Below are 56,952 nucleotides of genomic sequence, written 5' to 3'. Positions count from 1 at the left end.
CGGGCGACCTTCGAGGACAGCAAGCTCACGCTCGAGTACTACGACACCGAACACCTCGGCGTGTTCACCCGTAGGTGACTTCGCCGGCCGTGCGCCCGCGGCCGTGGTGTGTGCCCCTCGACAGGCGCTGTTGGCCCCTCTCCGAGGGTTTGCTGCCAGCAGTTCCGGGAAGTCGCTGAATGCAGGAGAGGAGGCAGTGATGACCGAACCGAACGAGACCTATGACCCGCCGCAGGACACGGGGGCACCCGACTCGGTCGAATCCGATCCGGCGGCGCTCAACAGCGCCGAGGATCTCGACGAGGACCGACTGCGTTCCGACCCGCTGGAGGCCGGAATGGACCCACCGGAACACTGGAGCGGCGTCACGAAGTACGGCGTGACACCGTGGGAGCAAGCTCATCCGCGGCCGATCGGGGACCGGCTCGCCGAGGAGGAACCGGACGTCGATCCGAACCGCGTCCCCGAGGAGGAAAGCGGGAGACCCGAGGACGACGACCACAGGCTGAAAGACATCACCTCCGACAGCGACCGCGTGCCGGTCGACCTGCCCTACGAGGAGCAGATCGGTGTCGCCGCCGACGTAGCGGGCGGATCGGTGGCCGACGACATCCGTCGACCGGCGCCGCCCGAATGAGAGGCGGCGTTCGAGGATCCCGAGCAGGGCATTCGTCGCGTATCGCGTGATCGCCGCAAAAGTGACAGGCCGGGCAGGATGCCCGGCCTGTCCGGCTCTTTACTCGTCCGGGAGCCATACCAGACAGAACGTGTGCCCCACCGGGTCGGCGTAAACACGGAACGCTCCGTCGGTTTCGCCTTGCACGAGTGTCGCCCCCAAGGCGAGCGCCGCCGGTTCGGCTTGCTCGATGTCGTCCACCAACACGTCGAAATGCACCTGCTGCGACGCTTCGGGGTCCGGGAAACGCGGCGGTTTGTACTGCGGCGCCGTCTGAAACGCGATGCGCCTGCCCGAGTTCTCGACCAGCACCACCCAGTCGTCGTCATCGCCCTCGAGCAGGTCTCCCCCGAGCAGGTCCCGGTAGAACCCGGCGAGTTTTCGCGGTTCGGGGCAGTCCAGCACGACGCTGCGCAACTGTCCGACGGCATTGTTCGATGTCATACTCCGACCTCCTGACCTACGCCATTCGTCGATGCCTACCCGCCCCGACCGGCGACAAACGCGGCAGTACAGGCAGGCTCACCCCCTTGCCTCCGGAATTCGACCGCACGATCCGGCGCGGACCGGACCGAATGCAACGGCCCGCCCGGCGTCACGCTTCCGCCGGACGGGCCGCTTCCCCGTTCGCCATGCGACGCCGCCACGTCACACAGCGTGATCATGATAAGCACTGTCCCCGGTCAAATCCGGCAGCCACGCCGGACCATCGGACGTCCGATGAAAGATGTCTGCCGGTCGCGGGTGTTATTCGCCGTGCGAAGCTCGCCACATAGTATGTTCGCGGCTGATCGCTTCCTCGGCGTCGGATACGGCGTCCGCCCAGGCTGCTTCGGTGCTGTTCTGTTCCAGCACTTCGGCGACGATGCTCAGTTCGTTCGAGGCGACGGCATAGGCAGCGGCGCCGGTGCTGTGCTGGCGGGCCGACGACCAAGCGGCCAGACCCGCGACGGCGGCCGCGAAAATGCCTGCGAGGTCGAAGGCGACCGCGTTGAACGCCTTCGCCAGCGCGCCGGCCACACCCGCCACCTCGAAAACGAGTGCCAGCGTGCCGTATACCTGCGACCTGCGCTGGTGGTAACCGGATTTCGCCGCGTACCACCGTTGTTGTTCCCTGATGCGATCGTCCAGATAGACGCGGCGCCGTTCGTCGAACGGTGCCGAACGCAGCTGCCGCATGCGGTCGGTGATCGTCGGCGCGGTGGTCGGCCGCAGGGCGAGCGCCGAGATGTCCTGGCGCAGCAACATGATGCGCTCGATCAGCATCCGATCGGCCTCGGCCGGGGACAGCGTCCCGACGAACGGTGCACCCCGCACCGCGTACTTCCAGGTCAAGGTCTTCACCGACTCGGCGAGCGCGCGACCTTCGTACCAGGACTTACCCGGACGGCCGCGCAGGACGCCCACGTCGACGGCGAGGATTCCGACGAAGGCCATGGCGGTCAGGATTGCCGCTACATCCGTACGCGCGGAGCCGACGCGCACGGTGAACGCCGCGCACGCCGCCGCCAGCACCGCCAGCCAGAGCCGAGCTCCGTAGGCGCGGAGATAGAACTTCTGGCCGTACAGCGACGCCGTGTCCGCGGACTGGAACAGCCCGGGGTAGTCGTCAGCGTGCCGCACGGGCTGCGAGGCGCGTTCGAACCGACATGGCCGAAGCGTAACAGGCGACCGGTGCCGCTCGAATCCATTTGCGCTGCTCGGGAATTGCGAACTTGCCCAGCCGCGAATCCATGTTCCGCGACGAATGCGGCGTCATCCACGGCGAACTTGCAGATCTGCCATCAGATACCGGGTAGTGGCCCGATGACCGTCGGTCACAGCGATGCGAGCGGTTCGCGGGGCCGCGCCGGAATTCGGTGACCCGCTGCCCATCCGCGACCAGTGATACAGCACCTGCGCCTTCAGGAATGGCCGGTCGCTCTGCTCGTCGCAGATGAAGATGACCTTGGCGATGGGAAAGCGGTCGATCACGCGTTGCAATTCGAAGCGTGTTCCCGCGTTGGCTGGCACGTACCCGGCCAGATCCAGCACGACGTAGTCGACCCGGGACAGCAGCATGTCCACCGCCGCCTGCCAGAAGCTGACGTGACAGAGGATCGGACGCACAGGGTAGCTGCCCGCGGGATCGCGGACCCGGACCGCCAGATCGGTCACCCCGAGCAGGCGCGTGCGCCCTGGCGGCAACGGTTCGGCCGAGTATTTCGCCAGTTCCTCGCGCAACATGCGCGGTGATGCTACGAACATGGTACGGAAGGCGTTGTCCCTGCGCACTTTCCGAACCTCTTCCGGGCTCACCGACGCGGCGCTGCGCAGGAGATGCACATACCCGAACTCGCGCCACGCGCCACGCAGGAACTCGCGTGCGCGCGCTCGATTGTCGAACAGGCGAAGATAGGCTATCCGGACCGGCTTCGCGCCGATCACGTTGGACTGCGGCGAGACCTGCCGAAGGCTTCCCTGACGTCGCGGCGGGGCGATGAACTTCACGGTGAGCGCCGGGATTGTTGCGGCCGGGGACGACGTGGGATCCGGGCCGACCCGGCTGATCCGAGCGCTGTAGGCGGGGTCCTGGGACCACTTCTCGACCGTGCGGCTCGCACTCCACCGCCGCCACCGCAGTATCACCGACACCAGCAGCGCTGCCGTCGACAGGAACACGAGGCCGAGGACGGCAGGCTCCAGTTCCGGGGCGGGACGCTGCGTCCCGTCGGGTTCCTCGACCGTCACCCCGGCCACCAGTACCCCGACGCCCAACGCGACCGGTACCGCGATCCAGAGCAGGCGCCGCACCGTTGCCCGGCCGTGGCCGCGGATCCGCTGCACCGTGGCCCGGTGCGTCTCCAGCGGCGGCACCAGCATCGCGATCTGATCGGGATCGCGGTCCACGCGCCGCCGGATGGATCTGGCCCGCAACCCTTGCGATGCGTCGGTGACGGTCTCCGCACCGGCGGCGAACGCCCCAACCCCCAGCACTGCCAGCGGAAACAACACCAGCTGCCGCCACGTCGACAAGTCCACCACAGGGACCCAGTGCGCCAGCAACTGCGGCCCACGCGCCCAGACCACGACCACGGCCGCTATCGACGCCACGAATCGAACGGCGTTGCCGCCCGCCGAGCGGAACGACGCGGATTCCTCGCCCCGCACGCGAGCGTACAACTCGCTGCCATCCATTCCGCTGACCACCGCTGGCGCACCGTCCCGCCCCTGTGCCGACGAACATCCACACCGACATCCGCAGCCGCTGTATCGTCGACCGCTTCCGTCGCCGCACCAGTATGGACCAGGAACAGCCCGGGCACATCGTTGTCATCTCATGCGGCGTCGGCCGTTCGGTGGCCTTCCGCGACCCGTCCTACCCGATGCGCACCGGCGCGGACTTCGGGAAGACGACCGGCAGAGCCGTAAGAGCCCGGTGGAACGGGCCCGGCCGCCATTGCAGTTCGTTCTTGGGCCTGGCCAATTGGATTTCGGGCAGGGCGTCGAACAGCTGATCGATGGCGTTCTGCACCGTCATGTACGCGACGGATTTGGCCGGGCAGGCGTGCGGGCCCGCGCTCCATGCCAGATGCGAGCGGTTGCCGATCCGGCTGCCGCCGGGTTCGTCGGTCCCGCGGATCTCCGGGTCGTTGTTGCAACCGGCGAGGCTGATGACGACCGGCTGGTCCGCGGGCAACCAGACACCGTCGACCATGATCGGCTGCCGCGGATACGTCGTGCAGAAGTTCGCCATCGGCGGGTCGTTGAACAAGACCTCGTCGAGAGCGTCGGTGGTGGACAGGTTGCGTCCGAGGACGTCGCCGAAGCGGAACCGGTCGTCGGTGATCATCAGCAGCACCGCGTTGGTGATCAGATTGCGCTGCGCTTCGAAACCGGCACCGTAGAAGCTCATGAGCTGGGCGAAGATCTCGATGTCGTCGAGGTCGGTGGTGTGATGCGCCAGCCGTGAGGTGACGTCGTCGCCGGGTTCCCGGCGCTTGAGCCGGATGAGCTGCATCAACGCTTCCTTGACCATTTTCATGCCCTCGGGGCCCCGCACGGTGTCGAAGCGGGCGGCCATGCCGGTCGCGACCCGCTCGCCGATCTCGGCCGGGCAACCGACCATCTCGTTGAGGACGTCGAGAACGAGCGGAAACGCGTACTGGGTCACCAGGTCGGCGGACCCGGCTTCGCAGAAGGAATTGATCAGCGGGACAGCGAGCTTCTCGACCGTAGTCGGCACATCGAACAAATCGATCCCGTCGATGGCGTCGACGGACGCATGCCGATAGCGGTCATGCGCGAGGCCGGTGCTGTACCGCGCGGCCGGATACCACTCCATCATCGGCCGCACGGGCGAGTCCGAGGGGATGGTCTTCTGCCACGTACGGGGATCGGCGGGGAAATGGTCGGGATCGCTGAGGATGCGCACCGCCGTCTGGTAGCCGATCACCAGGGTGGCAGGCACACCGGGCGCCAACTCGATCGGGACCAGCGAGCCGTGCTTACGGCGCATCTCCCGGTACGCGAGATGCGGGTCCGCGACGAACTCCTTGGTGAACAGCTCGACGCGCGGCGCGTCCGTCTCCGTCGGGGATCCGTGCTGGACGGGGCACGCTCCGGTTCCAGTGGTGTGCGGCGCGGCCATCGGGGACTGTGGTGTGGTCAAGAACGTGACTCCAGGTTATGGAACAGCAATTCGACGATCGTGGTCAGTGAGCGGGTACACGTGCCTGCCGAGACCTGTTATCCAGAGTTCGGCGACCCGCCTACGCTAGCAACATAGCAACGCTCCGGTCGTGGCGCCGACGAAGGCGGCACCGGCGAACACGCGAGAGCGGGTTCGCGACAACGCAATTCGACGCATCCGACGGCGATACCTCGGCGGAGGCGCTGGCCGGCATCCGAGCGCACGGTGGTCGCGGGCCTGCCCGAGTGCGTCCTCGACGCGCGGAGGACGTGGCACGCCGCCCGCGGTCACCGGCCGCCGGCTACCGCCGGGCGGATTACGGTTCGCGTTCGTCACCGACGCCGGTCAACGAGACCGTGGTAGCGACCGCCTGCCTCGCGTCGTCGACGGTGCATCGGCCGAGGCCGCAGGCGGTGGCGACACCGTAGGCCGCGCGTCCGGCCGCCTCTTCGAAGAGCGCGAGCGCGCGGGCGCTGTCCTCGCGGGAGTCCGGGGAGACGACACCGGCGATCACTCTCCACTCGTCGTCGAGCTTGCGCAGCGGTGCGTAGAACCGCGGATCCAGCGGTGCCGGTTCGGCACCGTAGGCGCACGGGATGTGCACCGGGGGTAGTCGCGTCCCCTGTTTGTTCAGCAACCGTGCGGTACGACGCAGCAAATTCACCGCCGGGGTGAGACTGCGTGGCGTCAGCAGGCTCTTGTGCTGATAGTCGCCGTAGCACAGGTGCACGATCGCTTCCGCCCCGACCTCGTGCATCCGCCCGAGAAAACCGGCGAGCTGCCGGGCGACGAGCGGCGCCAGCGCCCATTGCGAATGTAGTTGCTCGGCTTTGACCATGCTCAGCAGCGCGATGGGCGACTCCACCTGAAAGACGACGCGGTCGCCGTACCGCTCGACGACCTGGGTCATCTCCTGCAATACGGCTTCGGTGAACACCGGTAGCTGCCGCAGCGCACCGACCACGAACCCGGAACCGCGCACCGCGGGCCCGACCGGGAGCCCAGCGGAGACCGCGGCGCCCGCGAAGACGAACATGGCGAGGTCCAGCGGGTTCGGCTGACTTATCTGCACTTTCGTCCCGGCCAGCTCGGGCCGGTCGCTGCGCAGCTCCTCGAAGGCCTCCACGACCTGGCCGATGCGCTCGACGCGGTCCATCGAGACGTGCCGCGGCTCCAGCGTGCACCCGGGCCGCACACCGTAGCTGGGGAAATCGCTGTAGTCGGTGTACTCGCCCGCCCGGACGATCTCGAAGACGTCGGCGTGCTGCTTGCGCGTACGCAGGTAGTCGAAGATCCAGTCCGGATCGAGGTCGCAAGGCACCGCCGTGACCGGCCGTCCCTCGCTGTGGTCGGCAAACCATTGCATGACGGCACGATCACCCGTCATCAGTTCGGCAGGAAGGGTGCCGACATAATGCGCGAATCTGGTCATCTGTGGCTCTTCTGTTGTCCGGACGCGGGTTTCGCGGCCCAGGGCAGTCCTGTTACGCCGATCGGTAGCTGTGCAAAGCGTACACGGCCCCGGTCCGATCCCGCATCCCTCATGTTCCCACGCTATGGAGAAGCCAGGGACGTCTCCGGCCATCCGCACTGCCATGACCTATCTCCGAAATTTCGCCACACGCAGCCGGATTCGCGGTCTACCATCAATGACGTCCAGAATGATCTGCTGGGTAGAAGATTTCCACGGCGCCCGGTTCGCACGGGCACCGTGTCGCGTATCGATTTGCTGTGCACCACTGATCTGAGCCGAACGAACGCAGACTCTCGACAGCTCCATCGTCGACGTCTCGGAATCCATCTCGGGGGTGAGGGCCACGCATGACCATCGAAGTGCTCGGGTCGAGACAGTTCCGGCTCGTCTCCTGACCGATACCTGATGTGTGTCTCGGCGAGTTCGCGGGATCACGCCATGTCCGGTCCGCAGGACTGAGCACATGATCAGCTCCGAGACGATCCCGCTCGTGAGATGCGAACCGACGCAGAACAACTGAGGACCGGCGCACCTCCGACCTCGGATACGGCTTGCCCGGCGGTGCTCGATACACCCATGCACCAACCCCCGTAGTGCGACAGGCCTGCGGAACGTCGCCGACGCGGCGGTCGCGAGAACCTCTCAGACAGAACGGAGTCCCCGCATGGCCTTCGAATTTCTCGTTCCTGCTCTCACCGCGCTCGTCGCGGTGGTCGTCTTCGTGGCCGGGGATCGTTTACATCCGAAGACCTGGCGGCAGACCGACGACGACACGGTCGGCGCGTTGGTGCTCAACCTGATCAACACGATCTTCATGGCGGTGGTGGCGTTCATCGTGGTGATCGCCTGGCAGCAGTACGACAACGCACGCAACCACACCATCGCCGAAGCCAAGGCGCTCATCGATACGTACTGGGCCGCGCACGGAATGCCCGAGCCCGACCACACGCGAATCCAGGGCCTGGTGCGCGATTACACCGAGCAAGTCCTCACCGAGGAATGGACCGTCATGGCCGACGACGGTCATCTCAGTCAATCCACCCAGAACACCCTCGACGCCCTGCGCGACGCGGTGGCCGCGGTGGACACCGCGGACGCCGAGGTCGACACGCTTCGTACCAGCGCCCTGACCAGCCTCGACGCCGTGGCCCAAGCGCGCGCCGACCGTGCGCTGGACGCGGGCTACCGGGTTCCCGGGTTCCTCTATCTGGCCATGTGGATCTGCACGGTCCTCCTGCTGTTCAGCGTGGTCCTCTCCGGTGTGCAGGTCACCAAGCGCAGTGTCGTGACCACCGCGCTGCTCGGCGCCATCGTCGGTGTGGTGATCCGGGCGATCTACAACCTCGACGAGCCGTTCTCCGGTGGGAACGTGGTCCCGAAGGAAGCCTTCGAACTCGCTCTGTCCCGGTATCAGCACACCACGTGACCTTCCGGCCCGGTTTCGACTACGACGAGGCGACTGCACATGCGACGCAACCGTGACGCAACTCGAACACATCGGTGGGCACGAGGATTGGCCACCGCGATGCTGCCGCTGACCCTTGCGGCACTCGCGGCTCCACCGCTGGAAGCATCGGCGGACCCGCTGCCGTGGCTGCCCCTCGGCGACCTGGCGACGGGGAGTTCGGGCGCAGCCCCCGGCTCCGACCCCGTGGGCACCTTCCCGGGCAATGGTTCCAGCCTGGACGCAGGCACCCCGTCGTCCGGCAGTGCCTCGGGCCTCGATGCCGAGGGCGCGACCAGCGGTGGGTCTTTGGCTCTCGGTCCGGTTCGGTTACCTTCCGGCAGCGCCGGTCGTCCGGCAAGCGGCAGCGCCGAGACCGGTGGCGCTCGTGGCGGGCTTCTCGCCACCGGGCGTGCACAACTCGACGACGGCACATCCCGCGCGGCGGACACGACGGCCCACCCGGACATCACGGCGAGTAGTCCGGCCGAGTCGCTGCAACTCGACACGGGCAGCGTCCAGTCGGCATGCACCGGCAGCGCCGCGACGGGCAGCGCGTTGCTCGTGCTCGGGCTCGCGACCGGCAGCGGCTTCGGCTCCCTCGGGTCCAGCCTCATCGGCCCGGGATCGAGCCTCGTCGGTACGGGGTCGAGCGGATCGGCCCTCGGCAGCGCAGGCGTCGGCAGCGCCTTCTCCGGCAGCGCGTTGCTGACCTGCTTGTTGCTGCTTCCCACCCCGCCGCAGGCGCCTATGAGTCCACTCGAACTCGGCCCGCCCGCCCCCGAATTCCGTATCGTTCCATCACCGGCCGCCATCGCGACGCAGATACCGCTCCAGGCCGAACGCCCCCTCGCCGCGCTGCCCTCGTCCCCACCCAGCCGTCAACGGGGAAAGGACGTGCGAGCGGCCGAACCGCCCCGTGACCCTGCCGTATGGAACCTCATGAGGCTCATGACGGTCTTGGTGGTCACGGTCATCACCGTCGTCGGTGTCCGTATATCACCCGGCCCCAGACGAACCCGCTGACCGAGCGAGAGGTACGGCCGCACTCGCCCGGTTCACGCCCTTCCGCACCTACCTCAGCGCGGTGCCATCCGGATGGCACCGTCGAGGCGGATGGTCTCGCCGTTGAGCATCGGGTTCTCCACGATGTGCCGCGCGAGCGCGGCGTATTCGGCCGGGTCGCCGAGTCGCGAGGGGTGCGGGACCTGCGCGCCCAGGGAGGCGATGGCCTCGTCGGGCAGCGTGGCGAACAGCGGAGTGTGGAACAGTCCGGGCGCGATGGTCACCACCCGGATCTTGATCGCCGCGAGGTCACGCGCCACCGGCAGCGTCAGGCCTACGATCCCGCCCTTGGAGGCCGAGTACGCCGCCTGCCCGATCTGGCCGTCGAACGCCGCCACCGACGCGGTGTTGATGATGACGCCCCGCTCCTCGCCCACCGGATCGGTCTCGGCGATCCGTTCGGCGGCAAGCCGGATCACGTTGAAGGTGCCCACCAGGTTGACGTTGATCACCTTGGTGAAGTCCGCCAACGGGAATGCCCCGTTCTTGCCCACGGTCTTGATGGCATTGCCGATACCCGCGCAGTTCACCGCGATGCGCAGGTCGCCCAGCTCCTGCGCGGCATCGAGGGCGGCGGTGACCTGCTCTTCGTTCGTGACGTCGGCCGCGGCGAAGACCACGCCGTCGCCGAGCTCCTTGGCGACGGCCTCGCCGGAGGACGACGGCAGGTCGACGATCACGACCTTCGCGCCCTTGCCGTGCAGCTCCCGCACGGTCGCCAAGCCGAGTCCCGACGCACCACCGGTCACCGCCGCGACCGCGTTGCCGATCTCCATCCCACTCCTCTTCTCCGGGTTGCCGAACAACGGCGCGAAACGCCGGCCGACTGGTTTCCGCTGCCGCCCGGGGACGGGGAGCCAGCCGTCGTGACCAATCGGCACACGGCGACAGGCTAACCGTCCACGGTGCACTAAGTAAACAGCCATTCTCATTCCAGTCGGCGCTATCGCCGCCCCGGGCGGTGCGAACCCCCGGCAGGAGCAGCGATGTCGGCGAGATGGCAAGCTGTCCGGTATGGCCGATATTCGCCTGGACGTCTCCGACGCCATCGCCACCATCACCCTCGACCGCCCGCGGCAGCTCAACGCGTTCACCACTGCCATGGGGACCGAGTTGATCGATGCCTTCGACACCTGCGACCGCGACGATCGAATTCGAGCGGTGATCATCACGGGCGCCGGACGCGCCTTCTGCGCGGGCGCGGATCTGTCGGCGGGTGCGGAGACCTTCGTCGCGGGCGATGCGGACGCGGCGGAATCCTTCCGGGACACCGGCGGTGAAGTCGTCCTGCGCATGTTCGAATCCCGCAAACCCGTCATCGCCGCCGTCAACGGACCCGCCGTCGGCGTCGGCATCACCATGACGCTCGCGGCGGACTTCCGGCTGGCCGTCGACAACGCCCGCATCGGGTTCGTCTTCAATCGCCGCGGCATCGTTCCCGAGTCCTGTTCCAGTTGGTTCCTGCCCCGCCTGGTGCCGATGCAGACCGCGCTGGACTGGGTGTACTCGGGCCGTCTCGTCGAGGCGGACGAAGCGCTCGACGCGGGATTGTTCTCCGCACTGCATCCCGCGGACACACTGCTCGACGAGGCTCGCGCGCTCGCCCGCCGAGTTACCGAGCATTCCGCGCCCGTGTCGGTGGCGCTGTCGCGGCAGATGCTGTGGCGCAACCTCGGAGCCGAGCACCCGATGATCGCCCACCGCATCGAATCTCGCGGCATCTACCACCGGGGCGCCGCCGCCGACGCCAGGGAAGGCGTGACGGCCTTCCTGGAGAAGCGGCCCGCCCGATTCCCCGACAGCGTCGAGCGCGACCTCCCGGACATCTTCGGCGACGATCTGGCGGTCCCGGCGTTCCGGCCTCGAGATCCTCGGCGGTAGCAGGCGATCCCAGGTGCGCAATCCGGTCGGCGGCGGATACCGAATCGAAAGGTTCCTCAGTCGCCCACTGCGCCGTGCTCGATCCACGCCACGGCGCGCAGCGGAAACGAGCCCGTCCCGCGCACCGGCGCGGGCAGCGCGACCAGCCTGGCGCCGGTGTCGGGGACCGCGTCCAGATTCGTCATCTGCTCGATGATAGGAATGCCCGCACCGAGCAGCGTGTGGTGGCACGGCCGCGTCGGCAAGGACGTGTCGTCGACGTCGGACGAGTCGATTCCCACCAGTGCCGCATTGGCGGCGACCAGCGCCTCGGCGACCTCCCCGACCAGGAAAGGATGGCCGGGCCCTCGATACGCGGACGATCCCCATTTCCCCGACCAACCGGTGTGCACGAGCACCGCTTTGCCCCACAAGCGCGCGGGATCGCCCAGCACGTCCGGCCCGACCGCGCGGCGGCCCGACGCGTGGATCATCACGATCGGCACGTTGAACAACCGCTCCAACGGCAACTCGGCGATGTCGGCGCCGCCGGCGTGGAAATGGAAAGGCGCGTCGATGTAGGTGCCCGTGGTGCCGACCATGTCCACGCGGGCGATGTGGTAGCTCATGTCGATCAGCGGCGATCGGTCACGTGCCACAGCCGTCGTGACACGCGGTGCGGGCAGGCTCGGATCGATGAGCATGCCGTCCGAGACAGGATGGGACAGCTCCACGATCGCTCGGCTCATACCAGGGACGGTACCGCGCAGCGGATGCAGTCGTGCGAGGCGCGACGACACGGGAGTGACTCACGGTGCGTTCGGACTCGCCGGCCGAAATCGGCTGATGCGCACGGGCCCCAAGAAGCGCAGAATGGAAACCGGAAGGTCATCATGCGACTGCTACAGGGTCTACTCGGTCCGATACTGGGGATCCTCACGGCCGTGCTCGGCACGGTTCTGGGGCTGGTCGCCGCTGTGCTGTGGCTCGTCGGCGCGGTGCTGTGCGTGACGATCATCCTGCTTCCGCTGGGCATCCCGGTCATCAAACTCGCCCGCCGTCTGTTCACACTTTCCCGGCAGCTGATGCGTTTCCCCTGAAGGCTGCAGGCCGATGAGATCGCGTCCGGTTCTCGATGACGACGTCGTCCATCGGCTCATCATCCGGATCACCGAAAGCGGGTCTCGCCGGTCGAACCATGACTCGATGTGACCGAGGACGTGACCGTCCTGAGTCCCTGACGAACTGCATTCGATTCCGACGGCACCGGTGGATCGCAATCCCTCTCGTCCTCGACCGGACCACGGACACCGATCTGGCGGCAGCCGCTGCCGAACCTTTTGTTTCCCAGGGCGATTCAGCGGGTTTGCGGCGCGGCGGCGTCGGCGGTTCACCGGCGGTGAAGGGCGTGGCAGCAGGTAGCGTGTGCCGGTATGGCGACCTCCTTGGCGTATACGGCCACCTACTCCCATTCGGCCGACGCGCTTCGTGCGGCGCTGGCCGACGAGCAGTACTGGAAAGACCGCATCGCAGAGGTCGGCGGGGCCGACGCACAGCTCGTCGAGTTCGACGCCGCCGAGGACCGCCTGCACGTGCGGATGGTGCAGACCATTCCGGCGGCGGAGCTGCCCAGCGCCATCACCGCGGTGCGGCCCGAGGGCCTGGTCATCACCCGCTCCGAGACCTACACCCGCGAGGGCGGCAGTTTCGAGGCTCGCGTCGAGGGTGTGCCCGCCCAGGTGAGCGGCACCGTCCGGCTCACCGAGAGCGACACAGCGGCCGAGGCTGTGGTGGCCGGTGCCGCCGAAGTCGGTATCCCCTTGTTCGGCAAGAAGATCGAGGCAGCCATCGTGACCCGGCTACTCGACATGCTGGCCACGGAGGCGGAGTTCACCGACACCTGGATCACCGACCACTGACCGTGGCCATCGGCGGCGGCGTTCGTCGCCCGGTCCAGGCCATGACGTTTTGTGGCCGCTCCCAGCGAGACTGCGGGTGCAGTAGCCATCGCCCCCAACGAACGCGACGCCACCTTGCCCGCCGAGGCATGCGCGACCTACCGTGGGCCTGTTTCGTCCAGCCTCCTCAGGAAGGCCGTGTGTGAATTCCCCTGCCCCGCTGTCCTACCCCCATGGCGCGGCGCGGACCGCGCGGCTGGTGGCGGCGCTGAGCATCGTCGTCCTCGGGTTCGCGACCGGTGCGGCCGGACCCGTGAGCGCCCAACCGGAACTCCCGTCACCGATCGGCATGCTTCCCGATCGACCGCATATCGCCGGTACGGCGTCGGGCCCGGGACGGTTGGTCGAGCTGACGGTCCACTCCGCCGCGATGGCGAACGAGGTGGCCGTCCGTGTCCTGCCCGCCGCCGACAGATCGGCGCCCGCGCCCACCCTGTACCTACTGAACGGCATCGACGGCGGGGCTGACGGGAACTGGCTCAGCCGCACGGATGTGGTGGAGTTCTTCCGGGACAAGCAAGTCAATGTGGTGATCCCGTTCGGCGGCGCCAGCTCCTATTTCACGGACTGGCGTGCGGATGATCCGATGCTGGGACGGCAGCGATGGGCCACGTTCCTGACTCGGGAACTGCCGCCGATCGTGGACGCGGAGTTCGGGGGCAACGGGGCGAACGCGATCGCGGGCATCTCGATGGCGGGCACGTCGGTGTTCCAGCTGGCCTTGGCCGCACCAGGGTTGTATCGGGCCATCGGCTCGTATTCCGGGTGTGTGCGCACCAGCGATCCGCAGGGTCAAGTGATCGTGAGCGCGGTGGTGGGTGGGCGCCGCGGCAACGTGGTGAACATGTGGGGGCCGCCGACGGATCCCGCGTGGGCGGCCAACGACCCGTATCTGCACGCGGACGAGCTGCGCGGTACCGCGATCTATGTCGCGAGCGGGACCGGCGCGCCCGGTCCGTACGACACCCTCGACAGTGCCGGGATCGAGCACAGCCCCGGCAAGCTGATCGACCAGCTCCTCATCGGCGGCGCCCTGGAGACCTTCGCCGAACGCTGCACCCGTCAGCTGCGCGACAGGCTGGATCAGCTGGCCATTCCCGCCACCTTCGAACTGCGCGGCAACGGCACCCATTCCTGGTCGTACTGGCAGGAAGACCTGCACAGCTCGTGGCCCGGGTTCGCCGCCGCACTCGGCACGGCCTGAAGCGACCGGCGCCGCTCGGATCAAGCGGGCGCGGCCACCTCACCGGTGTCGTGCTCGACGCCGGAGCGGATCGACGCGGGCCGATGTCCCAGGGCCGGGGCGATCAGCTCCACGGTGTCGTGCAAGATCTGTTCGTAGTCGGCACGGCGGAACTCGTAGGGCAGCTCCAGCCGCAGCTCCGAGGTCTGCGCGAGCACCGGATCGGCCCGCAGCCGGTCGATGATCTCCTCGGCGGGGCCGACCAGGTCCGGGGCGAACAGGACACGCCGCTCCCCCTGTGGCGCCAGGGTGCGCTCGTACCTGCTCGCCGCGTACTGCCGGTACCGCTCGCGAGTCGCGCGGTCGGCGCTGTCGAACGGGACGATCACCCGCCCTACCGCGACCCGGGCGGGCCGGGCCGGATCCACCAGTCGGCGATACTCGCCGAGCAAGCTCGATTGGGTGGTGGCGAAATCGTCGCTGCGGTCACCGAAGACGATGTTCCCCGTCAGCAGGTTCAGCCCGCTCTCCCCCGCCCAGCGGACCGAACGGATGCTCGCCCCGCCGTACCAGAGCCGATCGATCAAGCCGGGATTGTGCGGCTGCAACCGGGGACGCTGGGTGTTGCCCGGCGAGTGGATCACTGTGCCCGCGTCACCGAGAAAGTCACCGCGCAGGTTCTCGATCAGCCGGGTGATCCGTCCGTAGGACAGATCGTAGGAGCGCCAGTCTCCGTCGAAGACCAGGTCGCCGATCAAGTCGGCATGCGGCGGGGTTCCCGCGCTGAAGCCGGCTTGCAACCGGCCCCGCGACAGCACATCGGCCAGTGACAGATCCTCGGCCAGCCGGAACGGGCTCTCGTAGCCGATGGGAATCACGGCCGTGCCCAATTGGATTCGGCTGGTGCGCTGACCGGCGGCGGCCAGGAACACCGCGGCCGAACCGACGCCGTGCTCGAGATGACGCTGCCGGATCCACGCACCGTCGAAGCCGAGGCTCTCGCCGTACTCGAACAGCCGCAGCGTGTCCTCGAGCCCCGCGTAGGGATCGTCGTCGGGGTAGTTGCCCGGCGTCAGGAACGACAACGTCCTGATCCCGGATGTGCTGTCGCTCATCGGGTTCCGCCGCGCTCGTACGGGAGCTTCGCACCGGCTTCGATCGCGACCGGCAGGCGGTTCTCCGCCGGCGGCAACGGGCAGGTCGCCAAGTCCGTGTAGGCGCAGGGCAGATTCGCGGATCGGTTGAAGTCCAGCCGCACCGATCCGTCGTCGCCGGGCGGGGACAGGTGCAGGACGCGATTGGCGGCGTAAGTGGTGACCCCCGAGGTCGCGTCGGTGAACAGTACGGTCAGGCTGCCGGGATCCTTGCCGGGGAACGCGGTCAGGCGCAGCGCCCGGCCGTCCAGCTCGAACTCCACCTGCCCCGGCGCGTCATAAACGTGTTCGAGTCCTTCGACAGCGGCGCCGACCGTGGTCGGCCGCGGCTCGGGGAAGGCGACATAGCGGCCGGTGACCACCCACTTCGGGTGCGGCGGGTAGGCGGGGGTGCCGTGAAATGCCGTGCGCAGCGGGTTGTCCGGGTGCCGCGGGCGAACGATGTCGTACCCGCCGCGCTTGGCCACCTCGATCACCGCGTCACCCCATACGGCGTTCACGCCACCGCGTTCGGGGATGGCGCCGAAGACATGCCGACCGCGCACCGATACCCTGTCGACCACCAGCTCGTCACCGTCGTCGAGAACCACTGTGACGCCATCGGCGCCGGTGGACCAAGCGCCCGGCGCGTCGGGGAATCGTTGTGGCTCTTCGGTGAGCCAGTGCAGCGCGGTGATGGCCAGGAATCCGTGCGGGTCGGCAAGTCGCGATTCCTGCGTGCGGTGCCAGTCCTGCCAGTCGGCGACGAAGGAGTCGGTCGGAGTTGCGGCGGTGGCCTGCGCTGTCATGGGGTGCTCCTGGTCTGAGGCTCTGCCTGTTCCCGGGTCGGCGCTGCCGAAGACCGGCGCCTCGGTCGCGCCGCTCTCGGCAGTCCGAGGCCGCCACGTCTCCGGTCGAGGCGTCGGCGGCTCCTCTCAGGCAGCGAAGTACGCCGGTGATACCTGATTCAATCGCGTACTCGCGCCCGCGCACAGGATTGCGATCAGCGCGAACACAACCGCTGCGCACCGGCCCGGTGCGCAGCCCGGGCCGGTGCGCAGCCCGGGCCGGTGCGCACCGCCACGGATACTCCGCGCCACGGCATTCTCACGCAACGCTGGGATCGGCTGGTCGGTTCGAGCCGGGCATGAGGAATCTCGTCGATCCGCACCGAGAGTCTCACGGCAGCAACGGTTCAGCACCACCATGGGACCTGGGCGGCAGAACCAGCCGCCCGTATGCCCGATCATCTGGTCGTGTGCGCACCGCCGTTGACATGGAGCGTCTGGCCTGTGATGTGCCGGGCGTGCGGCGACGCGAGGAATTCGATCAACCCGGCGACATCGTCCGGATCGCCCGCGCGTTTGTCGTGCGTGGAGTCGATCAACCGCGCGCGTCGTTGCTCGCTCAACTGCCCCTGGAAGAAATCGGTGTTCGCGATATACCCCGGTGCGACCGTGTTCACCGTGACGCCTCGCGGCGCCAGCTGCGCCGACAACCCCGCCGACCATGCCGCCAACGCCGCCTTCGCGGCGCCGTAGGAGCCCGCGGCGTATTCCGCGCCGATCGAGCCGACATTGATCACCGCTCCGCCGGGCCGCAACCGCTCTCGCAGCGCCGAAGTGGTCAGCACCGCGCTCAGCAGATTCGCCGACAGGTTCGCCTGCCACTGTGCGGCCAGCTCCTCCAACGACATCTCTTCGACGCCGCCTCCGGCGAGATCGGTGTTCCCGCCCGCCATATTCACCAGCACATCGACTTCGGGCCCGACCGACTCGGCGAACCGCTGCACCTCCGATGGCACCGCGGCATCGCACACGATCCCCCGCACCCCGAGTTCACGTGCCGTCCGCTGGAGCCGCTCCGGCGAGCGCCCGGTGATCACCACCTCCGCACCGCCTTCGGCGAATCGCTGCGCCACCCGCCGCCCGATTCCCCCGCTCGCACCGGTGATGACGATCGTTCCGCGCATTCTCTACTCCTCTCGGTATATTTAGCACTAAATGTACCGAGAGGAGACACTTCCGGCAATGACGCACGAACTGCGGGACGAGATACCGTCCCCTGCTCAGATAGCCGCGGCATGGTGCCGGGAGCTGCCCGGCGCGCGGACCGAGTCGATCGAGATACTCACCCCGCTGTGGCGAGTCGCCAAGCTGCTCACCGACGAACGGCAGCGCACCCTCCAGCGTTTGGGCATCGATGAATCCACTCTCGACCTGCTCAGCACCCTGCGCCGGTCCGGCCCGCCCTACCAGCTGACCACCCGCCAGATCGCCGCCCGCAGCCTCGTCACGGCAGGCGCCATCTCGCAGCGCCTGACGCGCGCGGAAACGGCCGGATTGATCACCCGGGCACCCACTTCGGCCACCCGGCGCGGTGTACTGGTCACCCTCACCCCGGAAGGCCATCGGCTCACCGAGCGAGTCGTGCCCGCCCTGCTGGACCATGAGACCACGCTCACCGACCGGCTACCCGCCGATCAACGCGCCGCACTCACCGCGGCCCTGCACACGCTCGCGGACGCGATCCGATCCACCGGAGCGGGGGATGCCACCGGGTGACCAGCGAATGTCGCGCACCGGCGCGCAGCCGAAGAAGACAGGCCCGCACCGAGTCGCCCTCCGCCTAGCCGGTACCGGACAGATCCGCGGAAAGGTCCCGGGCCTGCACGCCTTCGGGTGTGGCATGGATCGTGCCGTGATCGACGGCGGGGTCCTTGTCGGGGCCGAACAGCCGGTCGTAGAAGAACAGGATTTTCTCGTCGGTGACTTCGGCGCGGGTCGGTTCTTGCCGTGCCGGAGGTCGGTCGGTTGGAGGCGATTGGTGATCGGTGGGTGCAGTATCGGTCCGGGAGGCGTGGGAAGCCTGCCAGTAGCCCGGCAATCCTGAAGCCGACCCGCGGGGCGGGGTAGCGGTAGATGGTGGGGCGGTGCCGGCCTTGAACAGCGAGAACCGGCCGGGGTTGTCCGGCCGGTTCTCGTTCTGTGCAAGGCTGTCAGCCATCGAGCAGCCGGCCGGTCAGGGCTGGCTGTTCGTCAGTTCACCAGCCGAAGATGCCCGCACTGTCGTAGCGTTCGCCGGCTTGTGCCGATGCATGGGTGAGTGCGTCGCGGCTGGCCTCGATACGCTCGGTGAGCGTGACTGTGGACTCGGTGTCTTTTTCAGGTGCGGGCGTGTTCGGCATGGCGCAGAATCCCTTCCAAGAGGTCGATCTTGCTGGTACGGCAGTACGCCGTTTCTGTGGTGTCCAGTCGGCCGGTCTCGAAATACTTGTTGGCCACCTGGCCGCCGCGGCAGTAGGAGAAATGCTCGCACTGCTTACGACAGTTCGCGATACCGGTCAGAGCTTCGGCGACCCAGGCCACCTCGCCCGCGCGACCCGCCAGGACGGTCAGCGGTGTCTCCAAGACGTTACCGGCAGTGAACTCGCCGTGCTGAGGTGAGCGGAAACCGGCCAGCTCCGCGCCGATGGGCAGGTAGTGGCCGTCCCAGGTCACCAGGGGCAGGGGCCGGATCGGGTGCTCGGCGCGCTGCGGGGCGGCTCCGGCGAGCTCTTCGCGGATATAGGTGTAGGCGTGGTCGAGCTCTCTGACGTGGATGCGGGGGTCGGCTTGCCAGCAGGCCGCCAGTTCCTGCCAGAAAGCCACGACTCCGGTCTGCGGTTCTTGCCCGCCGATGTATACGCCCTTCTTCTCGGCCAGGTTCACGCCCAGGTTTTCGCACCCGAGCTCGCAGGCGAACCGGAACAGTCGACTGGCAGACCCCGGCGAGAGGTCGGACACGACGGCGATCATGCTGAAGCTGATACCCGCGCGTCGCAGGGTATCGATTCCGTGCATGGCCCGCGCGGTGCTCGGGCGCCCCGACCAGTCCAGCCGGGAGTCGTTGGCTTCGTCGGGGCCATCGATGCTCACCGTGACCCGGATCGGGACATCGGAGAACACTTCGCACCACGTCTCGTCGATACGTGTGGCGTTGGTTTGCACCGCATGAGTGATCGGATGGGCCGCACCCGGCCCGAACGGTCTCACCAGGGCGCGGAAGTAGGCCGGGTCCACCGCGAGTGGTTCGCCACCGTGCCACACGACGGTCACCGGGTGCTGTTCGGACCACTCCTCGACGCCCGCTGCCACGGCTTCGGCGACCTCCACGCTCATACGTTTCGACTGTTTCCTGTCCGGCAGGTAGCAGTAGGTGCAGTTGAGGTTGCATAATGTTGTCGGCTGCATCAACACCGCTGAAGCCGACCCCGCCAGCCTCACCTCGCTCGTCGGCACAGCAACCGCACTCGACTCGATAGGGTCGCGCTGACGCTCGGTCACCAGCGAAGAATAGCAGCCGCTTGCGCCGAACGTATTTCGTTGAGGGAAAAGCGATTTCAAGTTACACGAGCTTATCCTGTCTCGTCCGGCCGCCGCGGCGCGGTCAAACACCCCGCGAAGGATGAGCGCATCGCAGTGCTGCGTGCCTCAACAACATCCGTATCCGGCCGAATCGGTGTCACCACATCCATGCCGACCGACGGCCGACGAGTCGACTTGCGTGGTGCAGAGAAGGTCCGCCGGGAAGTACTGCGGGCCAATGCCTGGGTCGCCAACGCCAGAGCGGACCGGCATTGGTCACGGCTGCGACCTCGCGCCGACGTCGACCTGCGCTACGCCCTGCAGATCGACGCCACCCCCGGCCCCAGGCAGCACACCGCCGCACACCGGCCGAACCGAAATCGCAGGGGGTACACGCACATCCGATGCGGCCACCGCGCGACTTCGCTGAGAATCGCTGTGTGTGCCCTATTTTTCCTCTTCGGCGCTGGGCCCGCTCACAGCCTCTTTCCACGCCCTGCCGCTGTATTTACTACGGCCGATCTTGCGGCCCTTTTCGATGAACGGGCGCAGAGCCGCGTCCAGTTTGTCGTAGTTCTCAGGCGTCAGGTCGATTTCGTACTCGATGCCATTGAGGGAGAAGCGGTGCGTCGACACCTCGTCGGAGTCGGTGCCGGTGAGGTCGTCGGTGTACGGACGCGCGTCCTGATCGATCATGGACAGATCGTAGCCAGCCGTCTGAACAGCGCTTCTGACCTTCGTCAATAAGCTTCGGTTGCCGCTCACATGGCACCGGTCCGCCAGCGACGAACTCCCAGCCTGGGCCACTGACATCACCATGACGAGACAACGGACACCAAGTGGGAAACGCGCAGCTCAGCGCACTGACATCCGGCGCGAACTCTCACTACCACGTCCGATCCGGAGTCCGAAGCATTGAATCGTCGCGCAGCGTAGTTCTCCGACATCAGCCGGATCGGGTTGATCCGAGCTCCCCCGGTTGCGGGCCGTCCCGCCGAGTGGAATACCCAGGTGGAAGACCTGGCCCGACCGGATCAATCCGGCCGCGACCACCACGCGATCGGGCGTGATGAGATTCGTGGTCCCCCGCTCGTCGTCGCTTCCCCAGCGACCTCGCCCGAGGCGACGAGCGAAAACTATCGAGAGGCAGCGACTCCCGTCGTCCGACACGGGCGGCGATAGCTATCGACCCCCCATCATGCGTGAGTCCCGGCGAGCCATCGGCCCGCCGGGACTCACGCATGATCCGGCTACAGCGCTATCCCGCGACCCGGCCTCCCAAAGAGCCCCCGCTCGGCACGGATCCGGCCAGGGCATCCTCGACCGAGGCGTAGATGGGCTGGAGAGCGTCGAGGTCGAGGAGGGCCACGATGCGGGTCACCACCAATGGGCTGCCGACCACGCACAGCCGAACATCCCGGAGCCTGCATGCCTCGGCCTCCTCGGCCAAGGCCAGCATGGAACGGCAGGCCATGAAGCCGAGGCCGCCGGTGTCGATCACGATGGGGCCCGGCGCCGCGGTTGCTGTGACAACCTCCCGCAGCAGTTTGCGCCACGTCGGCAGAGTGTAGGCGTCGACCTCGCCGTGAACATGGACGATGGCCGCGTTGCCCCGACGTTCGACGGTCGCGTTCAGTCCGGGCAGAGTGTTTTCCGGCTCATCGGCCGGTGGTTGGGTGGGATTGCTGAGACCGTGCAGTGCTGTGCTCATATGGGCACACTCGATTCGTTTCGCGCCTAGGGCGCTCGACAGTCGGGCCCACCCTGCATCCTCAAGACAGACCTGTCTTTCTTTACTAACAGAGACAGGCCTGTCTGTACAGCGCTATGGTGACAGGGAGATGGAAACGCCGAACCTTTCACGCGTCGCACCCGCCGCGCCCGCGCGCGAGCGAATCCTCAGCACCGCCTACGCGTTGTTCACCCGTCGCGGTATCCGAGCGGTGGGCACCGACGAAGTGATCGCGCTGTCCGGTGTGGCCAAGGCAACGCTGTACAGGCATTTTCCGTCCAAGGACGATCTCGTGCTCGCCGTGTTGCAGCGTCGCGAGCAGCTGTGGACGCTGGGCCTGGTCGAAACCCAGTCTCGGGCACGTGGCAACACACCGGAAGAACAGTTGCTGGCTATTTTCGACGTCTTCCACGACTGGTTCCAGAAGCGCGAGGATTTCGACGGCTGCTCGTTCATCAACGTGCTGCTCGAGCTGGGCGCCGCGCATCCGGCCGGGCAGGCCAGCATCGGATACCTGGACAATATCCGGGCCATCGTGCGCGGCCGGGCCGAGGCGGCGGGATTGCGTGACCCCGACGATTTCGCCCGGTCCTGGCACATCCTGATGAAGGGCTCGATCATCTCCGCCGCCGAGGGAGATCTGCTGGCCGCTCACCGCGCCAAGCTCATGGCGCGAATGCTCATCGAACAGCACCGCCCCGTCGAGCCATAGCGACGCGGGCACATCGGCCGACGGCCGCACAACCACCGGCAGCGCCGGATGCTTCCCCGCCTCGTCGCGGGTTCGAGGTCGCCGGTCCTCCGACCGGGTCCTGCTCCAGCCGAGCCGCTGATGCAGTGTGCCGCTGACGTTTTCGTCGCGCCGAGGCGTGCGTCGACAGCGCCCGAAGCACGCGAGAGCCACCGCCGTTGTGAGTAGAGCCAATGCCGCACCCCGCTCCGCGATAGGCGTACTCGCGCGCGCGGTAACGCGCGATCAACTGCCGAGCGTCCTTATTGGCAGATCGCCAACGCGGTGGCGGGCACCATATTGACAATCCGCCAACAGCGATGGACATTTGTGGCGCGAGGACGTCGACACCTACGCGGTGCGCTCCCAGCAGCGGGCCGCTGCCGCGTGGTCTGGCGGCTATTTCACCAAATCCGTCGTGCCGGTGCGGGACATCAACGGCGCGGTGATCCTCGACCACGACGAACTCATGCGGCCGGACACCACGGTGGAGAGCCTCGCGAGCCTGCCGCCGTCGTTCGCGATCATGGGCGAGCAGGGCGGTTTCGACGCCGTCGCGCTCCAGCGCTACCACTGGGTGGAGAAGATCGAGCACGTGCACCACGCCGGCAACTCCTCCGGCATCGTCGACGGATCCGCGCTGGTGCTCGTCGGCAGCGAAGAGGCAGGGCGCCGTGCCGGGCTCACCCCGCGAGCGCGCATCGTCGCGGGTGCGGTCAGCGGCGCGGACAGCACCATCATGCTCACCGGACCGGTTCCGGTCACCGAAAAGGTGCTCGCCACAGCGGGATTGACGCTCGACGACATCGACCTGTTCGAGCTCAACGAGGCATTCGCCTCCGTGGTGCTCAACTATCAGAAGAAGCTGGGCATCCCGGACGAGAAGATCAACGTCAACGGCGGGGCCATCGCCATGGGTCACCCGCTGGGCGCGACCGGCGCGATGATCACCGGCACCATGGTCGACGAACTGGAGCGGGGCGGCGCCCGGCGCGCGCTGCTCACCCTGTGCGTCGGCGGCGGCATGGGCATCGCCACCGTCATCGAGCGCGTCTGAGCATCCGAAAGTAGTAGAGGCGAAAAGCAATGAGCGACAACATGATTGCCTGGGAACTCGGCGAAGACCGGGTGCTGGTGCTGACCATCGACGATCCCACCCAGGCCACCAACACCATGACCGAGGCGTTCGCCCGGGATCTCACCGCCACCGTCGACCGGCTGGAAGCCGAGAAGGACAGCTACGACGGTGTCATCGTCACCTGATCTCAGCGGAACCAGCGGTCCGTGCCCGGTACAAGGGCACGGACCGTCGCGTTTCCCGACGACGCCTACCCGGTCACCAGCTCGTGGCCGGTGTTTCTCCTCGCCGCGTTACCGCCGAGCGGCGCCGCGCACCGTCCGTATATCGGACCTGGTCATGGGCGGTGGAACTGCCACTGCTGGATATCGCTGGTGGCCGCGTAGCGCGTCAACCCGATCTGCTCGGTACCGATCTCGTGGCCCGGCAGAGCCAGAACGAACTCGGCGGCGGGCCAAACGGCGATACGGTAGCGGGCGGGATGGACTTCGTCGGTGCTGATCTGCCATCCCATCGGCGTCCCGCTGCATTCGACATGAACCCCCTCGGACACCAGACCGTCGCCGAGTCCGAGCCGGGTCCCGGTGCGCCCGTTGGTGATGTACCAGATCCCTCCGCCGAATTCGGGCGCGCTCGACAACAGCCAATGCTGCCAGCCATCCTCCACACTTGCCTCCCCCACTACCGTGACCTGGTCAGCGCTGTCGAGCGCCAGCACATGGCCTGTGCCGACGTTGACGATCCGATACACACCCTCGCTCAACTCAGCCATGATCCGTCGTCCTCGCCATATGGACACAACCCGCATACCACTGCCGACAGCAACTGCCCCGATGGAACCTCGACCGTGGTGGCCGGTCGCTGATCTCGAGGGTTGCGGTTGATACCGAACTACCCGTCCCCGAACCAGTGAACCACTTCGACAGACCGGAGTTCGCCGGGCGCCCCCGCCGATCCTGGGCAGCCACCGGCACTCGTCCTATGCCTGGCCGCCACCTTGCGCGCCGCGTGCGCCTCGAACCCGCACCGGAACCGCGAGTCGCTGTCCTGCTCTCACTCGCCCCCGACGAGTGCTGCCGCGAATATCCCTCGACATCGCGTGCGGTCGCCCAAGCCGGGTATGACGCTCGCACAGCGACCATCGCATGTGCACGAGCACCCGAACGCGGCGCGAACCGCCGCACCTCGGCTACCGCCCGGACGATCGAAGGAGACCGCCATGCCGGTGCTACACCGCACCTACCTCGTCCGCCTCGACCCCTCCCTGCACGGCGAGCGTGCGACACCGCAAGGTGTGCGGGGGAAGTTTCTCGACTGGCTGCGAACCGACGACGCCGAGGTCGTCGAGCTCTGCGGCGCGGATCGCCTCGTCATCTCCTGCTCACCGGAGACCGCCGGCGAAATCAGGGACCTCGAGTACGTTCTGGACGTCGCGCCCCACGCGTAGGGTATCGGCGAGCAACACCCGGCCGCGGCGATAACCGGCCGGAGAAACGAGCATGTGGATGTGCGCATCGCTATGCGATACCGAGGTCCTTCCGACCCTGCGCATGGAATTCGCCCAACAGTTTGTCGAGCTCGCTCGCGAAATCTATCATCGCGGTTCGGAGGGCCGCATTGTCGCGCCGCTTCTCGTCGGCCGAAATGTGTGCGCTTTTGTCACGGACCTTCCCGACAAAGGGGCCGTAATGCATGTTCAAAAAGTCTACATGCGCCTTCTGGATCCTTTCGATCACATCGGACATTCCGCTGCCGCACGTCATGGCGGCGAGGTCGCCCACAACCATGGATTTGACCTCGGTCTCACCGAATTGCTGGGCTTCGGAGCGAAATCCGTCACGATCGTCGATGTTCAGATACTCGGCCATCCGGCCCATCTGCATCGTGAAAGCGTAAGTGGCCGAGAGAAAGTCGGTATAGACTTTTTGGCGATTTTCACGCGTCGCCTCCCCGATCGATATCTGTTCGCTCCGATCGGCACTACTGATACTCGTGTACACCGCCGACGACGCCGAGACGAAGCTGGAGACCATTGCGGCGAATACAGCCGCCATCAGCGCGTATCGTCCGCTTCGGGTGGCAACCTGCACGGCGTCCGCTTGACCGGCGCGCCGCGGCGGTGGCTCGAATCCCGGCCCTGCTGATGGTGGATTCTCGACACGCGCCCGGTCGTCACAGCGATGTGATCGGGAATTCGGATTGTCGATCACGTCGGACTCCCATCCGAACCCTACGGAACTGGATCGATTTCAACAGGTGACCGGTACGGCCTTCGGTACGAACAGGTCATATGGTCCGCCGCGAACCCACGCGCTGCGCGAGTAGGCGACTACTCGACTTACATGCGGGTGCATCCGCTTGCGGAAGCCGCGCGAGGGCCGGTCCTCGGCGCAACGGGACACATGGTCTGCGCAGCGCACTACCGGGCGCTGCGGAGAATATCAGCCGTTGCCGTAGACCCGATCCGGCAGCACCAAGACCACTGCCCGGCGTTCTGCGGCCATCACTCTGTCGTACTCGTCCCAATCCTCGTGCACGCCACCGGCCGCGGTGAACACCTCACGCAGCAGAAGCCGCAACCGCTCGGCATCGACGTCGGGGGCCGGATCGTCGGGGCCGACGATCCACACCGGCCCCTCGACGGCGCACCATTCCCAACCGACGCGAACCACGATCGTGGCACGCGGCCGGGCGCGCAGATTGTCCAATTTGCGGGCATCGCCGCGCACCACCATGCCCACCGCGTCCGCACCGGTCGCCGGGTGTCGCAACACCCCGGCGTTGACCACGGACGATTGCATCGTGCGGTCGGCTCGCAGGGTGGAGACGACACAGAGTCCGTGGTCGCCGGTGATCAGCCGGGCGAAGTCCGCGAGATCGGTCACGCCGGAAGTCTACGTAGTCGGGTCGGCACGGCGGCCCGGAACACCGCACGGGCCGCCTGCCCGATCGGGTACCGGGGAAAACCGGCGGCTGCTCGAGCATCGCGGTCGCAGCGTGTGCGGCGGGTTCGCTATTGGCGTCGACGCGGTGTGTGAACGGCAGCGACCCCGGGTAGTGCTGACCATATCGTCGCTGCGTCGACGCTGTCCGATGCCCCATCGATGTGTCGCGATCCCCACGGGCGACAGATCCACGCAAATACAGAGCAACCCGAAAGCTGGTGTCGTCATGGTCTCGCAGATTCTGGATGCCCGTGTCGTCTCGCACGCCGGATCCCCCTCACGGGCCGCGTCGTGACCGCGGGCAGCTCGTCCACCACGTCCCGGGCGGTGGTTCGCACCGACCGGCCGGAGCGGTACGGCAAGCAGTTGGTGGCGCATCTGGGGCGGCGCAACGGCGGCGAGTGGTCGGCGCAGTCCTCGTCGGGCTGGATCGACTTGGACTCCGGTCGCGCGACGGTCAGCGCGCAGGAGGGCGAACTGCATCTACGGATCGAAGCGGCCGCGGAGGACCTGCCCCGCCTCGAGGACGTGCTCGCGAGGCACCTGGTCCGGTTCGGCGAGCGCGACCGGCTGAGCGTGACGTGGCAGCACGATCCCGCCGCCGCGGATTCGACCGATACGAGCGGCGACCGCCCGTCGGAGAACTGACGCCTACCGCGAGGAGACGCCATGACCGGCCCCGGCGAAGACCTGGAACCGATCACCGACCTCAGATCCGCGCTTCGCAGGTTGGCGTTGCACGAGACCGACCCACCCGGCGGACCCGATCGGCGAGCCGGCCGGGGTCTACCGGTCCCGCTGGGACGACGAACTACGGCATTCGGTGACACTCCCTGGTGAAGCCCCGGTTCTCCGACCCGAAAGGAATGTTCGTGCGACGCAGAACGATGCTGGCGGCAGTGGCCGCGGTGACCGCGACCCCACTGGTGGCCTCGGGGTGCGACTCGCGACACGAGCACGACACCGAGTCCGCCGAATCGGACGCCCTGCGCTTCGACCCCGAGAAGTACAGCATCGAAGCCAAGACGGTCGCCACCGCCGATGGCGAGCGGCGGATCACCTACCACCAGTACAAGGGCATCGTCTACGTCGCGAAACCGGTGGACGAGCAATACCAGAGCATGACCGTCAGCGTCCCGGTGCAGATCGACGGCAGCACCGTGGACGCGAGCAGGGCACCGATCCTGCTCAGCAACAACATCGGCGGATACATGTCGTCCTCGATGACCAAGTCCGGCGGAACGCCCGGTGGCCTGCCGTCCGGCGCGGCCCCGCCCAGCGGCGCGACGCGGGGCGGATCGGGCGGGTTCGACGACCGCGCGAATCGCACCGGCAACCCCGACCTCGCGCTGGCCGCCGGTTATGTGGTCGTCGAGCCGGGCGCGCGAGGGCGCGATCTGGTCGGCTCCGACGGCGTCTACTACGGGGTCGCTCCGGCGGCGATCGTGGATCTGAAGGCGGCGGTGCGGTATCTGCGGCACAACAGCGGGCGGGTGCCCGGCAACACCGATTGGATCATCTCCACCGGTGTGAGCGCGGGCGGCGCGATGTCGGCGCTGCTGGGCGCCTCGGGGGACAGCGACCGCTACCACTCCTACCTCACCGAACTCGGCGCGGCCGACGCCTCCGACGCCATCTTCGCCAGCGCCGGCTACTGTCCGATCACCGACCTCGAGCACGCCGACATGGCCTACGAATGGAACTGGGGCGCCAACCCGCCGCAGTCCGGTGAACAGGTCGACCAGACGGTGTCGCGGGAACTCGCCACCGCCTTTCCGGCCTATCAGGCATCGCTGAATCTGCGCGGACGCAACGGGTCCGGAGCGCTCACCGCCGACAACTACGCCGACCACCTGCTGCGCACCTATCTGCAACCGGCGGCGGGCAAGTACCTGAAGGCACTGCCGGACGCCGAGCGCGGCGCCTACCTGGCCGCGAACCCATGGCTGCGTTTCGACAACGACACCGCGACCTTCACCTGGGCCGATTACCTCACCCACGTCGGCGCGCGCAAGAAGAACGTGCCCGCCTTCGACGCATTCGACCTGTCCTCGGGCGAGAACAACGAATTCGGCAACGGCACCACCAAAGCGCGCCACTTCACCCTCTACAGCCTGCGCCACGCCACCGGTGATGCGAACGCGCGGCTCGACAGCGACCTGCCGGACAAGATCGAGTTGATGAACCCCATGTACTTCCTCGGCCGGGACAATCCCGGCCGCGCCCGGCACTGGTGGATACGCGTCGGCGCCAAAGACTCCGACACCTCCCTCACCGTCGTCGGCAACCTCGCCGCCAAGCTGGAGAATCTCGGCGCGAACGTGAACGCCGCCATGTATTGGGACGCGGGCCACGGCAGCAACGAAGACGCCGGGGACTTCATCGCCTGGATTCGCGGCATCACCGGCTACGCCCGTTAGCTACGCCCGATTCTCTTTCGGGGCGGGAATGGTCAACAGGCCGAGAATCGCCCGAGCCTGCTCCGCGGTCGGCGTGGGCAGGCTGCCGCGGCCGTGGATGAAGCCGATGCCCAAGTACACCATCGCACCGGCGCGCAGCCGTGCTTCCTCCGGTGCGAAGCCCAGTTCCAGCATCGCTTTCTGCACCGTTTCGAAGATCTGTTGATCCAGGGCGCGCACCGTCGCTGCCACCTTCTCATCGCTTCGCGCCCATTCGCGCACGGTGGCTTCGGTGGCCCAGGTGCCTTGGTCGATGAGATTGGCGGCCATGTTGGCGATGCGCTGCTCGACCGGAACGGACTCGATCGCGCCGAGCGCGCGAATGATCTCGGTTTGACGCGCGCTCCACCGGTCGGCCATCGCCTCCATGAGCTGTTCGATATCGTCGAAATGCCAGTAGAAACTGCCTTTGGTGACACCGAGTTCCTGGCACAGCCGGGGAATCTTGATGGCGGAGACGCCTTCTCGGGCGAGCAGTGCCAGAGCGCCGTCCACCCATGCCTCGTACGAAAGCCGCGGCGCGCGGCCGCGGCCGCGTTGCTGCGCCGCCGCTTTCCGGGAGCGCCGCGGTGCGGAGTTCGTGGTGTCCACGTCGGGAGGCCGGATGCTGTCGCCGGACGGTGGCCCGTCGGCTGTCATCGGTGCGGCCCCAAGTCGGTGGAAATCACCACTCGATGGTAGGTGACCCCGTCACGGGACCACTTCGGCGCGGTGACTGTCCACTGCACCCGTCTGGCGATGGTGCCGTATCTGCCGGTCACCGAGCTCCTTTCGCGATCATTCCGCACGAACCCAATTCTTCCATTCAAAAGAGTACCGATAACTATACCCAATGGTATGGTCGCTGGCATGGGGCGGCGACGAGGCCGCCCGAGAAGGGTTCGACGATGAGACTGCGGATCGGGAGGCCGACTTTGGCCGACACGGTGCACGACCACTTCCAAACGCATCCCCTACCGCCCTGCGGTCGACGGCAAGGTGGAGATCCACTCCGGCTCGAGCCGGCACTACCCCACCCTGCACGGGAATCTGGTCACGCCGGAAGGGGTCTCCGCGCGCACCGCGGTCCTGATGGCGCATCCGGCGTCCAACTTCCTGTCCCATTTCCTGCTGGGCGCCTTCGCCGCGGCGGGCGTGCCGATCATGGCGATGAACACCCGCTACGCGGCCAACGAGGCCGCCCTGCTGATGGAGCGCGCGGCCGAGGACCTGGGCGCGGGCGTGCGCTGGTTGCGCGAGAAACACGGCTTCGAACGGGTGGTGCTGCTGGGATTCAGCGGCGGCGGGCCGCTGATGTCCTTCTATCAGTCACAAGCCGAGAATCCCTCGATCACCCGGACCCCGACCGGCGACGCGGTCTCGCTCGACGGCCTCATTCCCGCCGATGGACTGATGCTGGTGGGGGCGCACCCGGGCCGGGCGCGGGTGCTGCGGAACTGGATCGACCCGGCCGTGGTCGACGAGAGCGACCCGTACCGAATAGTAGGAGAAGTCACCCATGTCAGTGGAAGTCCCGCCCGCGGGCGCGGCTGTCGTCGCGCAACAGCCGTCGGTGAAGTGCCCGACCGCGTTCCGGTACTGGGAAGCGCGCCGGTCCCCCAAGGTTCAGCGCCTCGAGCGTCTGTTCGTGAAAGTCACCGGGAAAGAGCTGTTTCCCACCGACGCGCAAGCAGTCGCGTTGTGCGAGGACTTGTTCACCGGCGATCCGGTCGCGGAACGGTTCGTCGCGGAGGTGATGCACGGCGCGGCAGGCCCCCAGGCCGGACGACGGATGCTGGAAACCGCCCTCACCGCGGGCATCGACGCCGTACCGGACGCGCCGGAGTCGATGCGCGCGCTGTTCGAGGAATTCGAGACGGTGCCCGAGTGGGTGGTGCCCGAACTGGTCGAGCAAGGCGCGGCGATCTGGCGACGGTGGGGCACGATGCTGTTCAGCTTCGCCGGCGCGGAAACACTGGAGATGTACACCGAGGCCGCCGTCGCGACCCCGCTGTCGCTGGCAGGCGGCTACGCCGGGGACAGCGCGCTGCGCCGCTTCCTGGAGACCACCCGCTTCTGGATCGATGTCTCCGAGCCGCGCGCACTGCTGACTCCGGGCTCGGCGGGACGTGCCACGGCACTGAAGGTGCGCATCATGCATGTCTCGATCCGCGCGAAGGTCGCGGGTCATCCGGAGTGGGACATGGACAGGTGGGGCCTGCCGATCAGCCAGACCTACCAGATGCTGACCCTCCTGGGCGGCAGCGTCACCCCCGGCCTCGGATTGTGGGCGCTCGGCTATCAGACCACGCCCTCGGAAATCCGCGCACTGCTGCATTTCCAGAAGTACATGGGATACCTGCTCGGCGTGCGGCTGCGCTGGTACCCGGAAACGGTCCTCGACTCGCTGCGTGTTCTCGCCATGACCATCGCGTCCCGCTCCTACGACGCCGGTAAGCACGGCGCGGAGCTGATCGAGTCCTACCCCGTGGCGTTCGCGCCGCGCGACGGGCACCGCGGGCTCACGCGACTGCGTGAGGCGTACAACTTCCGCATCAACTCCGTGTACTCCGCGATGTACATGGCTCCGTGGACCCGGCGCCGGTACACCATGCCCCCGGCGTTTCCCTGGATCGGCATTCCCCTGCTGCGTTTCCCCCTCATCACGGCGATGGAGATTTTGCGCAGAACCGTCCCGCCCTTCGCGCGGGCGCACGAGAAGCTCATGCTCTGGCACCGCGAGAACTGGTACCGCGCCCAGATGCAGGGCCGCGAGGCGGCTTTCGACGCCAGCGGGGGACTACGCCGATGACCTTCGCGGCGGTCGCCCCGCGCGCCGCCGCGTTCGCGCCGACCCCGGACCCGATGCGTCGCCGTCGTGTCCACCGACATCGAAAGCAGTTATGAGCACCGCAGAAATCGTCGAAGTGTGGAATGGGCCCGGCCGCCGGGACGGGGTACTGACTTCCGTCGAGCCCCAGCACAACGGACTTCACCCGTCGCCGAGCAGACTGGCGTTCGAGCACTGGTACTTCGACGCTCACCTCGACACCGGGCACGTGGTGATCGGGTTCCTGACCAAACGGCGACCGGAGGATCTGCCCAACGCCAAACCGTGGGTGGAGATGATGGTGTACGCCCCGGACGGCACCCGACGCCAGGTGTCGCGGCGGTACCCGCGGGCGGCGGCGGTTTTCTCGGCCGACACCTGCGACGTGCGCATCGGCGCCAACCACGCCCACACCGAGTACCCGGCGGACGGGCTGCCGATTCATCACCTGCACATGGCCGAGGACGGCTTGGTCTTCGACCTGCGATTCCACAACGAGACCCCCAGTTGGATGCCGGGCAAAGGCGAGACCCGCTTCGGGACGCGGGATTCGTTCGGGTGGGTGGTCGCGGCGCCGCGCGCCCGGGTGAGCGGCGCCATCGAGCTCGACGGCGTCCGCCACGAAGTCACCGGGCGTGGGTATCACGACCACAACTGGGGCGTCGGCGATATGAAGAAGATCATCGACCGCTGGCACTGGGGGCGGCTCTACGTCGAGGACTATTCGCTGCTCTACGCCTCGGTGCTGACCCAGCGGCGGCAGGGCGGGCACGAGATCAGTCCGCTGATGCTCGCCCGGCACGGTGACATCGTGTTGTCCACCGGCGAGACGGTGCTCACCGAAGGTCCGGCGCGATTCCACCCGACCGCCGGTCGAACGTATCCGGAATGGATCGAACTGCGCGTGCCGGGGAGCGTGGATCTGCGCCTGGTCGTCGAGAAGGTCATCCACGCCCACGATCTGCTCGACGACATTCCCGTCGCTCGATCACGACTGATCAAACCGCTGGCGCATCGGCTGGTCGGCCATCCCGGCTACTTCCGCTTCGAGTCGTCGTTCGAATTGGCCGTCCACACCGGGACCGGCATCGAGACGCGCACCGGCTCCACGTTGCACGAACTGGTCGCCCTGGCCTGACCCCGGCCCACCACCCGGCTCCCGGAGACGAAGACCAGCCCATGACGAACACCCGTCCCGCCCGTGCCGCGGGCTCGCCCGATACCGCGTCCGCCACACCGGAATTCGCCTATCTGAGCGGCTTCGGCAACGAGCATCAGAGCGAGGCGATCCCCGGCGCGCTGCCCACGGACCAGAATTCACCACAGCGGGCGCTACGGCCTGTACGCGGAACAACTCTCGGCGACGGCGTTCACCGAACCGCGCGCGGTCAACCGGCGTAGCTGGGTGTATCGGATCCGCCCTTGCGCGCAGCACGGCGCGTTCACCAGGATCGACAACCGGACCTTCCGCAGCGCACCGATTCTCGACGGAGTGGCCGACCCGAACAGGTTGCGGTGGGATCCGCTGCCGGACACCTGGCCGCGCGGCGACTTCCTCGACAGCATCTACACCCTGGCCGCCAACGGCTCGGCGTTGCAACGTCAGGGCATCGCCGTGCACATGTACTGCGCCACCGAGACCATGCGTGCTCGCTACTTCGGTGACGCCGACGGCGAACTGCTGGTGGTACCCCAGCGGGGCAGACTCGTGCTGCACACCGAATTCGGCGGATTGGCGGTCGGACCCGGGCAATTCGCGGTGGTCGAGCGGGCGGTGCGCTTCCGGGTCGAACTACTCGACGATCGCGCGGTCGGCTATCTGTGCGAGAACTACGGTTCGCCGTTCGCGCTACCGGAACTGGGCCCGATCGGCGCGAACGGCTTGGCCCACGCCCGCCACTTCCGCTATCCGGTCGCCGCCTACGAAGATCTCCGGGAGCCCGTGCAGGTCGTGCAGAAGTTCGGCGGGAACCTCTGGTCGGCCGACTACGACCACTCACCGCTGGATGTGGTGGCATGGCACGGATCCCACGCCGCGTACGTCTTCGACCTGCGCCACTTCAACGCGATGGGGACGATCGGGTTCGACCATCCCGATCCCTCGATATTCACCGTCCTGACCTCGCATTCGGACACTCCGGGGCAAGCAAATGTCGACTTCGTGGCATTCCCGGCACGGTGGAATGTGTCCGAGCATTCCTTCCGGCCACCGCACTTCCATCGCAATGTGATGACCGAGTTCATGGGATTGGTCGAGGGCGCCCATGATTCGAAAGCGGAGGGCTTCGTTCCGGGAGGCGCGAGCCTGCACAACATGTGGGCCGCGCACGGGCCGGACCGGGAGACCTTCGACAAGGCCAGCACGGCGGAACTGACACCGCAGAAGATCGACGGCTCCCTGGCATTCATGTTCGAAACCCGCTGGCCGCTGATCGTGACCGACTTCGCGCACGCGGCGCGGCACCGTCAACCCGACTACGACGCTTGCTGGGCCGGTCTCCAGCACCGGTTCACACCGCCGCACTGATCCCCTGCTCGCGCACCTTTTCGCACCCGGAGTACCGCATGACCGCCGTATCGACGTCCCGCCCCTCGTTCGACCTGCCCGAACCCACGCTGCGGATCGGCGGCGAGCACGCCCACGTGCCCGGACTCGGCCCCGTCGCCGGGGCCGCGCTGGCGGGACACCCCGGCATCGACAAGGTCTCGTTCACCGGAAGCCCGCGGGTCGGCAAGCAGATCCAGAGCCTGGCCGGCGATACGTTCCGGAAGGTCACCCTCGAACTGGGCGGCAAAGCCGCGCAACTGATCTTCGACGACGCCGACCTCGACGCCGCGATGCCCTGGATAGCGATGGGCAACTTCTACCACCAAGGTCAGGTCTGCGCCGCGGGCACCCGCGTCCTGGTGCACGAATCGCTCGTCGACCGGGTTGTCGAGGGTCTGGTCGAAGCCGCCGCGAACGCGCGGATCGGAGATCCGTTCCTGCCCACGAGCACCATGGGCTCCATCGTCAACCAGCGCCAGCTCGACCAGATCCCGCGCTACATCGACATCGGCCGCGAGGAAGGCGCCGAGCTGGTCACCGGCGGTGCCCGCCTGTGGCGCCCCGGCTACTTCGTCGAACCCACCGTTTTCCGCGGTTCCAACGACCTCACCATCGCCCGCGAAGAGATCTTCGGTCCGGTCGCCACCGTCATCGGCTTCGAGACCACCGAGGAAGCCGTCCGGCTGGCCAACGAAACCAGGTACGGCCTCAACGCCATGGTGTACACCAGCGACTTGTCACGCGCCGTGACGGTGACCGAGCAACTGCGGGTCGGCACGGTCTGGGTCAACGGCTGGGGTGTCCCGATCCGGCCCTGCCCTGGGGCGGGCGCGCGGGCAGCGGAATCGGCCGCGAACTCGGCCGCAGCGGCATCGAAGCCGACACCGAGGAGAAGACCGTCCACATCGGACTGTGACCCACCGTTCGCACCTTCGCGTCGGCGCGACGCGGTCCCCTGCGGATCGCGCCGACGGCCGCCCGTCCGCGGGTCGCGGCGGCTCAGAGCCTTCCGACGACCCGGTCGGGAGTCACCCGGACGGTGACGATCGGGATGTCGCCGTAGGCGGCCGCGGCTTCCGGGTTGTGCTCGGCGTAGGTCATCCCGGTGTATTTAAGCGCCAGCCGATCTCGCACTTCCGAGCCGCCTTCGGCCAGGGTGGCGGTGCCGCGGATCGCGGCGTAGGTGTAGGGCTGTTCGGGCGGGGTGACCAGCACGCTGACGCGAGGGTCACGGCGCAGGTTGCGCTCCTTGCGGCTACCCGCCGCTACCGCGAACAGGACGTCGTCGCCGTCGCGGAGTATCCACACCACCGACTGATGTGGGCTGCCGTCGGGCTGGACAGTGGACACGATGCCGAATACCGGTGAGTCGAGGACCTGCCGCAACCTGACCGGGGAAACGCCGAGCGCGGCCGGTTGCAGACGGCCGAGCAACTTCGTCGTCTCGTCGTACAGTCTCGCGGCCGCCGCGGTATCGAACGCGGGTCCGTGGACGTCCACAGGTTGTCCCTGGACGATCGCGGTCAGTGCCTCGGCCGGCGGATCGTCCAGCACTGCGAGGATCGGGCCGATCGCCACGTCGATCGGTTGCGCGGTGCGGCGCAGCGTTTCGATCCGGGCCGCCATCTCGGCGTCGTAGTCTCCGGACAGGGCGGTATTCACCACCCCCGGATGCAGCAGTACATAGCGCACCCGCGCCGATACCGGCCGGCGCGCGAACTCGATGCCGAGCAGGTCGTTGAGCTGTCCGCCCTGGGCGAGAGCGTGCATACCGTGGTAGTCACGCTCGTGACCGAGGTCGTCCCAGCGGATCTCACCGGTGCCGCTGCCCGGACCGGCCACATTCACGATGACCGGGTTCGCGGCGGTGCTCAACAGATCGCCGAGTTCGTAGCTGAGCACGAACCGGCTCAGGTAGAACAGCGCGAAGGTGTATTCGAAGCCTTCCGCGGTCACCAGCCGATCGGACCGGTAGTGCCGAGCGCACAGCACCAGGGCATCCACTGTGGTGAACGGGGCGCGGACAGCGTCGATCGCGGCGCGAGTCGCCGCGATCGAACTCAGATCGGCCGGTACGAAGTGCGCGCGGTCGGCCGAACCGAGCGCCTCGGCGGCGGCGAGAAAGTTCTTGCCTTTCACCGGGTCTCGCCCGATCACCACGACGACGTCCCCGGCGGCCAGGCGGTCGAGCGCGACGGCCCGGCCGATCCCATCGGTTCCACCCGCGATCACTACATGCTTCATGGACCGAAATTTAACCGACGAGTTCATTTATGTCACCCCGACGGTACATTTCAGCTGATCAACTAGTTCAGGATGGGTGACCGCCGCTGCCGCTCGCCCGTCGTCGGCGCCGCCGGGGTCTACCTCCGATCGAATTTGCCCATCCGCGCGGTGACCGAGGGTTGCGATTGGCCGGCCCAGCTATCCGTTTCGTGGGCGATCACCTCGTTGACCCGGTAGGAGAAATCCCTCAGCAGTCCCATCCGGCGGTCTATCTCCCCGTTGGAATTGGCGGCGGCCCGCGAGACCGATGCCCATTCCAGTTGGAAGTCGCACAACATCGCGTTGATCGACTGCGCGCTGCGGAGATCGCGCATCCACGCGGTGGAGACGCCGAAGAAGCGGTCGAATCCGGCGCCTCCGGCCGCGCAAGCGAGCAGGACGTATCCCCAGCTCGGGTCGATGGCGTGCACTCCGGCGGTGGTCAGTAACGGCACCAATATTCCGAGTAGGCCCAGAACGAGCGTCGTCGCGGTGAGGGCCAGGCTGGTTCGCCGCTTCGTTAGGCTGTCCCTCGAATACCAATCGCGCGCGTCTATGGCATACGCCTCGACACGTTGGAACAGCCGGGCAAGGGTCTCATCGGAACTCGACCAGTCGGCGGATCGGAGGTCCAGCGAAGGCGGCACTCCGAGGTCCTGCGAGCGATCCCCGCCGATGGGCGATCGGTGCTCTGTCACGGCCGTACTGTATCTCCCCTACCTCCCCGGGTTCATCTTTCGGCCGTTCCACCGGTCGATCGCACGGCGTTGCGCACTCCCGCGCGTCGCCGACCCGGCACATCCAGGGTCCTACACTGCGCCGCAACGGGATTCAGCGAAGGGTGGTGTGACCGGCTCTCCCCTCCGACGAGTCGGTCACCCCACCCCACCCCGGTCCGGCACTCGCGCGTACCCGTCGCCGATGCTCCGCGGCGCTCGAGCCGGACCGCGACTGCCTTGATTCGACCCCGACCTTCCCGCCTACCGATCGGCGGCGTCGACGCGGGTGTGCGCTTTCAGGGAGGCGGCGGCGGGCAGGGCGCTGTTGATGGAGATCTCGCCGCGCATGCCGGGTGCGGCCACCATGTCGCCGGCAAGGTAGACGTCGTCGCCCCGATCGATGGCGGGCCGGTCGCGCCAGGTCTGCCCCGGCAGGTCCAGCGCACCGGTGCGCCCCTTCGCGGTTGCCGTGTGCCGGAAGGTGGCGCGCTCGCGATGGTCGGGCGCGGCCTCGTCTCCGGCCAGACCACCACCGATCACGTTGATTTGGGTGCTCATACGGCTTCCCCTCTTCGCGAATTCCCCTGTTCCAGGCGAGCGAGGATCGTCGCGGGACAGCCCGCTAGGGCACCCGCTCGGGTCCGCAACCCATTCCCGGTGGCCCATACCGACTCGACGCAGCAGGGGCGCGCACCGATCAGTTGCTCGAACGGTGAACTGCCGCACGAAGTCAGCAGGATGTGACAGCTGCGCACAACGGAGCGATCGAGTCCGATCGGACCAAGGCAGCGAGACCTCGTGGCATGGCGGTGCCGGTAATCGGATCGCGCTGATCGCAATCATTCATCGAACGCTGCCCGCCTCTTAGTGTCCGGATACCCCCTTCTGCCGGGCCGTGCGCACGGACGACCGCGGTCGGGGACCGCCGTATCCGCCTCGGTTCTCGACGCCGAACCATCCTCGATTCGGAGCGAAGTGCAGCCAACCCCGTGGTCAGCGAAGGACACTCGGCTCGAACGACTACCGAGCACTGCGCCGGGAAGGCTCGCCGGTCTCCGGGCGGACCTGTCGACGCTGGACGGCCACTGGGGTTACCTGAGCGCCGCGGTCGGCAGCGTTGTCACACTGATCCTGCTGTTCCAGCCGTGGCTCCGTGCCGCGGGGGCGGACGGCAAAGCCAGTGCCAACGCCTTCGGCCGGATCACCGCGACCACCTCGTTCCTGAACACCTGGTCGTCCGAGCAACCGCCTACAGCCCGCATCAGCGGCGCCCTGGCGTTGCTTTCCGCCGGCGCGGTCGTCGTCACCGTTTGCCTGGTCGCGGCGAACCTCCGGCTTCGCACCGACACTTTGTCGCACGCGGCGACGGTTTCCACCGTGACCACCGCCGCTCTCGTCTTGCTGACGGTGCTCTACATCAACAGCAAGGCCCCCGAGTTACGCGCCATGCTCGCCCGGACCACCGACCTGGGTGGGCAGATCGGAATGGTGACCAGCTGGGCCTTCGGCAATGGCAGCCTCATCGCGCCGGGAATCCGGCAGGTCTCCTACGACACCGCCGGACTCACCCATTGGCCCCTGCTCACCGGCCTCACCTCGCTGGGCTCGGCCGTCACCGCCGTCGCCCAATGGGCATACACCCGTCCGGCCATTTCTCTGCGCCTGCCGTGGCGCAGCGCCGGAGGCGGACCGGCCCGGTGAGACGAGCGTCGGCCCACATAACGCTTCGGCGAGCACGTCCGGCCCACCCGGTGACCGTGTCGGCGCATACCCGTTGCCCCGCAGGTCGATCGGCCGCGCGTGATCTCCCCGGCTCGGTGGCCGCACCGTGGGGCATCCCTCAGTGGGGCGCCGGGCGCAGGTGCACGACCTTCGTCCGAGTCATCTCGTCGAGCAATTCGGGTCCGTAGCCGAAGCCCGACCCGCTGGCCCGCCGGGGGTGCGCCGCTCCGCCGGGCGCCCCACCGAACACAGCGTTGATCTTCACCGTGCCGACCGGCAATTCTCGCCAGGCGTGCTGGGCATGGGCCATCGATGGAGTGAGTACGGTTGCCGCGAGCCCGTAGTCGTCGGCGGCGGCCTCCGCGATGCCCTGCTCGAACGTGTCCACCCGCCGCACCGGCGCGATCGGACCGAAGGTTTCCTCCCGCATGATGCGCATGTTCGAATCGCAGTGCGCCAGCACGGTTGCCGGATAGTGCGCACCGGCGCCGTCGGGCACCGCTCCGCCGGTCAGCAGATCGGCCCCGAGGTCCACCGCGTCGCGCACGTGGGCGTGGACCTGATCGCGATGACGCCGGTCGACCAACGGCGCCGTCTTCCAGGACTCGGCTTCGGCGACCAGCGCCGCCAGAAAGGCCTCCGCGACATCCCGGTGCACGAAGATCCTTTCGACGGACACGCAGATCTGGCCGGAGTTCGCGAACGCGCCGAGCGCTGCCTGCCCGGCGGCCCAGACGGGATCCACCCCGGCGTCGACGACGAGCGCGTCGTTGCCGCCGTTTTCCAGCAACGCCTTGGCGCCGGTAGCCGCCACACTCTTCGCGATCGACCGCCCCGTGGCGGTGCTGCCGACGTGCGCGACGACGTCCACATCGGTGCGCGCGGCGAGCAGCGCGCCGATCCTCCCGTCGCCTTGGACCGTCTGCAGCACTCCCTCGGGAAGGGCACGGGCGAGCAATTCACCGAGCAGACCGCCGGTATGCGGTGCGCGTTCGCTCGGCTTGTAGACGACCGTGTTCCCGGTGGCCAGCGCCGCGCCGAGCAAGCCGCAGGACACCGCGACCGGGTCGTTCCACGGTGTCAGCGCGACGACGACGCCGCACGGCTCCCACACCATGAGGTCGGTCGCCTCGAAGTCTCCTTGCAGGGCCTTTCCCCGGTGCAGTGGCCCCAGCTCGGCGTACTGCTCCAACGTCGCGGCACCGGTCAGCACACCTTGTTCGCCTTCGGACCGCGGGCGTCCTGTTTCGACACGGTTGAGCTCGGCCAGCTCGTCGGCGCACTCACGCAGCAAGGCTGCACCGGCGCGCAGTGCGGCGGCCCGCTCCGCGGATGCGGTGCGCGCCCACGTCGGCTGGACCCGATCGGCCAGCCCGACCCGCCGATCGATCTCCGCGAGGCCGGTCATGGGCACATGGCCGACGGTGGCACCGGTAGCGGGATCGAGTATCTCGATCATTTCGGTTGCCCGATTCTCGGTGGGAAACGTGACAGCGTTCGGTGCGCTCATATCGCGAGCCATTACCTGGCACCCCCTGTTCAAACTCGTCGGCACCGCCGTCTCCGTCAGCGGCCACCCGGAAGCGACGGCACACACATGTCGATAGCTGACAGATTGCTAACAGGTGCGGAAACCAGGTTTGGTCGGGGAGTTAAAGGCAAGAGCTACCGGCATGGCCGCAATCACCGAACGGCTGACCGTGCTGCTGTGGCACGTGCACGGCTCATGGACGACGTCGTTCGTCCGAGGGCCGCACCGATACCTGATGCCGGTGGTGGACGGCGGTGGCCCGTGGGGGCGCGGACGGTGCGGCCGCGACTGGCCCTCCGCCGAGGAGGTGCCCGCGACGGCGTTGCGCGACGCCGAGCCGGACGTGGTCGTTCTCCAGCGCCCTGAGGAAATCGATCTCGCCGAGCGATGGCTCGGGCGTCGTCCCGGCGCCGACATTCCGGCGGTCTACGTCGAGCACAACACGCCACGTCCCAGCGCGGCCACCACCAGGCATCCGCTGGCGGATCGCACCGACATCCCGATCGTGCACGTCACGCATTTCAACAACCTGATGTGGGACAGCGGACGCGCGCCCACCCGGGTTGTGCCACACGGCATCGTGGACCCCGGCGCGCTGTACACCGGCGAACTGCCGCACGGCGTGGCCCTGATCAACGAACCGATGCGGCGCGGAAGGATCACCGGAAGCGATCTGCTGCCCGACTTCGCGATGGCGGGACCGGTCGATGTGTACGGGATCGGAGCGGACGCCTTCACCACCGACCGGCCCACCGCCCACCCGATTCGCGGCATCGGTGACCTCCGCCAGTCGGTGCTGCATCCGGAAATGGCGCGCAGGAGGGTGTATCTGCACACCGCGCGGTGGACCTCCCTCGGATTGTCGCTTCTGGAGGCCATGCACCTGGCCATGCCGGTGGTCGCCCTCGCCACCACCGAGGCCGTCGGCGCGGTGCCGCCGGAGGCCGGTGCGCTCTCTTCCGACGTCGCGGCGCTCACCGCGAAGTTCCACGAATTCCTCCACGAACCCGATCTGGCGGTGCTCGCGGGCAAGTCGGGACGGCAATTCGCGCTGGAACATCACGGCCTCGAGGTCTTCCTGCGCCGGTGGGATTCCCTCCTCGCCGAGGTCACCCGATGAAGGCAGTGTCCCGGAGACAGAAGGCGGAATCATGAAGATCGCGATGGTGTCCGAGCACGCCAGCCCACTCGCCGCGCTGGGCGGGGTCGATGCCGGCGGACAGAACGTTCATGTGGCGGAACTGTCCGCGGCCCTGTGCCGACAGGGGCACGAGGTCACCGTCTACACGCGCCGGGAGGAGGCGCGGGCGCCGCACACTGTGACCACAGAACAGGGCTATCGCGTGATCCGCGTCCCGGCCGGGCCCGCCCATCCCCTGCCGAAGGACGAATTGCTACCGCACATGGGCGATTTCGGCGCGTTTCTGCGAGCGCACTGGCGGCATCAGCGCCCAGACGTGGTGCACGCGCATTTCTGGATGTCCGGCCTGGCCGCCCTGCGAGCCGCTCGCCCCGCCACCCTGCCGGTGGTGCAGACCTTTCACGCGCTGGGTGTGGTGAAACGCCGCCATCAGGGGGCGAACGACACCAGCCCCGCCAACCGGGTGCGCCTCGAACGATTGATCGCCACACAGACCGACCGCATCATCGCCACCTGCACCGACGAGATCTTCGAATTGGCCAGGATGGGTGTGCCGCGGTCGCGGACCTCGGTGATTCCGTGCGGCGTGGATCTCGTCCAGTTCACGCCCGACGGACCGAGCGCACCGCGATCGGCCGGGCACCGGATGGTCAGCGTGGGCAGATTGGTGCCGCGCAAAGGTTTCGACACCGCGATCACCGCGCTCACCAGCTTGCCCGGCACCGAGTTGATCTTGGTGGGCGGCCCGGACGACGGCGACGTGGCCGATGATCCCGAAGGCAGGCGGCTGCTCGCACTGGCGGCGGAACTCGGTGTGCGCGACCGGCTCCATCTGCTGGGCCAGGTGCCGCGGACTCGGATGGCCCCGCTACTGAGGTCGGCGGACGTGGTCGTGTGCACGCCGTGGTACGAACCCTTCGGCATCACACCGCTGGAGGCGATGGCTTGCGGGGTTCCCGTGGTCGCGACCGCGGTCGGAGGTCTCATCGACACCGTCGTGGACGGGGTGACCGGCAGGCTGGTCCCACCCCGGGCACCGGCGGAGCTGGCCGACGCGGTCCGCGAACTTCTCGCCACGCCTGCGATCGGGCAGAGCTACGGTCGCGCCGGGCGCGAGCGCGTCGAAGCGCGCTACTCGTGGGATCGGATCGCCACCGAGACCCTGCACGCGTACCGGCGGGTGGCCGCCGCGACCGTACGGGCGCAGAACGAAAGCGGGCCCACCGACGGCCGCGCCGGGGACAGCGACGGGCTTGCCACCGGGTCATCCTCGATAGATCACGGCATTCCCGCGAACGGCAACGGGTAGGCGAGACCATGTCCGCACAATACGAACGCGCCTTGGTCACCGGTGGTTGCGGATTCGTCGGATCACACCTGTGCGAACAGTTGCTGGACGCGGGCACCGCCGTGGTCGCGCTGGACAACTTCGCCACCTCCACGGTGGACAATGTCGCCGGGCTGCTGGACCGCCCCGAGTTCGACCTCATCCAGCACGACGTCACCGAGCGGTGGCCGGCGCTGGGCTTTTTCGACGTCGTCTTCCACCTCGCGTCGGCTGCCTCCCCACCGGACTACCTTCGGCTACCGATCGAGACGCTGCGCGCCGGATCACTCGGCACTGCCAACGCCCTCGACCTGGCCGAGCGGAACGACGCGCGATTCGTCCTCGCGTCGACGAGCGAGGTCTACGGCGACCCGGCGGTGCACCCGCAGCCCGAGCAATACTGGGGACACGTCAATCCGGTCGGTCCGCGCAGCGTCTACGACGAGGCGAAACGGTATGCCGAAGCGTTGACCATGGCACACCGCCGGGAACGGGGCCTCGATACCGGAATCGCCCGGATTTTCAACACCTACGGTCCCCGCATGCGTACCGACGACGGCCGGATGGTACCCACATTCATCGCACAGGCGTTGTCGGACGCACCGCTCACCATCGCCGGAACCGGCGAGCAGACCCGCTCCCTGTGCTACGTCGACGACACGGTGCTCGGCCTGCTGGCGCTGGCGGCCACCGACCACCCGGGACCGGTCAACATCGGCAATCCGCACGAGATCTCCGTGCGCCGCCTCGCCGACGAGATCCGATCGGTCACCGGCAGCCGGTCGGTGGTGACCTATGTCGACGGCGCGATCGATGATCCGAAGCGGCGCTGCCCGGACATCACGCTGGCCCGTCGGGCACTGGGCTGGGAGCCCTCGGTCGGCAGAGCGGAGGGACTGCGCCGCACGATCGACTGGTTCGCGGGGCGCGCAAGCGAGTCTGCTGAGAAGTTGCTACCACGATAGCCGTCGTGCATGAATCGGTTTAGTGGTGACTTCAGCGGGTAGCGCCACCCATATGTCAGCGGGCAGACCGACAGGTCCCGCGTCTCCAACAGAAAGGCGGCCCGTGCGCATTCTCGGAATCAACGCGGTGTTCCACGACCCTGCTGCCGCCCTGATCGTGGACGGAGAAATCGTCGCGGCGGCCGAGGAGGAGCGGTTCACCCGGCGCAAACACGGCAAGCGGCCGGTGCCGTTCTCGGCGTGGGAGGTGCCCGGGCAAGCGGCCGCGTGGTGCCTGGAGCGAGCGGGATTACGGGCCGATCAGCTCGACGCGGTGGGCTATTCCTATGACCCGAATCTGGTCGATCATTCGCTCGGCGGTCTCGATCAGAACAGCGAACCGACCCGCACGGACTACGCGTTCCGCGCGCCCGCGTTCCTCGCCGCCGCCTTGCCCGGCCTGGATCCCTCGATCGTGCGCTTCGTGCGACATCATCTTGCCCATGCCGCGTCCGCGGCTCTCGCGGCCCCTTTCGGCGACTCCGCGGTCCTGGTGGCCGACGGGCGCGGCGAAAGCCATTCCTATCTCGCCGGAGAATATCGGGACGGCAAATTCGTCGAATTGGCGTCACAGCGGCTGCCGCACTCACTCGGGCTGATGTACGAGGACCTCACCGAGCATCTCGGATTCACCCGGTCGAGCGACGAATACAAGGTGATGGCTCTCGCCTCCTACGGCACGCCCCGCTTCCTCGACCGATTCCGCGAACTGCTGTATTCCGTCCGGGACGGCGGTTTCCACACCGAAAAGGTGGACTGGGAGGAATTCGCTCCCGCCGTGACCGGCGGTGCGCTCGGCCGGGACCATGCCGACCTCGCCGCGAGTGTCCAGCGGCGACTCGAGGACGTGTTGCTGGAACTCTGCTCCTGGCTGCATCGCCAGACCGGACAGCAGAACCTCACGCTGGCCGGTGGCATCGCGCTGAACTGCGTGGCCAACAGCCGGCTGCACGCCGAAGGCCCCTACCAGCGGATCTGGGTGCAGCCGGCCGCCGGTGACGCGGGCACCGCGCTGGGCGCCGCACTGCAATTGGCGGCCGAATTCGGTGAGCGAGCCACCCCGATGCGGGGGGCCGCCCTCGGCCGCGAGTGGACCGATCAGGAACTGGAGGCCGTTCTCCGTACGGCGAAGGTCAAATACACCAGGTCCGAGGACATCGCGACCGAGGTGGCGCAAGCGCTCGCCGACGACCACGTGGTGGCCTGGTTCCAGGGCCGCGCCGAATTCGGCCCGCGCGCCCTCGGGCACCGTTCGCTGCTGGCGCATCCCGGCCGGTCGGCGAATCTCGAACGTCTCAACGAGGTGAAGGGGCGCGAACAGTTCCGGCCGCTCGCACCGATGGTGCTCGCCGACCGAGCGTCCGAGATCTTCGGACGCGGGCCGTTGCCGAGCCCCTACATGCTTTTCGTCCACGACGTGGATCCGGCGTGGCGGGAGCGGATCCCGGCCGTGACGCATGTGGACGGCACCGCCCGGGTGCAAACCGTCGATCCCGCGGACAACCCGGTCCTGGCGCGGATGTTGTCGGAGTTCGACAAGCGCACGGGGTTGCCCGTGGTGATCAACACGAGCTTGAACACCGTGGGCAGGCCGATGGTCGACTCGCCACGCGACGCCCTCGAGTGCTTCGGTTCCGCCCCGATCGATCTGCTCGCCCTCGGCTCGTTCGTGGTCCGCCGCTCATGAACGCCCACATCGTGGACTACAGCATCGTGATCCCGACTACCGGCCGGGAAAGCCTTCGGCTGCTGCTGGAGTCGCTCGCCGCCGCGTCGGGTCCGAAGGCACGGGAAATCATCGTGGTGGACGATCGGCCAGGGGGCGCGGAGCTGACGCTGCCCGAGACAGCGCCTCCGGCGCGGGTCATCCGGTCGGGTGGCCGCGGACCCGCTGCGGCGCGGAACGCGGGGTGGCGGCACGCCGCGGGCACGTGGATCGCTTTCCTCGACGACGACGTGATCACCGCGCCGGATTGGCCCGCCCGCCTGGCCGACGACCTGCGCGAGCTGGACCGGCACACCGCGGCGTCCACGGCCCGCATCGAGGTTCCGCTGCCCAGGCACCGGCGACCGACCGACGCGGAACGCGCGACGGCACGGCTGGCCACGGCGCGGTGGATCACCGCGGACATGGCCTACCGCAGGTCCGCGCTGGTCACGGTCGGCGGCTTCGACGAGCGGTTCCCGAGGGCCTTTCGCGAGGACGCCGACCTCGCGCTTCGGGTCTGCCTGGCGGGGTACGCCATCGCGTCCGGAAACCGGCTCACGCGCCACCCGGTCCGTGAATCGGGGCCCATGGCGAGTGTGCGAGCGCAACGCGGAAACGCCGACAACGCCTTGCTGCGGCGCAAGTACGGCGCTCGATGGCGCCGGCGCATCGGCGAAGATCAGGGACTGCTGCCCCGCCACGCGCTCACCACGGCCGCGGGCGCGGCGGCCATGGCGCTCGGCGTCGCGGGCCGGCACCGGTCCGCGATCCTGCTCGCGGCGGCATGGGCGGCGCTGACCGGCGCGTTCGCCGCGCGCCGGATCGCGCCGGGGCCTCGCACACCGGCCGAGATCGGCCGGATGACGGTGACCAGTGCGCTCATACCACCGGCCGCGTGCTGGCACCGACTGCGCGGTGAGCTGCGCCACCGGAACGCGACCCACACCTCGCCCTTGGCGTTGTTGTTCGACCGGGACGACACCCTCATCATCGATATCCCCTACCTCACCGATCCCGGCCGAGTGCAACCGGTGCCGGGGGCGGTCGACGCACTCCGGAAGCTGCGCGCGGCCGGCGTCCAGCTCGGCGTCGTGAGCAACCAGTCCGGTGTCGCGCGAGGACTGATCAGTCCCGAACAGCTCGCCGCGGTCAACTCCCGGGTCGAGGAGTTGCTCGGACCGTTCGCCACCTGGCAGGTGTGCGTGCACGGCGAGGGCGACGGCTGCGCGTGCCGCAAACCCGAGCCCGGCTTGATTCGGCAGGCCGCCGCGGACCTCGGCGTCGACGTCGGCAGGTGCGTGGTCATCGGCGACACCGGCGCGGACGTCACCGCCGCGATGAGCGCGGGCGCACGCGCGATCCTGGTGCCCACCGCGCGAACTCGCCCCGAAGAGGTGCAGCGCGCGCGTCGCGACGCGACCGTGGCGCGAGACCTGGCCGAAGCCGTACGGCTGGCGATGGCGGGCGTGCCGTGACAGGCCGGGCGCTGGTGGCACGCATGGACAACTTCGGCGATGTGCTGCTGGCCGGTCCGTGCGTGCGCGCGGTGGCGGCGCACGTCGATTCGGTGACGCTGCTGACCGGGCCTCGCGGCCGCGCCGCCGGTGACCTCTTACCCGGTGTGCACCAGGTCTCGAACTGGTGCGCGCCCTGGATCGACCCGGAGCCGCCCCCGGTCACCTCGGCGGACACCACCGCCTTCATCGAGCGGATACGCGCTCTCGAGGTGGATCTGGCGTTGATTCTCACCTCATTCCACCAGTCGCCACTGCCGCTGGCGCTCCTGCTCAGGATGGCAGGCGTCCCCTGGATCGGCGCCATCTCCGAGGACTACCCCGGTTCGCTGCTGGACCTGCGTCATCGCGTCCACGGCGATCCGCCCGAAGCGGAACGCGCGCTGTCGCTCGCGCAGGCGGCGGGTTTCCGGCTGCCGCCCGGCGACGACGGGAAACTCGCCGTTCGCCAACCGTTGCCGAAGGTCGGTGGTCTCACCGGCGAACCGGGGTACGTGGTGGTCCATCCGGCCGCGTCGGTCCCGGCGCGGCAGCCGTCGTCCTCCCGTTCCGCGGCCATCGTCGCCGCGCTGACCGCCGCCGGACACCGGGTGATCGTGACCGGCGACCGATCCGACCGACCGCTCACCCACGCGGTCGCCGGTAGGCACGGCATCGACCTCGGCGGAGCCACCACGCTGCCCGAGCTCGCCGCCGTGCTCCGCGACGCGAGCGTGGTGGTGGCGCCCAATACCGGGCCCGCGCACCTCGCCGCGGCCGTCGGCACGCCCGTGGTCTCGCTCTTCGCACCGGTCGTGCCCGCCGAGCGGTGGGCTCCCTACGGCGTGCCGGTGGCCATGCTCGGTGACCAACGCGCCCCTTGCCGCGGCAGCAGGGCGCGCGAGTGCCCGGTGCCAGGGCACCCGTGCCTCGATTCGATCACCCCGGAGCAGGTCGTCACGGTGGCGGAAGAACTCGGTGCGGGCAGGCGTGGGCGTCTGCGGACAGGAGGTGCGCGGTGATCGAGGAGCATTTCGCGGCGTTGGCCACGGCACTGGAGCGCACCAGTCGCTTCGCACCGAATATCCGCAGGTGGGGACGGGAACTGGCGACCGTGCTCGACAACGGTGGCAGGTTGCTCGCGTGCGGCAACGGTGGCAGCGCGGCCGAAGCCCAGCACCTGACCGGCGAACTGGTCGGCCGCTTCCGCAACGAGCGGCGCCCGTTCTCGGCGATCGCCCTGCACGCCGACACCTCGGCGGGCACCGCGATCGTGAACGACTACGGCGGAATCGAACTGTTCGCGCGGCAGGTTCGCGCGCACGGCAGGCCCGACGACGTGCTCATCCTGCTGTCCACGAGCGGCACCAGCCCCAACGTGGTGGCCGCAGCGAAGGCGGCGCACGACATCGGCGTCACCACGTGGGCGATGACCGGCCCCGCGCCCAATCCGCTTGCGGCACTGTGCGATGACGCCGTGGCCGTGGAGGCGGCCACCACTGCCACCGTGCAGGAAGTGCATCTGGTCTTGGTGCATGCCCTGTGCTCGGCACTCGACGACGCACTGGGGGTACCGACGTGAAGCCCTTGGTCGTGGTCGGCGACAGTATTCTCGACGTCGACATCGAGGGCGTCGCCGACCGGTTGTCCCCCGAAGCGCCGGTGCCCGTGGTGGACGTCGAACGCCAGTGGGTACGTCCCGGCGGCGCCGGTCTGGCCGCGGCGCTGGCCGCGCAGTCGGTCGCCGATGTTTCGCTCATCACCGCGACCACCGAAGACCGGGACGGCCACACCCTCGCGCGGCTGCTGGGCCGGGACGTTCGAGTCGTCACGATGCCGCTGCGGGGCGAGACGGTACGCAAGACCCGCATCCGCGCCGCCGGTCAGTCCCTGCTTCGGTTGGACACCGGTGACGGGACGGCGGATGGCGGCCGGCTCACCGCTTCGGTCGCCAGGACCCTGCGGGCGGCCGGTGCGATCCTCGTCGCCGACTACGGCCGAGGCGTCGCCGCGCATCCGCAGATCCGGCACATGCTGACCGAACTGGCCCGGTCGGTACCGGTGGTGTGGGATCCGCACCCCCGCGGCCCCGCCCCGACGCCGGGTGCCTCTCTGGTTACGCCGAATCTGAAGGAGGCGCGCCAGTTCGCACCGGGCTATGTCGAAGCCGACGAATTGGCGAAGGTACTCCGTGACGAGTGGGCCGCGGATTCGGTCGCGGTCACCACCGGTCCGGCCGGGGCGGTGCTGGCCAACGGGAAGCGTCTCACCGTGGTGCCGGTGCCCGCCGAGATACGGATCGCCGGGCACGCCGGTACCGACACCTGCGGCGCAGGCGACCGATTCGCCTCGGCCGCGACCGCCGCACTGTGCCACGGGTCCACGGTGGCCGAGGCGGTGTCGCACGCCGTCGACGCGGCAGCCGGGTTCGTCGCGGCGGGCGGCGCGGCCACGTTGTCCATCCGCGACAGCACCACTGCCGCGGAGTCGGACACCACCGAAACGGGCGGGTCGGCGTTCGAGGTGGCGGCGAGAGTGCGGGCGGCAGGCGGCAGGCTCGTTGCCACCGGCGGCTGTTTCGACCTGCTGCACCCCGGCCATGTGAGCCTGCTGCGCCGGGCTCGCGCCATGGGCGACGCTCTGGTGGTCTGCCTCAACTCCGATGCGTCGGTCCGGCGTCTGAAAGGTCCGCACCGCCCGATCGTGCCCGCGCGCGATCGTGCCCGGCTGCTCATCGCCTTGTCCTCGGTGGACGCCGTCGTCGTGTTCGACGAATCCGCACCGAGCGCGCTGCTGGACCGCCTTCGCCCCGATGTGTGGGTCAAGGGCGGCGACTACACCGGCGTCGACCTCCCCGAAGCCGCCGTGGTCCGCGGTTACGGCGGCGAGATCGCGCTGATTCCGACCGTTCGCGGTTACTCGACAACACAACTGGTCGCCGCGACCCAGGCCCGCGGCTGACACGACGTAAGGAGCGCGATGCGGACCCTCGGCAATGTCTTGATCACCGGTGGCGCTTCCGGGCTCGGCGCGGCGGTCACCGCCGCTGTCCGCGAGAACGGGGGCCGCCCCTATGTGATCGACCGGGTGGAGCCGGAGACGCCCGTCGATTTCGTGTGTGCCGATCTCGCCGACACCTTCGCCGCCGAACAAGCCGTGCGCGAACTCGTCGAACGCGCCGGTGGCCGGATCGACGGCGTGTTCACCGCCGCGGGAATCGACGCGTGCGGTCCCCTGGACAAGGTGCCCACGAAGAAGTGGGAGTACGTGGTCCAGGTCAACCTGCTCGGCACAGCCGCCGTCATCCGCGCCGCCCTTCCGTCCCTGCGTGAGAGCCAGGGCACGGTGGTGACCTGCGCTTCCACCCTGGGAATCAAGGCCGTCGGTGACGCGACCGCCTATTGCGCCTCGAAATTCGGTGTCGTCGGCTTCACCCGGGCGCTCGCCGCCGAAACAGCCGGCAGCGTCGGGGTGACCTTGCTGATCCCGGGCGGAATGCACACCGCGTTCTTCGACGACCGCGACGAGCAGTACAAGCCGCCGCCCGACGCCGAACTCAACCGGCCCCGGGACGTCGCCGACGCGGTGATCTTCGCGCTGCGGCAGCCGCCGGGTTGCGAGGTCAGGGAACTGGTCGTGTGCGCCTCGGAAGAGGGATCGTGGCCCTGAGCCACCCCATTCTCGTGCTCCGCGCACTCGGGCTCGGTGACCTCCTCACCATCGTGCCCGCCCTGCGCGGACTGAGAAACGCCTACCCGGACGACCGGGTGGTACTGGCCGCGCCCGAAGCGCTCCGCGATCTGGTCGGACTCATCGACGCGGTGGACGAACTGCTGCCGACCGCGGGACCGGGTGCGCTCCGATGGCACGGCGCGCCGCCGAAGCTGGCGGTGAATTTGCACGGCAGTGGGCCGGAAAGCATCCGGGACCTCCTGGCGGCACGTCCCGGCACTGTGCTGACCCACCGGCATCCGGATTTCCCCGACCTGCCCGGCCCCGCGTGGCACGAGGACATGCACGAGGTCGATCGCTGGTGTCGGCTGCTGCGATTCGGACGCATCGACGCCGATCCCACCGCCCTGCTGCTGCCCGTGCCATCGGAGCCCGCCCCCGAGTCGAACGTGGTCGTGTTGCATCCCGGCGCGGCCTATCCCGCACGTCGCTGGCCGTCCGAACGCTTCGCCCGAGTGGCGCGGGAACTCGGCGCCGACGGCCACCGCGTGGTGATCACCGGTACGCGCGGCGAGATCCCGTTGGCGAACGCCGTCGCCGAACAAGCCGGACTACCGCCCTCGGCGGTGCGCGCGGGACGCACCGGCCTGGCCCAACTCGCCGCGCTGGTGGCCCGCGCGGCACTGGTCGTGTGCGGCGACACCGGCGTAGGGCATCTCGCCACCGCCTTCGGCACTCCGTCGGTGCTGCTGTTCGGCCCCACGCCGCCGCATCGCTGGGGACCGCCCACCGCCGCGAAACACCATGTGCCGCTGTGGGCCGGGGCCGTGGGCGATCCGCATTCCGACCATCCGGATCCCGGGCTGCTCCTGCTGCGACCCGAGCATGTGCTCACCGCCGCGGCCGGGCTGCTCGGCGGGAAGGCGCGCCATGGGTAGTCGCGTCGGTGTGGTGGGCGCCGGCTACGTGGGGCTCACCAGTGCCGCCTGCCTCGCCCACTGGGGACACCACGTGGTCTGTGTCGACAACGACCGGGCCAAAATCGCGGAACTTCGCGCGGGCACCGTCTCGATCGCCGAGCCGGGCTTGCCGGAACTGGTTCGGGAAGGGCTTTCGGAGAACCGGCTCGTCTTCACGGCGAACCCCGGCGAGTTGCACCGATGCGAAGTGGTTCTGCTGTGCCTGCCCACGCCGATGGGCACCAGCGGAACGGCCGACCTGGGTGTGATCGAGGAGGCGCTCGAGACGTTGTCCACCGTCCTGTCGCCGGATTGCGTGCTGGTCACCAAGTCCACCGTCCCGGTGGGGACGGCCGCGCGGATCCCCGCACGGTCCGGTCTCGCGGGCACGCCGGTCGTCAGCAACCCCGAATTCCTCCGGGAGGGCCACGCGGTCGAGGACTTCCTGCGCCCCGACCGTGTCCTCGTCGGTGCGGCCGACGACGACCGGGAGGCGGCCGACCGCGTCGCGGCACTGTACGCCGCGACAGGCGCGCCGGTGCTGCGATCGGACCCGGCCAGCGCGGAACTGGCCAAGTACGCCAGCAACGCCTTCCTCGCGGTCAAGCTCTCGTTCGTGAACACCTTGGCCGAACTGTGCGAACGGGTCGGCGCCGATATCACGAAGGTCACCGACGCGATGGGGATGGACGACCGGATCGGTCCGGCCTTCCTCACACCGGGCCCCGGTTGGGGCGGATCGTGCCTGCCCAAGGACACGCGCGCGCTCCTGCGGGCCGCCGAGGCATCCGGGGTGGACTTCGCCGTGATCCGTGATGCCCTGCGCGCCAACGACCGTCAGCAGGCGATGGTGCTGCGCAAGATCCGCCGCGCGGTCACCGGCACGGTCGACGGCTCGCTGTCGGGGACGCGGATCGGCGTGCTCGGTCTCGCGTTCAAAGCCGGGACGGGAGACCTGCGCGACTCCCCCGCCCTCGCGGTCGCACGGCAGCTCACGAGGCACGACGCCACGGTCACCGCCTACGATCCGTGTGTCCCGGCGGGCACCCCCGGCCTCGACGGCGTTCGGGTGGTGGACGACCCGTACCTGGTGGCCAAGGACGCCGGTGCGCTCGTAATCCTCACCGAGTGGCCCGAGTTCCGTTCGCTCGACTGGGCGAAATTCGCGACCGTCGTCGACCGGCCCGTCGTCGTGGACACCCGCAACCTGCTCGACGAGCACCTACTGAGCGGCACCGGCTTCACCTTGCTCGGCACCGGCGTTTCTCTCCGAGGCCCATAGATCTGAACGGCGCGCCGGCACGCCGCTCCTGCGATCCGGACGGCCACAGCTCCACGACACCTGCTGCGGCACTCCGGCCGTGGACGCATCGGCCGCGTCGGCACACGCCGACGGTTACGCTGTAGGCCAACGCTGATGGAGGACGGGTTGATGCGGTCGGGGGCGGCATGACGGACGCGAACGACAATGTCATTTTCGTGGCGATGCCGGGCACCATCCGCGGGGAGAACGCCCGCTGGAAGGACGTCGCCCAGATCAAGAAACATTTGTACGAGCGAATCGCTCGGGAGGTGAGCGCCCAGACCGGTGTCGAGTACCGGTTACGGATCGAGGTGGATGAGGATCGAGCAGGCAACATCCACCAATCGATGTTCGGCGCAGCGATGCGCGCGCCCGTATACATCGCAGACCTCACCGGCCTAAACGCCAATGTCTATCTCGAGTTGGGGGTTCGCTGGGCGGTCAAAGACTGCGTGACTGTGCTGACCTGCCAAAGTTTGCACGACGATCTCGCGTTCAATGTCAGCCCCAGTAAAGCTGTCAAATACGGCAACGATCCCGAAGAGCTGGAGACCGCCGCCACGAGGATCGCCGACATGATCGTGAAAGGGCTTCGGCAGCCGGGGTACGTGGACAGCCTGGTGCGTCAGAACGCCGAGTTGATCACGCTCGAGCGCCACGAAGTGGAGGAGCTTCGCGCCGAGAACGCGCGGCTGGCCCACCAGCGCGGTGACGACTTGATTGCGGCCGCGCTCAATGCGGAGCACGACAAACGGATTCAGCTGTTGCACCAGGCAGTCGCGGTCAATCCAGCAAATGTCCAGGCGCATTTCTTGTTGGGCGAATCGGCCATCTCGGCAAGCGAATACAACGACGCCATCCAGTACCTGACAGAGGCGACGCGTCTCGAGCCGTCATTCGCCCCGGCCTGGCGGGAACTCGGTGTCGCGCAGAGTCGAAACGGGGCGCTCGACATCGCAGTCGATTCCGTCCGTCAGGCTGTCACCTTGCACCGCGAAGACGCGGAGGCTCATTCGATCCTCGGCGGCATCTACCGCCGGAAGGCGCGCAACCACTACGACAGCACCGGACGGTATGACCAGGTGATGCTCCGGCAGGCTCGGGATGCCTACGCAGAAGCGGGCAGGATCGACAATCGGAATACCTACCCCTTGATGAACCTCGCTCGACTCGACCTCCAGCTCGCCGGAAGTGACGAAGCCCGGAGGCATCATGCACTCGCCGAATTCGAGGAGCTGGAGCACCTCGCACGGTACAGCGCCCGCTCGGAGGGCGATGAGGACGCTTGGAAATGGTTCGACCTGGCAGACGCCTTGGCGTTCACCGGCCGGACCGAGGAGGCTTTGGCAGCATCGCGCGACGGCTTTCGTAGGTTCGAGGAACCACACCGGACCTCGGTCGGCGCGGCAGCGGCGGCGCCCCTGCAGGACATTCTGAACTCCACTCCATTGCCTGCTGACATCGACGCGGCCGTCCGCGCGCTGATTGCGTCATATCGCACGGCCTCGACGTGACACAGAGGAACATACCGAGACGCCCCCGGTCGCCCCGTCACCCACGCCAGCCTGATCGGGGTGCGGCGTAGCCCAGACCCGGGGCCGTTCACTCCACCCGTCCGAAATCCGCCCCCGAATCCGGCGCCTCCTCACCCGCGCCGGATATCGGTTCGGTAACCCCCGTGCGGTCCGAGCGCTGCCAGATAGCTAGCACGTCGCGCGCCGGGACGATACTTCCCCGCGCTCACGCCCCCATTTCGACTCGATGTCACGATTCGATCACGCGCGGCCACTCCTGATCGTAGGACAAGATAGGCCTTTTCTCGTTCTGGCATTACCGCCACACTGTCGGTAACCGATAGTTAGCCTCATGAACGTCGTAGAGCGGCTGTAGTACCCGCCTCACGCGACGACTCGGCCGCCGGTGACGGCGATCGAGCGTCCTGTTCCATATCGAATCGCTACCTCGGTCGATCGGAGCGTCGGCCCGGAGAACGTTATGGCTATCCCAGCGTCCATGTCCGACCCATTCGATACGGCCGGTGCCGGTGTTCCCTCCGCCGCCCGATCGAGCCGAAGCGCCACCGCGGACCCGGCGCGGTCCGCCCGCGGTTTCGACGAGCAACTCGCGCCGCTGAGAATCCCGGCGCTGGTCCTGGGCGCTCTGATGATCTGCCTGGGCCTCCTGGCGCTGCTGCCGTTGCGGGCATGGTTGCACGACTACGGCGCATGGCTGGTGATCGCCGCCTACCTGCAATACCTGGGCGTTGCGGCGACCTTGGAGATCTGGGGTCTGCGTATGACCGCGAAAGGCGGCCGCGCCAGGTGACACGCGGCGAGGCGAGCACGTCATGTGAGGGCGCGTACGGTTTCGCTACGGCTCGGTCTGCATCGACGACGACGATTCCATCGCGCCAGGACTTGCCTTGACGTCGGCGGCAAGGTTTACCGTTGCGACGCCGGGGTGGGATCCGCTGGATTGCCTGAGCTTCGTCGCCGCGGCCATGCGACGGCTGCTGCTGGGCACCGGCGTCCTGTTGCTGCCCTACCGCCATCCAGTGGTGCTGGCCAAACGCTTGGCCACCATCGACGTCTTGTCCGCGGGACGCATGCGGCTGCTCACCGTCGGACTCGGCGCCCTGCCGGGCGAGGCGCGGGCCATGGGGGTGGACTTCCACACCCGCGGTCGCCGCGCCGACGAGGCGATCGACGTGCTGCGGCTGCTGTGGTCGGGCGGCCGCGAGGGCGTCGACTATGACGGTGAGTTCTATGCCTTCGACAAGCTGTGCAGCTACCCCAAACCACTGGGGGCAAAGGCGCTTCCGATCCATGTGGGCGGGTCCAGCCGAGCCGCCGCACGCCGCGCCGGTCGACGGGGCGACGGCTACTTCGCGGGTGGCATGCTCGACGACACCGAGCGTGAGCTGCAAATCGAACTGGCACGCAAGGCGGCCGCCGAAGCGGGCCGTGACCCGGCCGCTCTCGAGTACACCCGCTGGGGCTCGGCCGATCTGCCGGTCGAACAGGTCCGGCAACTCGAAGATCGAGGAGTGACGCGGATCGTCGTCAACCTGGCCCCGGGGACGGCCGATGAACAGCACGACCGAATGTCGGAATTCGCCGAACGATTCGATCTCACAAGGGATTAGATCGGGCGGTTCGATCGTGGACAAACTGACGCTGCTGTTCCGCATCGGCCTCGGCCGACTCGAGCACGATCGCGACGTCACCGAATCCTGATGCGCGACAACTCCATCGGCACCGGCGTACTCGAGGTCTACCGTCGCGACGAGTACCTGGTGTTCGTCTCGGCGGTGCGGCGCGGCCTGCTCGAACTCACAGAGCAGGACCGGGAAGCCGCCGCCGCGGTACTGGAGTCCATGGAGGCGGCTGTGAGTGCCGAGGCGGGAGTGTCCGCCGGGCCGGTGGACGAGGCGACTCGACCGAGATCGGCCGGTGACACGCCGCATACCTGATCGGTGCCGCAGGCCGGGCCGCGAAGCGGACATTCCGGCTACCATCTGGCAAATGCACGTTCAGCGATGGTTCCCGGCCGGTGATCCGCCTCCCCCAACCTGGTCCGCAGCCGCCCGGAGCCGGCAGGCCGCCCGCGTCACCCGGACAAGTCGTCAGGACCGGTTTTCCCAGACCTGACAAGTTCGGCGCTCCGGAGCCGCTGCGGCGCGACCTAGGATGATCTTCCCGATCCCGAGCACGGTGGGCCGCGAACGCGGAGGGAACGACATGCTCTCGACGACGAACGAATCGGAATTCTCCGGTCATCGAACCGGAAGGAAGAGGAGGGATGCGGGTGGGCTCGACAGCGCGATCTGGGAAGCAGCGGGTTGTTCGTGGTCGGCTGAGGAAGACCGGCGCTGTCATGGCGACAGCCGTGCTCATGTCGTCGATCGGGGCGGCCGTGGCGACAGCCGCGCCGATCCACGCACCGATAGCGCGCGCACCGGTGGGCGGATACACGGAGCTATCCGTGCCGTCCAGC

At 68.1% G+C, this 56,952-nt stretch carries 57 protein-coding genes and 2 pseudogenes (2 of these 59 running past the window's edge); 36 read left to right on the top strand and 23 right to left on the bottom strand.

All coding sequences use genetic code 11. The features are described from left to right. Both NG1_RS12500 and NG1_RS12495 read left to right on the top strand, forming a co-directional pair. Positions 1-78: the 3' portion of a serine hydrolase gene (locus tag NG1_RS12500; protein ID WP_062970283.1), read on the top strand. 1,488 nt of this gene lie to the left of the window's left edge; only the last 78 of its 1,566 coding nucleotides appear in the window; its start codon lies off the left edge, out of view; its stop codon occupies positions 76-78. 121 nt (positions 79-199) lie between these two features. Further along, complete coding sequence (locus tag NG1_RS12495) at positions 200-637, top strand: hypothetical protein (protein WP_062970281.1); 438 nt, start codon at positions 200-202, stop codon at positions 635-637. 99 nt (positions 638-736) lie between these two features. On the opposite strand, the gene NG1_RS12490 is transcribed toward NG1_RS12495, so the two are convergent. The 5 genes from NG1_RS12490 to NG1_RS12470 all read right to left on the bottom strand — a co-directional run bounded on the left by NG1_RS12490 (position 737) and on the right by NG1_RS12470 (position 6,780). Beyond that, complete coding sequence (locus tag NG1_RS12490) at positions 737-1,120, bottom strand: VOC family protein (RefSeq protein WP_062970279.1); 384 nt, start codon at positions 1,118-1,120, stop codon at positions 737-739. A 303-nt stretch (positions 1,121-1,423) separates the two neighbouring features. Continuing rightward, positions 1,424-2,299: a DUF4231 domain-containing protein gene (locus NG1_RS12485; protein ID WP_062970277.1), complete on the bottom strand. Its 876-nt coding sequence runs from the start codon at positions 2,297-2,299 to the stop codon at positions 1,424-1,426. Between the two features lie 132 nt (positions 2,300-2,431). Further along, positions 2,432-3,865 (bottom strand): hypothetical protein, encoded by a 1,434-nt coding sequence (locus tag NG1_RS12480; protein ID WP_157114019.1) that lies wholly within the window; start codon positions 3,863-3,865, stop codon positions 2,432-2,434. 169 nt (positions 3,866-4,034) lie between these two features. Next, complete coding sequence (locus NG1_RS12475; protein WP_062970272.1) at positions 4,035-5,306, bottom strand: cytochrome P450 family protein; 1,272 nt, start codon at positions 5,304-5,306, stop codon at positions 4,035-4,037. A gap of 358 nt (positions 5,307-5,664) precedes the next feature. Further along, positions 5,665-6,780, bottom strand: a complete 1,116-nt coding sequence (locus NG1_RS12470; RefSeq protein ID WP_062970270.1) for a hypothetical protein — start codon at positions 6,778-6,780, stop codon at positions 5,665-5,667. Positions 6,781-7,486: 706 nt separating this feature from the next. Between NG1_RS12470 and NG1_RS12465 the strand changes: the two genes are divergently transcribed. After that, a complete protein-coding gene (locus NG1_RS12465; protein WP_062970268.1) occupies positions 7,487-8,248 on the top strand; it encodes a bestrophin-like domain in 762 nt (253 codons plus the stop codon). 99 nt (positions 8,249-8,347) lie between these two features. Continuing rightward, complete coding sequence (locus tag NG1_RS12460) at positions 8,348-9,292, top strand: hypothetical protein (protein ID WP_157114018.1); 945 nt, start codon at positions 8,348-8,350, stop codon at positions 9,290-9,292. A gap of 53 nt (positions 9,293-9,345) precedes the next feature. Here NG1_RS12460 and NG1_RS12455 read toward each other — a convergent pair whose 3' ends face one another. Continuing rightward, positions 9,346-10,107, bottom strand: coding sequence for a 3-hydroxyacyl-CoA dehydrogenase (locus tag NG1_RS12455; protein WP_062970264.1), 762 nt, complete (start codon positions 10,105-10,107; stop codon positions 9,346-9,348). A gap of 238 nt (positions 10,108-10,345) precedes the next feature. Between NG1_RS12455 and NG1_RS12450 the strand changes: the two genes are divergently transcribed. Further along, on the top strand, positions 10,346-11,212 hold the full coding sequence (locus tag NG1_RS12450) for a crotonase/enoyl-CoA hydratase family protein (protein ID WP_062970261.1): 867 nt from the start codon (positions 10,346-10,348) through the stop codon (positions 11,210-11,212). Between the two features lie 56 nt (positions 11,213-11,268). Here the strand turns inward: NG1_RS12450 and NG1_RS12445 are convergent, their stop codons facing one another. Continuing rightward, a complete protein-coding gene (locus NG1_RS12445) occupies positions 11,269-11,940 on the bottom strand; it encodes a cyclase family protein (protein ID WP_062970411.1) in 672 nt (223 codons plus the stop codon). Positions 11,941-12,084: 144 nt separating this feature from the next. Here NG1_RS12445 and NG1_RS12440 point away from each other — a divergent pair, with 144 nt between their 5' ends. The 3 genes from NG1_RS12440 to NG1_RS12430 all read left to right on the top strand — a co-directional run bounded on the left by NG1_RS12440 (position 12,085) and on the right by NG1_RS12430 (position 14,353). Next, entirely contained in the window at positions 12,085-12,291 is a 207-nt protein-coding gene (locus NG1_RS12440; RefSeq protein WP_062970259.1) for a hypothetical protein, read from the top strand. Between the two features lie 333 nt (positions 12,292-12,624). Then, a complete protein-coding gene (locus tag NG1_RS12435; protein ID WP_062970257.1) occupies positions 12,625-13,110 on the top strand; it encodes a DUF2505 domain-containing protein in 486 nt (161 codons plus the stop codon). Between the two features lie 181 nt (positions 13,111-13,291). Further along, positions 13,292-14,353: an alpha/beta hydrolase gene (locus tag NG1_RS12430; protein WP_373686146.1), complete on the top strand. Its 1,062-nt coding sequence runs from the start codon at positions 13,292-13,294 to the stop codon at positions 14,351-14,353. A gap of 20 nt (positions 14,354-14,373) precedes the next feature. Here NG1_RS12430 and NG1_RS12425 read toward each other — a convergent pair whose 3' ends face one another. The 3 genes from NG1_RS12425 to NG1_RS12415 all read right to left on the bottom strand — a co-directional run bounded on the left by NG1_RS12425 (position 14,374) and on the right by NG1_RS12415 (position 17,437). Continuing rightward, positions 14,374-15,447, bottom strand: coding sequence for an LLM class flavin-dependent oxidoreductase (locus NG1_RS12425; protein WP_062970255.1), 1,074 nt, complete (start codon positions 15,445-15,447; stop codon positions 14,374-14,376). After that, positions 15,444-16,274 (bottom strand): DUF1684 domain-containing protein, encoded by an 831-nt coding sequence (locus NG1_RS12420; protein ID WP_062970254.1) that lies wholly within the window; start codon positions 16,272-16,274, stop codon positions 15,444-15,446. The genes NG1_RS12425 and NG1_RS12420 overlap by 4 nt, the downstream gene beginning before the upstream one ends. Before the next feature lie 437 nt (positions 16,275-16,711). After that, positions 16,712-17,437, bottom strand: a complete 726-nt coding sequence (locus NG1_RS12415) for an SDR family NAD(P)-dependent oxidoreductase (RefSeq protein ID WP_062970251.1) — start codon at positions 17,435-17,437, stop codon at positions 16,712-16,714. A gap of 58 nt (positions 17,438-17,495) precedes the next feature. Here NG1_RS12415 and NG1_RS12410 point away from each other — a divergent pair, with 58 nt between their 5' ends. Continuing rightward, a complete protein-coding gene (locus NG1_RS12410; RefSeq protein ID WP_062970248.1) occupies positions 17,496-18,029 on the top strand; it encodes a MarR family winged helix-turn-helix transcriptional regulator in 534 nt (177 codons plus the stop codon). A 64-nt stretch (positions 18,030-18,093) separates the two neighbouring features. On the opposite strand, the gene NG1_RS38220 is transcribed toward NG1_RS12410, so the two are convergent. The 5 genes from NG1_RS38220 to NG1_RS12390 form a co-directional block, all read right to left on the bottom strand. Next, on the bottom strand, positions 18,094-18,471 hold the full coding sequence (locus tag NG1_RS38220; protein ID WP_245659874.1) for a hypothetical protein: 378 nt from the start codon (positions 18,469-18,471) through the stop codon (positions 18,094-18,096). A gap of 37 nt (positions 18,472-18,508) precedes the next feature. After that, positions 18,509-18,652, bottom strand: a complete 144-nt coding sequence (locus NG1_RS36640; protein ID WP_157114017.1) for a hypothetical protein — start codon at positions 18,650-18,652, stop codon at positions 18,509-18,511. Next, positions 18,630-19,790, bottom strand: a complete 1,161-nt coding sequence (gene amcB / locus NG1_RS12400) for a cyclophane-forming radical SAM peptide maturase AmcB (protein WP_210750088.1) — start codon at positions 19,788-19,790, stop codon at positions 18,630-18,632. The genes NG1_RS36640 and amcB overlap by 23 nt, the downstream gene beginning before the upstream one ends. A 468-nt stretch (positions 19,791-20,258) precedes the next feature. Next, positions 20,259-20,507 (bottom strand): Lsr2 dimerization domain-containing protein, encoded by a 249-nt coding sequence (locus NG1_RS12395; protein ID WP_062970244.1) that lies wholly within the window; start codon positions 20,505-20,507, stop codon positions 20,259-20,261. Positions 20,508-21,069: 562 nt separating this feature from the next. Next, complete coding sequence (locus NG1_RS12390) at positions 21,070-21,522, bottom strand: anti-sigma factor antagonist (protein WP_062970242.1); 453 nt, start codon at positions 21,520-21,522, stop codon at positions 21,070-21,072. A gap of 130 nt (positions 21,523-21,652) precedes the next feature. Here NG1_RS12390 and NG1_RS12385 point away from each other — a divergent pair, with 130 nt between their 5' ends. The 3 genes and pseudogenes from NG1_RS12385 (at position 21,653) to NG1_RS36635 (ending at position 23,536) form a co-directional block, all read left to right on the top strand. Then, positions 21,653-22,255 (top strand): TetR/AcrR family transcriptional regulator, encoded by a 603-nt coding sequence (locus NG1_RS12385; protein WP_062970240.1) that lies wholly within the window; start codon positions 21,653-21,655, stop codon positions 22,253-22,255. Between the two features lie 352 nt (positions 22,256-22,607). Next, a pseudogene (locus tag NG1_RS12380) lies at positions 22,608-23,330 on the top strand (acetyl-CoA C-acyltransferase); the annotation flags it as partial. 29 nt (positions 23,331-23,359) lie between these two features. Next, on the top strand, positions 23,360-23,536 hold the full coding sequence (locus NG1_RS36635) for a hypothetical protein (protein WP_157114016.1): 177 nt from the start codon (positions 23,360-23,362) through the stop codon (positions 23,534-23,536). A 152-nt stretch (positions 23,537-23,688) separates the two neighbouring features. On the opposite strand, the gene NG1_RS12375 is transcribed toward NG1_RS36635, so the two are convergent. Then, the gene (locus tag NG1_RS12375) at positions 23,689-24,123 is read right to left on the bottom strand and encodes an RICIN domain-containing protein (RefSeq protein WP_168434088.1); all 435 of its coding nucleotides are present in this window, start codon (positions 24,121-24,123) and stop codon (positions 23,689-23,691) included. 447 nt (positions 24,124-24,570) lie between these two features. Between NG1_RS12375 and NG1_RS12370 the strand changes: the two genes are divergently transcribed. Continuing rightward, entirely contained in the window at positions 24,571-24,798 is a 228-nt protein-coding gene (locus tag NG1_RS12370) for a hypothetical protein (RefSeq protein WP_062970236.1), read from the top strand. 70 nt (positions 24,799-24,868) lie between these two features. Here the strand turns inward: NG1_RS12370 and NG1_RS12365 are convergent, their stop codons facing one another. Beyond that, positions 24,869-25,561, bottom strand: coding sequence for a hypothetical protein (locus NG1_RS12365; protein ID WP_157114015.1), 693 nt, complete (start codon positions 25,559-25,561; stop codon positions 24,869-24,871). 231 nt (positions 25,562-25,792) lie between these two features. After that, positions 25,793-26,236 (bottom strand): pyridoxamine 5'-phosphate oxidase family protein, encoded by a 444-nt coding sequence (locus NG1_RS12360; RefSeq protein WP_062970232.1) that lies wholly within the window; start codon positions 26,234-26,236, stop codon positions 25,793-25,795. Between the two features lie 351 nt (positions 26,237-26,587). Here NG1_RS12360 and NG1_RS12355 point away from each other — a divergent pair, with 351 nt between their 5' ends. Then, a complete protein-coding gene (locus NG1_RS12355) occupies positions 26,588-26,944 on the top strand; it encodes a DUF2218 domain-containing protein (RefSeq protein WP_062970229.1) in 357 nt (118 codons plus the stop codon). A gap of 224 nt (positions 26,945-27,168) precedes the next feature. After that, positions 27,169-28,716, top strand: coding sequence for a subtype B tannase (locus NG1_RS12350; protein ID WP_084498883.1), 1,548 nt, complete (start codon positions 27,169-27,171; stop codon positions 28,714-28,716). On the opposite strand, the gene NG1_RS12345 is transcribed toward NG1_RS12350, so the two are convergent. Beyond that, positions 28,717-29,394 (bottom strand): TetR/AcrR family transcriptional regulator, encoded by a 678-nt coding sequence (locus tag NG1_RS12345; RefSeq protein ID WP_084498873.1) that lies wholly within the window; start codon positions 29,392-29,394, stop codon positions 28,717-28,719. 859 nt (positions 29,395-30,253) lie between these two features. On the opposite strand from NG1_RS12345, the gene NG1_RS12335 reads away from it, so the two are divergent. The 4 genes and pseudogenes from NG1_RS12335 (at position 30,254) to NG1_RS12320 (ending at position 35,155) form a co-directional block, all read left to right on the top strand. After that, positions 30,254-31,546, top strand: coding sequence for an oxygenase MpaB family protein (locus tag NG1_RS12335; protein ID WP_062970225.1), 1,293 nt, complete (start codon positions 30,254-30,256; stop codon positions 31,544-31,546). 91 nt (positions 31,547-31,637) lie between these two features. Further along, a complete protein-coding gene (locus NG1_RS12330; RefSeq protein ID WP_062970223.1) occupies positions 31,638-32,702 on the top strand; it encodes a lipocalin-like domain-containing protein in 1,065 nt (354 codons plus the stop codon). 41 nt (positions 32,703-32,743) lie between these two features. Then, positions 32,744-34,091: pseudogene (gene hmgA, locus NG1_RS12325) on the top strand (homogentisate 1,2-dioxygenase). A gap of 38 nt (positions 34,092-34,129) precedes the next feature. Next, positions 34,130-35,155 (top strand): aldehyde dehydrogenase family protein, encoded by a 1,026-nt coding sequence (locus tag NG1_RS12320; protein WP_245659872.1) that lies wholly within the window; start codon positions 34,130-34,132, stop codon positions 35,153-35,155. On the opposite strand, the gene NG1_RS12315 is transcribed toward NG1_RS12320, so the two are convergent. The 3 genes from NG1_RS12315 to NG1_RS12305 all read right to left on the bottom strand — a co-directional run bounded on the left by NG1_RS12315 (position 35,112) and on the right by NG1_RS12305 (position 37,654). Next, positions 35,112-36,356 carry a TIGR03618 family F420-dependent PPOX class oxidoreductase gene (locus NG1_RS12315; protein WP_062970221.1) on the bottom strand — a complete coding sequence of 415 codons (1,245 nt, stop codon included), beginning with the start codon at positions 36,354-36,356 and terminating at the stop codon, positions 35,112-35,114. The genes NG1_RS12320 and NG1_RS12315 overlap by 44 nt on opposite strands. Positions 36,357-36,475: 119 nt before the next feature. After that, on the bottom strand, positions 36,476-37,075 hold the full coding sequence (locus tag NG1_RS12310) for an SLATT domain-containing protein (protein WP_157114014.1): 600 nt from the start codon (positions 37,073-37,075) through the stop codon (positions 36,476-36,478). Positions 37,076-37,357: 282 nt separating this feature from the next. Next, positions 37,358-37,654 carry a hypothetical protein gene (locus NG1_RS12305; protein WP_062970219.1) on the bottom strand — a complete coding sequence of 99 codons (297 nt, stop codon included), beginning with the start codon at positions 37,652-37,654 and terminating at the stop codon, positions 37,358-37,360. Between the two features lie 417 nt (positions 37,655-38,071). On the opposite strand from NG1_RS12305, the gene NG1_RS12300 reads away from it, so the two are divergent. Further along, positions 38,072-38,797, top strand: coding sequence for a hypothetical protein (locus NG1_RS12300; RefSeq protein WP_157114013.1), 726 nt, complete (start codon positions 38,072-38,074; stop codon positions 38,795-38,797). Positions 38,798-38,936: 139 nt separating this feature from the next. Here NG1_RS12300 and NG1_RS12295 read toward each other — a convergent pair whose 3' ends face one another. Further along, positions 38,937-40,277 (bottom strand): aldehyde dehydrogenase family protein, encoded by a 1,341-nt coding sequence (locus tag NG1_RS12295; protein WP_062970215.1) that lies wholly within the window; start codon positions 40,275-40,277, stop codon positions 38,937-38,939. Between the two features lie 214 nt (positions 40,278-40,491). Between NG1_RS12295 and NG1_RS12290 the strand changes: the two genes are divergently transcribed. The 16 genes from NG1_RS12290 to NG1_RS12215 form a co-directional block, all read left to right on the top strand. Beyond that, a complete protein-coding gene (locus NG1_RS12290; protein WP_062970213.1) occupies positions 40,492-41,469 on the top strand; it encodes a glycosyltransferase in 978 nt (325 codons plus the stop codon). Positions 41,470-41,500: 31 nt separating this feature from the next. Then, complete coding sequence (locus NG1_RS12285; RefSeq protein ID WP_084498871.1) at positions 41,501-42,799, top strand: glycosyltransferase; 1,299 nt, start codon at positions 41,501-41,503, stop codon at positions 42,797-42,799. 8 nt (positions 42,800-42,807) lie between these two features. Further along, the gene (locus tag NG1_RS12280) at positions 42,808-43,782 is read left to right on the top strand and encodes a UDP-glucuronic acid decarboxylase family protein (RefSeq protein ID WP_062970211.1); all 975 of its coding nucleotides are present in this window, start codon (positions 42,808-42,810) and stop codon (positions 43,780-43,782) included. 103 nt (positions 43,783-43,885) lie between these two features. Next, positions 43,886-45,508, top strand: a complete 1,623-nt coding sequence (locus NG1_RS12275; protein WP_062970210.1) for a carbamoyltransferase family protein — start codon at positions 43,886-43,888, stop codon at positions 45,506-45,508. Further along, on the top strand, positions 45,505-47,004 hold the full coding sequence (locus NG1_RS12270; RefSeq protein ID WP_062970208.1) for an HAD-IIIA family hydrolase: 1,500 nt from the start codon (positions 45,505-45,507) through the stop codon (positions 47,002-47,004). Before NG1_RS12275 ends, NG1_RS12270 begins: the two co-directional genes overlap by 4 nt. Next, positions 47,001-48,044 (top strand): glycosyltransferase family 9 protein, encoded by a 1,044-nt coding sequence (locus tag NG1_RS12265; protein ID WP_062970206.1) that lies wholly within the window; start codon positions 47,001-47,003, stop codon positions 48,042-48,044. The genes NG1_RS12270 and NG1_RS12265 overlap by 4 nt, the downstream gene beginning before the upstream one ends. Beyond that, complete coding sequence (locus tag NG1_RS12260) at positions 48,041-48,604, top strand: D-sedoheptulose-7-phosphate isomerase (protein WP_062970204.1); 564 nt, start codon at positions 48,041-48,043, stop codon at positions 48,602-48,604. Before NG1_RS12265 ends, NG1_RS12260 begins: the two co-directional genes overlap by 4 nt. Next, positions 48,601-49,983 carry a D-glycero-beta-D-manno-heptose 1-phosphate adenylyltransferase gene (gene rfaE2 / locus NG1_RS12255; protein WP_062970202.1) on the top strand — a complete coding sequence of 461 codons (1,383 nt, stop codon included), beginning with the start codon at positions 48,601-48,603 and terminating at the stop codon, positions 49,981-49,983. The genes NG1_RS12260 and rfaE2 overlap by 4 nt, the downstream gene beginning before the upstream one ends. A gap of 18 nt (positions 49,984-50,001) precedes the next feature. After that, a complete protein-coding gene (locus NG1_RS12250; RefSeq protein WP_062970200.1) occupies positions 50,002-50,691 on the top strand; it encodes an SDR family oxidoreductase in 690 nt (229 codons plus the stop codon). Next, positions 50,682-51,632 carry a glycosyltransferase family 9 protein gene (locus NG1_RS12245; protein WP_062970198.1) on the top strand — a complete coding sequence of 317 codons (951 nt, stop codon included), beginning with the start codon at positions 50,682-50,684 and terminating at the stop codon, positions 51,630-51,632. Before NG1_RS12250 ends, NG1_RS12245 begins: the two co-directional genes overlap by 10 nt. Beyond that, complete coding sequence (locus NG1_RS12240) at positions 51,625-52,935, top strand: UDP-glucose dehydrogenase family protein (protein WP_062970196.1); 1,311 nt, start codon at positions 51,625-51,627, stop codon at positions 52,933-52,935. The genes NG1_RS12245 and NG1_RS12240 overlap by 8 nt, the downstream gene beginning before the upstream one ends. A 167-nt stretch (positions 52,936-53,102) precedes the next feature. Then, complete coding sequence (locus NG1_RS12235; RefSeq protein ID WP_062970194.1) at positions 53,103-54,470, top strand: tetratricopeptide repeat-containing protein; 1,368 nt, start codon at positions 53,103-53,105, stop codon at positions 54,468-54,470. A gap of 499 nt (positions 54,471-54,969) precedes the next feature. Beyond that, the gene (locus tag NG1_RS12230) at positions 54,970-55,281 is read left to right on the top strand and encodes a hypothetical protein (protein WP_062970192.1); all 312 of its coding nucleotides are present in this window, start codon (positions 54,970-54,972) and stop codon (positions 55,279-55,281) included. Positions 55,282-55,378: 97 nt separating this feature from the next. Then, positions 55,379-56,101, top strand: a complete 723-nt coding sequence (locus NG1_RS12225) for a TIGR03619 family F420-dependent LLM class oxidoreductase (RefSeq protein ID WP_245659871.1) — start codon at positions 55,379-55,381, stop codon at positions 56,099-56,101. A gap of 90 nt (positions 56,102-56,191) precedes the next feature. Then, a complete protein-coding gene (locus NG1_RS12220; RefSeq protein ID WP_062970190.1) occupies positions 56,192-56,428 on the top strand; it encodes a hypothetical protein in 237 nt (78 codons plus the stop codon). Positions 56,429-56,757: 329 nt separating this feature from the next. Continuing rightward, positions 56,758-56,952: the beginning of an alpha/beta hydrolase gene (locus tag NG1_RS12215; RefSeq protein WP_084498869.1), read on the top strand. Its footprint extends 807 nt past the window's final position; only the first 195 of its 1,002 coding nucleotides appear in the window; the start codon lies at positions 56,758-56,760; its stop codon lies beyond the right edge, outside the window.

The sequence above is a fragment of the Nocardia gamkensis NBRC 108242 genome, assembly GCF_001612985.1.
In the GTDB taxonomy this organism is placed as follows: Bacteria; Actinomycetota; Actinomycetes; order Mycobacteriales; family Mycobacteriaceae; genus Nocardia; species Nocardia gamkensis.
The sequence above is the reverse complement of the archived record's forward strand: the minus strand, read 5'-3'. Positions and strand labels throughout refer to the sequence as shown.

Excerpts from the sequence above, each read along its gene's own strand:
- NG1_RS12495 (WP_062970281.1), top strand. The coding sequence starts at position 200 with ATGACCGAACCGAACGAGACCTATGACCCGCCGCAGGACACGGGGGCA.
- NG1_RS12490 (WP_062970279.1), bottom strand. The coding sequence starts at position 1,120 with ATGACATCGAACAATGCCGTCGGACAGTTGCGCAGCGTCGTGCTGGAC.
- NG1_RS12475 (WP_062970272.1), bottom strand. The coding sequence starts at position 5,306 with ATGGCCGCGCCGCACACCACTGGAACCGGAGCGTGCCCCGTCCAGCAC.
- NG1_RS12470 (WP_062970270.1), bottom strand. The coding sequence starts at position 6,780 with ATGACCAGATTCGCGCATTATGTCGGCACCCTTCCTGCCGAACTGATG.
- NG1_RS12465 (WP_062970268.1), top strand. The coding sequence starts at position 7,487 with ATGGCCTTCGAATTTCTCGTTCCTGCTCTCACCGCGCTCGTCGCGGTG.
- NG1_RS12460 (WP_157114018.1), top strand. The coding sequence starts at position 8,348 with ATGCTGCCGCTGACCCTTGCGGCACTCGCGGCTCCACCGCTGGAAGCA.
- NG1_RS12455 (WP_062970264.1), bottom strand. The coding sequence starts at position 10,107 with ATGGAGATCGGCAACGCGGTCGCGGCGGTGACCGGTGGTGCGTCGGGA.
- NG1_RS12450 (WP_062970261.1), top strand. The coding sequence starts at position 10,346 with ATGGCCGATATTCGCCTGGACGTCTCCGACGCCATCGCCACCATCACC.
- NG1_RS12445 (WP_062970411.1), bottom strand. The coding sequence starts at position 11,940 with ATGAGCCGAGCGATCGTGGAGCTGTCCCATCCTGTCTCGGACGGCATG.
- NG1_RS12440 (WP_062970259.1), top strand. The coding sequence starts at position 12,085 with ATGCGACTGCTACAGGGTCTACTCGGTCCGATACTGGGGATCCTCACG.
- NG1_RS12435 (WP_062970257.1), top strand. The coding sequence starts at position 12,625 with ATGGCGACCTCCTTGGCGTATACGGCCACCTACTCCCATTCGGCCGAC.
- NG1_RS12425 (WP_062970255.1), bottom strand. The coding sequence starts at position 15,447 with ATGAGCGACAGCACATCCGGGATCAGGACGTTGTCGTTCCTGACGCCG.
- NG1_RS12420 (WP_062970254.1), bottom strand. The coding sequence starts at position 16,274 with ATGACAGCGCAGGCCACCGCCGCAACTCCGACCGACTCCTTCGTCGCC.
- NG1_RS12415 (WP_062970251.1), bottom strand. The coding sequence starts at position 17,437 with ATGCGCGGAACGATCGTCATCACCGGTGCGAGCGGGGGAATCGGGCGG.
- NG1_RS12410 (WP_062970248.1), top strand. The coding sequence starts at position 17,496 with ATGACGCACGAACTGCGGGACGAGATACCGTCCCCTGCTCAGATAGCC.
- NG1_RS38220 (WP_245659874.1), bottom strand. The coding sequence starts at position 18,471 with ATGGCTGACAGCCTTGCACAGAACGAGAACCGGCCGGACAACCCCGGC.
- NG1_RS36640 (WP_157114017.1), bottom strand. The coding sequence starts at position 18,652 with ATGCCGAACACGCCCGCACCTGAAAAAGACACCGAGTCCACAGTCACG.
- NG1_RS12395 (WP_062970244.1), bottom strand. The coding sequence starts at position 20,507 with ATGATCGATCAGGACGCGCGTCCGTACACCGACGACCTCACCGGCACC.
- NG1_RS12390 (WP_062970242.1), bottom strand. The coding sequence starts at position 21,522 with ATGAGCACAGCACTGCACGGTCTCAGCAATCCCACCCAACCACCGGCC.
- NG1_RS12385 (WP_062970240.1), top strand. The coding sequence starts at position 21,653 with ATGGAAACGCCGAACCTTTCACGCGTCGCACCCGCCGCGCCCGCGCGC.
- NG1_RS36635 (WP_157114016.1), top strand. The coding sequence starts at position 23,360 with ATGAGCGACAACATGATTGCCTGGGAACTCGGCGAAGACCGGGTGCTG.
- NG1_RS12375 (WP_168434088.1), bottom strand. The coding sequence starts at position 24,123 with ATGGCTGAGTTGAGCGAGGGTGTGTATCGGATCGTCAACGTCGGCACA.
- NG1_RS12370 (WP_062970236.1), top strand. The coding sequence starts at position 24,571 with ATGCCGGTGCTACACCGCACCTACCTCGTCCGCCTCGACCCCTCCCTG.
- NG1_RS12345 (WP_084498873.1), bottom strand. The coding sequence starts at position 29,394 with ATGACAGCCGACGGGCCACCGTCCGGCGACAGCATCCGGCCTCCCGAC.
- NG1_RS12335 (WP_062970225.1), top strand. The coding sequence starts at position 30,254 with ATGTCAGTGGAAGTCCCGCCCGCGGGCGCGGCTGTCGTCGCGCAACAG.
- NG1_RS12330 (WP_062970223.1), top strand. The coding sequence starts at position 31,638 with ATGAGCACCGCAGAAATCGTCGAAGTGTGGAATGGGCCCGGCCGCCGG.
- NG1_RS12320 (WP_245659872.1), top strand. The coding sequence starts at position 34,130 with ATGACCGCCGTATCGACGTCCCGCCCCTCGTTCGACCTGCCCGAACCC.
- NG1_RS12315 (WP_062970221.1), bottom strand. The coding sequence starts at position 36,356 with ATGAAGCATGTAGTGATCGCGGGTGGAACCGATGGGATCGGCCGGGCC.
- NG1_RS12305 (WP_062970219.1), bottom strand. The coding sequence starts at position 37,654 with ATGAGCACCCAAATCAACGTGATCGGTGGTGGTCTGGCCGGAGACGAG.
- NG1_RS12295 (WP_062970215.1), bottom strand. The coding sequence starts at position 40,277 with ATGATCGAGATACTCGATCCCGCTACCGGTGCCACCGTCGGCCATGTG.
- NG1_RS12290 (WP_062970213.1), top strand. The coding sequence starts at position 40,492 with ATGGCCGCAATCACCGAACGGCTGACCGTGCTGCTGTGGCACGTGCAC.
- NG1_RS12285 (WP_084498871.1), top strand. The coding sequence starts at position 41,501 with ATGAAGATCGCGATGGTGTCCGAGCACGCCAGCCCACTCGCCGCGCTG.
- NG1_RS12280 (WP_062970211.1), top strand. The coding sequence starts at position 42,808 with ATGTCCGCACAATACGAACGCGCCTTGGTCACCGGTGGTTGCGGATTC.
- NG1_RS12270 (WP_062970208.1), top strand. The coding sequence starts at position 45,505 with ATGAACGCCCACATCGTGGACTACAGCATCGTGATCCCGACTACCGGC.
- NG1_RS12250 (WP_062970200.1), top strand. The coding sequence starts at position 50,002 with ATGCGGACCCTCGGCAATGTCTTGATCACCGGTGGCGCTTCCGGGCTC.
- NG1_RS12240 (WP_062970196.1), top strand. The coding sequence starts at position 51,625 with ATGGGTAGTCGCGTCGGTGTGGTGGGCGCCGGCTACGTGGGGCTCACC.
- NG1_RS12235 (WP_062970194.1), top strand. The coding sequence starts at position 53,103 with ATGACGGACGCGAACGACAATGTCATTTTCGTGGCGATGCCGGGCACC.
- NG1_RS12230 (WP_062970192.1), top strand. The coding sequence starts at position 54,970 with ATGTCCGACCCATTCGATACGGCCGGTGCCGGTGTTCCCTCCGCCGCC.
- NG1_RS12220 (WP_062970190.1), top strand. The coding sequence starts at position 56,192 with ATGCGCGACAACTCCATCGGCACCGGCGTACTCGAGGTCTACCGTCGC.